Here is a 46,257-nt window from a genome sequence, read left to right as displayed (position 1 = left end):
CGGTTGTGCGGCAGGTGCTGCACCGGCATTGCCCTGCACAGCAGTGCGCAGGCTCTCGGCCATCGTCTGGCCCATTGCCAAACCGGCTGCCAAACCTGCACCCGTGCCGGCGATGCCACCTTCGTTCTGTGCAGCCAGCGGCAGCGATTCCGCCGCCTGATACTGCGTGAAGCGCCCCATGTCGCCGGTCATGTCCATGCTGATGCGGCGGTCCATCGCGGCCTGCAGTTCGTCCGGCAGCGTGACGCTGGAGACCTGGAAGCTGTCGAGCGCCAGGCCGTACTGCGTGAACTGCGGCGCGAGGGTCTCGCGCACCTTGTTCGACATCAGCGTCTGATTGGCAGCCAGGTCCAGGAACGGCACACCGGATTCGCCAAACGCCGTGGCCATGGCGCCCATGATGACGGGGCCAAGCTGGGCTTCAACTTCATCCACGGAGTAGATGTCGCGCGTGCCGCTCACCTGCTGGTAGAACAGCTTCGGATCGGCCACGTGATAGGCATACACGCCAAAGGCGCGCAGGCGGATCATGCCGAAATCCTTGTCGCGCACCGTCACCGGCTGCGGCGTGCCCCAGCGGCGGCCAAGCTGCTGGCGCGTGCTGAAGTAGTAGACATCGGACTTGAAGGGGGACTCAAACAACTTGTCCCAGTTCTTCAGGTAGGTCAGGACCGGCAGCGTCTGCGTGGTCAGCTTGAAGGTACCGGCGCCGAACACGTCGGCAATCTGGCCTTCGTTGACGAACATCGCCATCTGCGAGTCGCGCACGACCAGCATGCCGCCGTTCTGGATTTCCATGTCCTGCATGGGATAGCGCCAGGCGAGCACGCCGTCTTCGCTCTCCGTCCACTGCAGGATGTCAATAAACTGCTTTTTGATAAAGCTGGACAGGCTCACAGGAAACTCCTTCGCGATGATTCGCGGTGCAGGAACAATCAGGACAGGCAGGCAGCGTTGATCACACCCACCGCCAGCGCACTCACGCCGAACAGCATACCGGCGGCGGTGTTGTTGTGCTCGATCTGCAGGCGGTAGTCAGGCATCAGGCGCGTGAGCACCAGGAAGACGATCAACTGCACAACCGACGCCATCACCGACCAGAACAGGAACGGCAGCAGGCCGTCGGCGTGCGCGATGCTCGATGCGATGGTCAGCACGAAACCGAGCAGCGCACCGGCCAGCGACAGCGCCGCGGAAACGTTGCCTTCGCGAATCAGCTTGAACTCGTCGTACGGCGTCAGGCGCAGGTAGACGAAGAAGAAACCAGCAAACACCACAGCACCCGCCAGCAGGTGCGAGGCATAGGCGATCACGGAAGCGGTCATATCGGGCATGGGCAGAAGGCAATCAGCCAGGGCAGTGCGCAAGTGGCGCCACTATAGCGGCTGATCCGTCGCTTGCGTACCCCCCGATGCGGCTGCGCACCACCCGCTCGCCGCGCCGCAAAAAAGGCGGCACAATCGCGCTCGCCCTTTGCGCCAGCCGTTTGTTAACACCCATTCATTTTTCTCCTCTCGCAGCATGTCGACGCCGCAGCCTGACGCCACGTACGAACCCACGCAGCCGGCCGGCCGCGGTAACGCCTTGCTGGTCCTTGCCGTGTTTGTGGTCGCCTCATGCGGGCTGGCTTACGAACTGATTGCCGGGGCATTGGCTTCGTACCTGCTGGGCGATTCGATCCTGCAGTTCTCTTCCATCATCGGCGCCTACCTGTTTGCGATGGGTATCGGCTCGTGGCTCTCGCGCTACGTGGCGGACGATACGCTGCTCGCCCGTTTTGTCGATCTGGAACTGCTGGTGGGGTTGTTTGGCGGCGTCTCGGCGGCGGCGCTGTTTGCGTTGTTTGCGCTGGAGTCGGCGCCGTTCCGGTTGGTGCTATACGCGCTGGTGACAATCATCGGCGTGCTGGTCGGCATGGAGATTCCGCTGGTGATGCGCATGCTGCATCGCCGGCAAGCCAAGTTTTCCGATCTGGTCAGCCGCGTGCTGACGTTCGATTACCTGGGCGCACTGGCCGTGTCGCTGCTCTTTCCGCTGGTGCTGGCCCCGCGCCTGGGGCTAGTGCGCACAGGCTTCCTGTTCGGACTGCTCAATACGGCGATTGCGGTCTGGACGCTCTGGCACTTTCGCGCAGAACTGGCGCTCACCGCCCGCATGCGCAATGCGATGGCGTGGCGCGCGGGTGCCGTCGCTGCCGCGCTGCTGGCAGGCTTTGCGGCATCGGACAAGCTCACGCACTGGTCTGAACGCGCGCTCTTTGGTGACGAGATCATCCATGCGATTTCGTCGCCTTATCAGCGGCTGGTGGTAACACGCTGGAAGGACGACTTGCGCCTGTACATCAACGGCAACCTGCAGTTCTCCTCGCGTGACGAATACCGCTATCACGAGGCGCTGGTGCTGCCCGCACTGGAGTCCGTGCGCGGCGCACGGCGCGTGCTGGTGCTGGGCGGCGGTGATGGCCTCGCGCTGCGGCAGATCCTGAAGTACCCGCAAGTCGAACACGTCACCCTGGTCGATCTGGACCCGCGCATGACCAACCTGTTCTCGCATGCGGAGGCGCTGGTTGCGCTCAACCAGCATTCGTTCAGCGATCCGCGCGTGACGGTGGTCAATGCCGATGCGGGGCAATGGCTGCAGACCGCCACCGACATGTTCGACGTGGCCATCGTCGATTTTCCGGACCCGTCCAACTTCAGCATCGGCAAGCTGTATTCGGTGCCCTTCTACCGACTGCTGTCGCGGCACGTGGCAGACACGGGGCTGGTGGTCATTCAGGCCACCTCGCCCTATTTCGCGCCGCGCTCGTACTGGTGCGTGGATGCGACCCTGAAAGAAGCGGGCTACCGCACGTGGCCGTATCACGCGCTGGTGCCTTCCTTCGGTGAATGGGGTTTCATCCTCGCCGCGCCAGGCCGGGCAGATTTCCAGCCGCCCACGTCGTACCGCGTGCCGACACGCTTTCTGGATGCCGACACCACGCATCAGATGTTCAGCTTCGCGCCCGACATGCCGCGCCCGCAGGTGGAGCCCAACCGGCTGAACAACCAGTCGCTGGTGCGGTACTTTGAAGAAGACTGGCACGGCGTGCTGCGCTGATGGCAACACGACGCAGCTTTCTGATCGGTGCAGCAGCCGCCGGCGCGGCAGCGGCTGGCGCCGCCTCCTGGGCAGGCTTTCGCGCACTGACCGAGATCACGCCCAACGTGCGCATGCCCGGCCAGGCCGCCGGCCACCAACTGCGCGATCTGCGCGCGTTGCCCGCGCCATCGGAAACGCGACGCGTGGGCGTGGCCATCTGCGGCAGCGGCATCGGCGGATTGAGTTGCGCGTGGCGGCTGGCGAAAAGCGGACGGCGCGATGTGGTGGTCGTGGAAGGGCCAGAGCGCTACGGCAATGCCGCCGGCGGCGCATTTGGCACGCAACGCTTTCCGACCGGCGCGCATTACCTGCCGCTGCCGTCGATGGAATCGACACACGTGCGCGAGATGCTGGCCGACTTTGGCGTCATTGAGCGCAACCCCTTCGCACTGCGCCCGACCTATGACGAACGTGTGCTCGTTCACGCCCCAGATGAACGCCTGTGGCTGGGCAACCGCTGGCAAGACGGCTTCGTGCCGCATGAAGGCATTACCGAAGCAGAGCGCGCCGAGCACACCCGTTTCTTCGCTCAGATCGACCGTCTGCGCCAGACCACAGGCAACGACGGCCGCCGCCTCTTTGCCGTGCCGACTGCGCTCTCTTCAGCCGACCCGGCCTGGCGCGCACTCGATACGCTCACCTTCCGCGACTGGCTACACCGCGAGGGCTACCAGGCCGCCACGCTGCACTGGTACGCCGACTACTGCTGCCGCGACGACTACGGCGTCACCGCGGATCACGTATCCGCCTGGGCCGGCATCGCTTACTTTGCCAGCCGGGGCGGCATGGCCAGCAATGCGGAACAGGGCACCGTGCTCACCTGGCCGGAAGGGCTGGACTGGATGGCCGAACGTCTGTTCGAGACCGCCGGCCTGAACAATGCTGGCCGCCTGCTCCCGGGCAGCGCAGCGCGCATCGGCAAAACCAGCGAAGGCGGTGCACGCGTCTATGCCGACGTATTGCAAGCCGATGGCCGCGTGGTGCGCTTGCTGGCCGACCATGTGGTGAGCGCGATGCCGCTGCATGTTGCCAAACACGTCGTCGAGGGCTTTGATGTGCCGGCCACCGAGTTGCCCGAAGCCGCACCGTGGCTGCTGGCCAATCTGCTGATCGAAGGCTTTCCGCCCGAATACGACGACACGCCGCTCGCGTGGGACAACGTGGTCTATCGCGGCACGGGGCTGGGCTATGTGGTGGCCAATCACCAGGACATTCGCGTGGGGCCGCCCGCGCAAAGCGTGTTCACTGCCTACGTGGCGCTGTCAGACATGGCGCCCAAAGTGGCGCGTGAGTGGATGCTGAACGCATCGCCACAGGCATTGCTCGATCGCGCACTGGCCGATCTGGACAGGGTCTACGGCATCCGTCTGCGCACGCAGATCCGCCGGGCCGACCTGACCCTGCGCGGACATGCGATGGCGATTCCCACGCCGGGCTTTCTCTCGCGGCCGGGCATTGCGCGCCTGCGCGAAAACACCGGGCCGATCCACTATGCGCATGCGGATCTGTCCGGCTATTCCGTGTTTGAAGAAGCAGCGTGGTGGGGTGATCAGGCAGCGCGGGCCATTCTGGCCGCCTGATCCAAGAGGCAGCGCTTTAGCCCTTGTTCGGCCAGAGCGTACGGCCAAAGAACGTCAGTGCACGATCCCACGCGTGCTGCGCCCACACCGGATCGTACTGCGTGATGGCGATGCGGTTTTCGCCCACGGCCGTTTCATTGGCAAAGGCGTGATGCGCGAGATAGCGGTGGAAGTCGACATCGACACCGGCATCGGCCAGCTTCTTCTCCAGCGCGTCCACCGTTTCGATCTTGAAGGCTGTGTCCTGCGTGCCCCAGTGGCCCTGCACCGGCACCTTGATCTTCGAGGCATCGATGTATTCCAGCGGCGGGAAGCCGTACCACACCACACCCGCTGCCGCTTCCGGCACATTGCACAGCGCCAGCAGCGTGAGCGCGCCGCCCATGCAGTAGCCCGTCACACCCACGCGGTCGCAGCTCTGCTTGAGGTATTGCACGGCGCCGCGCACGTCCTGCGTGGCCGCATCGCCAAAGTTCAGGTTGCTCATCAGGTGGTGGGCTTCTTCCTCTTCCACCGTCATGGTGCCGCGATACAGGTCGGGCACCAGCGCCACGTAGCCGGCGCGTGCGAGGCGGTCAGCCACGCCACGAATCTGGTCGTTCAGACCCCACCACTCCTGGATGACGACCACCCCGGGGGCGCCCTCCGCTTTGGCCGGCTTGGCCAGATAGCCCTGGAGTTCCTGCCCATCCGGGCGCTTGAACGAGATCATGGATCCTTGCGGTGCAGTCATGCGTGGCTCCTTTGCCTGAAACGAAAGCGCACAGCATAGCTGCGGGCGGTGAAATTTGCAGCCGCCCCTCGCAACGGCCCAAGTGCGCGAAAGCACACGCATCACAAATTTAACCCGGGTATTATTGACCAATCATTATTACCCGGGTAATAATTCGCAGACGATGCCTGCCTATCAACGCAGGCCGCACCTACATGCATCGCACAAGGACCCACCATGACCGATCGACGGGAGCTGAAACGCCAGTACCTTGAGACCCGAAGCCGCGCGGGCGCAGGCTGGGGGGTTTATGCCATCCGCAACCTCATCACCGGCCGGGCGCTGGTCAAGGGCAGCACCGATGCGCAGAGCACGCTCAACCGCCATCACTTCGAGCTAAAGCACGGCACCCATGCCAACGCGTTGCTCCGCAGGGACTGGGCGGACCACGGTGAATCGAGCTTCGTGTTTGAAGTGCTCGACCTGGTCAAACACCGCGAGGCGCCGGATTTTGATGCGGTGCACGAACTGGAAACGCTGGTGACGCTCTGGCGCCAGGAGATCCCATGCCAAGGCGCATCCGCCTATGAGAACCCGGAGCACACGGCATGAGCACCGCCGGATTCACGTTCTGCATGGCGGTGCAGCGCGCGCAGGCCAGCCTGCGGTGCAAACTCGACGACAAGCTCGGCACGCACTACGGGGTCGACTTTGCTGATTTCGTGCTGCTGGATTGGCTGGCCTCACATGCAGACGGCCATGCCAGCCTTGCGGAATGCGTGCAGCCACTCGGGCTGCCACGCCCTGCCGTGCTCAAGCGTGTGCTGGCGCTGGAGAAGATCGGCCTGGTCGAGCGCCAAAGCACCGACGCGGGCCGCCGGATTGCCATTCGCCCCGCTGGCAAGACGCTCGTGCACAACGCACGCGAGACCATCAACTGGCTCGGCAGCCAAGCGTTGGCGGCAATCGCGCCGGCATCCATCGCCTCGACAGAAACCGCGCTGCACACCTTTGCCAAGGCCCGCGCGCTGACGGCGCTCTGATACCCCTCCTTCTGGGAGCAGGCAGACAGCGCAAAATCTCTATCATGGCGGCACGCTCATTCCTGACATGACAAACACCATGATCAAAACCCTTGCCTTGATCGTCTATCTGCTGGTGCTGCTGATCCACGTCTACATCGTCGTGCTGGAGATGGTGCTGTGGAAGACACGCGGCCCGAAGGTGTTCCGCATTACACCGGAGAAGGCGGCAGAAACCGCGGCGATGGCGTCCAACCAGGGCTTGTACAACGGCTTCTTGGTAGCGGCGCTGGTGATCGGGCTGGTGGCGCCGGACCCGGTGGTCAACGCATCGTTCGCGCTGTTCGGGTTGATCTGCGTGGCGGTGGCCGGCATCTGGGGCGCAATCACGGTCAGCAAGCGGATTCTCTACGTGCAGACGGTACCGGCGGTGGCAGCTCTGGTGCTGGGGTGGTTCGCATAGGGTGATGCCAACCCGGCGGAGCTTGTCGGCTCCGCCATTGCGCACTAGCTTGAAGGGATCAACGGGATTGCAATCATGTCGCACGCAACCTGCCAAAGAGGCTTCCTGGCGCTGCTGCTAGCGGGCGTATGCGGCCTTCCCGTCTCTGCTCAAGTGAACGCGAGAACCGCCATGACGCTGACCCTGACCTCACCCGCCTTTGCCACCGGTGGCGAGATCCCCAGCCACCTTACATGCGAAGGCTCGGACACCTCGCCACCACTGGCCTGGAGCGGCGCGCCGGCGGGCACACGCAGCCTGGTGCTGATCGTCGACGATCCGGACGCTCCAGACCCCGCCGCACCGAAGATGACCTGGGTGCACTGGCTGCTCTACAACATCCCGCCCAGCGCAACGGCCATCGTCGAAGATGCGGCACGCAAGGGGCTACCACCCGGCACGCGCGCCGGCACCAACGACTGGCAACGCACCGCGTACGGCGGCCCCTGCCCACCCGTCGGGCGCCATCGCTACTATCACAAGCTCTATGCGCTGAACGTGGAACTGCCGGAGATGGGCGCACCCGACAAGGCTGCACTGGAACGTGCCATGCGCGGTCACGTCATCGCCGAGGCGGAGCTCGTCGGCACCTATCAGAAGCACAAGCCCTGACGATCAGGGCTTGGCAACCGCGCCCTTGTGGAACAGCGCATACGGCACGCCGCGCTCCGGGTGTGCCGTCGTCTCGTTGATGAAGCGCTCGACATCCGGCACGTCGCGCAGCGCGGTCATGAACGGCTCGAACGCATAGCCCGGCGCCACGCACCCCTGCACGAGCATCCAGCGCTGCCACACCGTCACCCACAGCGTCGTGCTTTGCTTCCATCCGGGCACGTGAATCGCCATCCACTGCAGGCGCCGCTGCGCCGTCTCGGCAATCTCGTCGTCGTAGGCAAAGGCGTTGGGCAACCGGCATCGGCCCTCGACCCAGCAGTGGTTGCCGTGCTCGATGCGGTGGTGGGAATCGCGCTTCCATTCGGCCTCGCTGATGCGCGGGCCGGCAGGCTCGGGGCAGTTGGCAACGCCTGACGAAATCTGGAAGAACGGATCGTGGCCGCGATTCTGCAGGTCGTCTTCTGCATGGAGGGCCGGCGTGCCGAGCAAGAGCAGTACCAGTGCTATGCAGCGGATGTCGATCGTCATGGTGGCCTCCCTGGAAGACCCGGCGCAATCGGTTGCTGCCAAGCATAGGTGCTGCAGGGCGGCGCGGCCAAGGCTCAACTGAACGGGATCTCAAAGATCCACTTCAACGTCCAGCGGTCCGTTGCACGTGTCAGGCCGCGCCCGATGCCAAAGTTGAAGACGAAGGGCTTGAGGTCGACGTCGAATGCCAGAAACACCGTGTGCTGCTGCTCGTGCAACGGCGCGATGTGGTTGATAGGCCCAAGACCCGCGTAGTACTCCATGCCGGCACGCACACCCGTTGTTACGGTGCGTGCGATCTTGAAGCTTGGCGCGGCCTCTGGCACGCCACTGCGGCCCGGGCCGGACAGGTTCCAGTCCAGCACCGGGTTGACGGCCCACAGCCAGCGCGCATCCTGGTACCCATAGATGGGCCGCAGCTCCAGCGCGTTCTGCGATTGCTCGAAGCGCCCGGCAACGTGAGCCAGTTCCATGTTGATACCGGCAAACTGGCCCACATCATCCTCGGGGCGGATCGGCATCCACTTCAACCGCACCTTGGGGCCTGTCACATAGGTCGTGTTTTCGCGCGTCAGCGTGGTGGGCACGTACAGCCCAAGCTCCAGCGACGGCGTCAGCCCGTAAGAGAATTCCGCCGTGGCACGCCACCCGTGCGGTGTCGTCACCTCACCCGGATAGCTGGGCTCGCTGATGCCGCTGGGCGTGGTGTTCAGATGCAGTTCCAGGCCGAACTGTCCGGGGGCGTTGATGTCGCCGGTGTAGACCTGGATCTCGTCGGGCAGGACCGCACGCGCGGGCAGCGATGCACCGCCGAGCACGACCACCATCAAAACAGCGCGTGTGACACGTCCAAACAGCATGATGACCCCAGGGAATTTCCGAGATCATAGTGGCGCAACGCGCGCTGCGCGGAATAACCGGAAGGCGCAGACAGAAATCCGCATAAGAGGCATTCGCATTTGCGGGCTGCCGCGCCATCGGGTCATCTCGATTGCACGTGTGCGACCAGCATCGCAGTGAACGCTTCCGTCAGCTCGGTCTTGCCAAAGCGCTGCTCGGATACGCCCTTCTCGACATCGATCTGCCCCGCGTTGACGGCGTCGTACAACTCGGTGAGCAGTTGCACGTGGTTTTCGCTCAAGCCTGCCCGTTGCAGCATCGGCGCCCAGGCCTCGCGCGGCACGGCGTCAGCAGTGACCTCACGGCCGACAACGGTGCTGAAGGCGCGCGCAACGTCGATCAGGCTCACGCGGCGCGGGCCCTCCACGCTGACGATGCGTGGCGACTTGGCCGGCGATGCCGCCAGCAGCAGTTCGGCGGCCAGTGCGCCCACGTCCTGCGTTGAGACGGTCGCAAAGGCTCGGTTCAACGGACTGTGCAGACTCGGCAGCCGCCCTGTCGCCAACATCACGGGCAGCATCGCCGCCCAGTTCTGCGCGTGCTCCGCCGAGCGCAGCAGCGTCAGGTGCGTGGGCAGCGGCTTGAGCCGCTCTTCCAGCAGATGGAACAGGCGCGTCAGGCCAGTACCCTGGTCAAGCTCCGCACCGTAGTCCGATAACGCCAGCACTGCCGGTGGCGGGTTGGCTCGTAGGGCATCGGCGGCAACATCGATCATGCGTTGCATGGTCGATGCCGGGTCCGAATCGCCCACCGGCACCGGACACAGGATCTGCACCGCCGTGGCGCCCTTGATGGCAGACGCAACCGTGGCGGGGTCGGTCAGATCGGCGGAGACGATTTCGCAGCCGATCCTGGCCAGTGCCTCGCCCTGCTTGGCCTGGCGCACCACCGCACGCACGGGGCGGCCCGCGTTGCGCAACGCGGTGGCGGTGGCGCGCCCGACCTTGCCCGATGCCCCAAAGATGACGTACATGTTCGCGCTCCTTTCAGATGAGAAACGCGAGCTTAGGCCGGCCCCGCCAGACGAACTTGCAGAAACGGAGGAATCTGGCAGGTTTGGAGGATCGGGTTGTGCCGGCTATGCGGCGAGCGTGTCGGCAACGGCCGCCGCTGCCCGGCCAGCCCGGATGATTTCACGTGGTGTCACGCCAAGCAGCCGCTGCAGCCACTGCGTCATGTGGCTCTGATGTGCAAAGCCAACTTCCAGTGCGATCTGCGAAGCGCTGCGCCGGCCGTCCAGCAACAGCACCTTTGCGCGCTCCACCCGGCGCTGCACGACATAACGATGCACCGGCACACCCAGTGTTGCGCGAAACAGCACCTTGAAATGCGGCGTGCTCAAGCCCGTCAGTGCCGCCAGCTCTGCCAACGTCAGCCGCTGATGCAGATTGGCCTCGATGTAGTCGATCACGCGTGCGGCCACACGGGGCGCCAGTGCGCGCGCGCCGGCGGCCGCACCAGCGGCAACGTCTCTGCTGCTGTTCAGCAAGCGCACCACCAGCGCAGTGCACAGGCTTTCCGCATACAGCGCGTCGGAGGTGTCTTCCGCCTCCAGCTCTGCGCCGAGCGCCGCAGCCAGGTGGTGTACGCGCGCATCGCGCCACTGCAGATGCGGTGCGATCTGTACCGACGGCGCCCCAACCTGCTCGCCGATGCTGCGTACGAACGCGTCGCTGATGGCGATCCGGAGGATGCGGCAGTCGGCGTCGTCCGTCCACATGCCGGGCAACCCGGCGGGGATGACGTCCGCATCGCCATGCGCCTGGATGCGGGAATAGCGGCGACCGTCACACACGCAGTTCGCCCGAACAGGCGCACCGATATGCACATTGATGCGGTGAGCCTCCATGGCCGGCACGCGGTACGTTCCCGGGCGGATACCGAGCAGCGTGGCGGCAAAGCCCTGCCAGCCGAGGCCTTCACTGGATCGCAGGCTGACGGGTGCAGGTTCAGGCATGGAGGCAGGCAAGGCAGCGGGCATAGCGTGGGCAGACGGTGCGGTAGTCGCCCGACATTCTGCGCTCTATTGCCGCCATAAGAAGGATCAATTTGATGATGCCCGTCGATAGCCGGATACTTGCCGCCGTTGCATTCGGCCGTCCCAGCCGATTTGACCAACGGCGGCCAGCGGGCCGTCTTTGTCTTCCCGCGTACAAAGCCTAAGGTGAAGGCTCCAGCGGCCATCAAGGAGATCCGCCATGAACCGCGATGCGTTTGAAAACGCGCTCACCGCCGAGGGCTTTACCGAGTTCGTCCTCGTCACACGCGAGGCAGGCGAGCTGGAGGAGCACACGCACCCGTTCAAGGCAAAGGCGCTCATCCTGGCGGGGGAAATCACCATCCGCGTCGGTAACGACGAGCGCATCTTCCAGCCCGGCGACATCTTTCACCTGGGTGCCAACGCACCGCACGCCGAGCGCTACGGCCCGCAAGGCGTGCAGTACCTGGTCGGCAGGCGTTAGCGCATCTGCAGCCGCCGCATCAGGCGCACGCCGGATACTGCGCCACCACCCGTTCGCGAATCGACGGCTTGATGTTCGCCTGCGACATGTCCCCCTGGTAGTGCGCAATCACGCGCGGGTTCATCACGCGAAACCACAGCGGCGGCACATAGGCCAGCAGCACCATCGCGGCATAGCCGGCAGGCAATTGCGGTGAATGCTCGAAGTGACGCAGCGCCTGGAACGAACGCGTCGGGTTGGCGTGATGATCGGCATGGCGCTGCAGCTGATACAGGAACAGGTTCGTCACGACGTGATTGCTGTTCCACGAATGCTGCGGCGTGCAACGCTCGTAGCGGCCGCTGGGCAGTTGCTTGCGGCACAGGCCGTAGTGCTCCAGATAGTTCACCACCTCCAGCAGTGAAGCGCCGTACACCGCCTGGATCAACAGGAACGGTACGACCTTGATGCCGACAAAGGCGATGCACGCAGCCCACAGCACCACCGTCATCGCCCAGGCATTGAGCACGTCATTGCGCCACGACCACACCGAGTGCCCGTTGCGCTCCAGGCGCTGCTTCTCCAGCGCCCATGCCGATTTGACGCTGCCCACCACGGTGCGCGGCAGGAACTCCCAGAACGACTCACCAAAGCGGGCACTCGCCGGATCGGCCGGTGTGGCCACACGCACGTGGTGGCCGCGGTTGTGCTCGACAAAGAAATGTCCGTACGCCACCGGCGCGAGCGTGATCTTGGCTAGCCAGCGCTCAAAACCGTTGGTCTTGTGGCCGAGTTCGTGCGCGGTGTTGATTGAGATGCCCGTCACCACGCCCAGTGAGAACGCGAATGCAATGTAGTCGTACCAGGTGAGCTGATAGGTGTGCAGCACCCACATCGCCATGGCAAAGCTCACGTAGAGCACAGTGGTCGCCAGATAGACGATGCGGCGGTAGTAGCGCTGCTTCTCCAACTCGGGGACGACCTCTTCGGGCGGGTTGTCCCGGTCGTCGCCAATCAGGTAATCAAGTAGCGGAATGATCGTAAACACGATGACAGGCCCGGCCCACCATAACGGATGCCACCCGGTCGACAGCGCCAGAGCGGCGGCAATCATCGGCAGCGTGATCGTCAGCGCGCCGAGCATCCAGAGATACCGCTTGCTGTCGGTCCACTCAATGGACGCGACGATGCCGGGTGTAGCCATTGTCTTCCTCCTGTTTGCCCCGCTTGATTCGGTTGGCTTGTGTACGCACACGCGTGCGCCGTCGGGTCCTGCCCAACGCCTGTTTTATAGGACCAGCAGGAGGGGGGTGCCAACGCCTCGATTTAGGCGGGCACTTCCAAACAAGAACACCCGTGGCATGGCGCGCACGGGCGGGAAAAGCGCTGGTGATTGAAACCGGCGTTTTACTAACGATCGTTCGATTTTGGTGCGGTGCAAACACGCACGCTGCCTGACAAGCGCCGCAACTAGCACATCAGGCAGCACGTTCGCCTTACGCCGCGCCGGTCGGCGTATCGATGACGATGGCGCGGAAGTCGTTGACGTTGGTCAGCGTCGGGCCGGTGATGACGGAGTCGCCAAGTGCCTGAAAGAAGCCATGGCCATCGTTGTTGTCGAGGCTCTTGCGCGGTTGAATGCCGGCTGCCCACGCACGGGCAAGCGTGTCGGGCGAGATGATGGCACCGGCAATCTCTTCGGCGCCGTCCACGCCGTCGGTATCACCAGCAATGGCGTGCACGCCGGGCAGCCCGTCCAGCGCTACGGCCAGCGAGAGGAGGAACTCCACGTTGCGCCCGCCGCGGCCGCTGCCCGTGACGGTGACAGTCGTCTCGCCACCCGACAGCAGCACACACGGCGTCTTGAACGGCTGGCCGCGCTGTACCACCTGACGCGCGATACCGGCCATCGCCAGGCCCAGGTCGCGTGCCTCACCTTCCAGGCTGTCGCCGAGGATGTACGGTGTGTAGCCCGCCGCCTCCGCCACCTTTGCTGCGGCCTCCAGTGCAATCTGCGGTGCCGTGATGATGCGTGTGGTGATGTTCTGCAGGCGTGCGTCGCCCGGCTTGATGCTTTCTGCTGCCTCCTTGGCGAGGAATGCACGCACGTTGTCGGGCACAGCAATCCGATAGCGCTCGATGATCGCCAGAGCGTCTGCACGCGTGGTCGGATCGGCCACCGTGGGGCCGGAGGCAATGTCGACCGGGTTGTCACCCGGCACGTCGGAAATCAGCAGCGTCACCACACGCGCGGGATAGCAGGCCGCCGCCAGCCGCCCGCCCTTGACCTGCGACAGGTGGCGCCGCACGCAATTCATCTCGGCAATGTTGGCGCCGCTCTTGAGCAGCGCAGCGTTCACGGCCTGCTTGTCGGCCAGGCTGATGCCCTCGCCCGGCGCCACCAGCAGCGCCGAACCGCCGCCGGAAATCAATGCGATAACGAGGTCGTCTTCGGTCAGCCCCGACACCAGTTGACGCACGCGCGCCGTGGCTTCCAAGCCCGCCGCGTCAGGCACCGGGTGTGCGGCTTCGACAATCTCGATACGCTCGCACGGCACGGCATAGCCGTAGCGTGTGACGACCAACCCTTCGAGCGGCCCGGGCCAATGCGCTTCAAGCGCCTGGGCCATGGCTGCCGATGCCTTGCCCGCACCGATGACGATGGTCCGGCCCTTGGGCACCGGCGGCAGATGCTGCGCCAGACAGAGCGACGGCTGGGCGCTGGCCACAGCGGCATCGAACATGGCACGCAGCAGCGCGGGTTGGTTGGCGGGGGACGTGGGTTGCATGAGACGCCTCGAACGGGTTGAACAGGTTGGAAGCAGTCTATGGAGCGGCGCGCAAGTCGCCTATTGGAGAATCTTCAAGACCGCCTGAACGCGCAGGAAACCCCTGATGGAGCAACGCCTTGCGGCTGACGGCCGGGGTTCCTGTCCGGACAAACCCTAGGATGGAATGCCCGATTCAGGCGACGTCCGCTTCGGGTTGCCAGATCATCGGCAAGGTTGCCAGCAGGGCCTGCACCATGGGGTTGTCCGCACTGGCACGACGATGCAGCAGGCACAGCGGGCATGGCAGACGGGCGCCATCCCAAATGATGGCCTGGCCGCTCTGCACCATGCCGGCGGCCAGGCGCTCGCGCATGATCCCCAGGGCCACACCGGACTGCACCAGTTCAATCATCGACGCCTCCTGATCGGCCTCGACGACGGTGTTGTGCGACAGGCCGCGTTCAGCAAACATCTGCGCGACCATGCCGTGCTGCGAGCTGCCGGCGGGCGTCGCCAGCCACGGCATGGCGGCAAGCTCCTGCAGGCTGGCTCCGCGCAGCTTGGCCTCCCACGCGGCGGGCGCCACCACCACGTAGTGCTCCACGGCAAGCGGGTGCACGGTGATCTCCGGATCGTGCAAGGTGCCCAGGTAAAAACCGGCATCGATCTGGCCATCACGCAGCATCTGCAGCACGCTGCCGGAAATGCCATGCGCCAGCGTCACGTCGATGTGCGGATAGAACTGCAGCAGCGCCGCCAGCAGCGGCCCCAGGCGGATCGACTCCGGATCGATGATCGTGCCCAGGCGCAACACACCGGACACATTGCCGCGCAGCGACGATGCCAGTGCGGCCATCTCCTGTGTGGCGTCCACCACGCGCCCGGCAATCGGCAGCAAGCGCCGGCCCGCTGCGGTGACGGGCATGCCGGTGGGCGTGCGGTCGAACAGCAGCACGCCCAGCTCATCCTCCAGCCCCTTGATCTGCTTGGAGATGGCGGACTGCGTCAGATGCAGCTGCTCCGCAGCCCGTGCGAGCTGGCCCGTGCGTGCAACAGCGAGTACAGCCTTGAGTTGATAGAGTTCCATGGGGCAGCGTCAAATGGCCGATCGCGGATCAGTGTGACGCCGTCACAAACACCCTCACCGCATCCAGCACCGTGGCTTCCTGCTCCCGATGCGGCACGTGACCGCAGCGCTGCAGCAACGCCAGCCGAGCCGGCGCGCCGGCCAAGGTCACGATGCGCTCGGGCTGCGCGGTCGAGCCATACTCGTCTTCCGTGCCGTGCATGGCGAGCACCGGGCAGCGGACACCCAGCAGTTCTTCATCCAGGCACCAGTCGGCAAACGCGGGCGACAACCACGTGCTGACCCAGGCATCCAAGACCCAATGTGCCTTGTCACCGTGATACCGCTCCAGGCGTGACATCTGGCCGGGCTCGGCAAACTGGGCCTGGGCCGTGCGGATGCCCTCGCGCGTCTGCGCTTCGACAAATGCTTGCGCAGACTCGGTAATCAGCCCAACGCAACGGTCCGGATACGCGGCAGCAATCGACACCGCCATGCCGCCACCCACACTGTGGCCAAAGGCAATGAAACGCTCCACGCCAAGCTGGTCGATCAGGGCAGAAAAGCCGGTATGCGCTTCCTGGCGGATGAAATCCGCACCGATCGGGCCCCGGTGCGGATCCGACTGGCCGAAACCTAGGCGATCGTAGGCAATCACCGCACGCCCGGTCGCCTGCGCCAAGCGCTGCGGAAAATCGCGCCATAGCTCAACGCAGCCGAGCGAGTCATGCAGCAGCACGATGGGCGGCAACACGGCGCCATCCGCCGTGCCACCCCAACGCTTGGCATAGAGACGGCCGTTGACGGTGGTGATCCATGTCTCGGCAGCGTACAGGGAGAGCGACTCCGTCATATTCGCGTCAGCTTCAGAACACGCGATCGAGCCAGCCGTGCGGATCCGGTGCGCGGCCGTTCTGCAAGTCGACCAGCGCAGCCTTCAGCTTGGTGGTCAACTCGCCCGCGCCGCCGTTACCGATGGTGAAGTTGTGCTTGTGGCCCTTGACCTTGCCGATGGGCGTAACCACGGCGGCGGTACCGCACGCAAAGGCCTCACGCAGACGGCCGCTCTGGGCGTCAGCCTGCCATTGGTCGATGGAATACGGCTCTTCACGCACGGTCAGGCCCATGTCGCGTGCCAGGGTGATCAGCGAATCGCGGGTGATGCCCGGCAGAATCGTGCCCGTGAGCGGCGGCGTCTGCAGCGAGCCGTCTTCAAAGACGAAGAACACGTTCATGCCGCCGAGTTCTTCAATCCAACGGCGCTCCACCGCATCGAGGAAGACCACCTGGTCGCAGCCCTCGCGCGTGGCTTCAGCCTGGGCGACCAGGCTGGCGGCGTAGTTGCCGCCGCACTTGGCTTCGCCCGTACCGCCGGGCGCGGCGCGCGTGTAGCTGTCGGACACCCAGATCGTGACCGCCGCCGATGCGCCGCCCTTGAAGTACGCGCCCACCGGGCAGGCAATCACGCAATAGAGATACTCCGCTGCGGGCTTCACGCCCAGGGCGACCTCGGTCGCCATCATGAACGGCCGCAGATACAGCGCCGAGCCCTCGCCCGACGGAATCCACTCGCGATCCAGTCGCACCAGTTCACGCACAGACGCCAGAAACAGATCCTCAGGCAACGATGGCATCGCTAGACGCTTGGCGGAGTTCTGGAAGCGGCGCGCATTGGCGTCGGGGCGGAACAGCGCACCACCGCCGTCCGGCAGCCGATACGCCTTCATGCCCTCGAAAATTTCCTGCGCGTAGTGAAACACCTGCATGGCCGGATCGGACGGGATAACACCGCGCGGGCCGACCTTCGCGTCGTGCCAGCCTTTGCCCTCGGTGTAACGGATGGTGGCCATGTGGTCGGTGAACACGCGGCCGAAGGCCGGGTTTTCAAGGCGGCGCGCGCGCTCATCCGCCGGAACAGGGTTCGGGTTCTTTTCGATCGAAAGGGTCGATTCGACAACGTTGTTCATACCGTCTCCATGGGGTGCGAGGGGCGCAAAAACGCCCAAACCGCTATTTTGCGCCATCGGCGGTGCAATTGGGTTGCGTATTTCGGCAACCCTTGTTTCCATGGCCGGCGGCGTACCCGCCCCGTTGTGGTCACTAACCAGAGCGGGGACCCGGGGCAGAGCGAGGCCGGAATCCAAAAAAAAGGCCGCCCCGACGTCAATCGGAGCGGCCTTTTCGGGCCTTAGCTGACCAGCAGTTGGTCAGCGCCGTTGTTGCGGCGCATTAGAACAGGTGGCGCAGCGCGACGCGCACGACCGTCTGGCTTGTGGTGGACGAGGGCCCCGCCGTGCCCACGATGTACGCCTGGTCAAGCACCGACCCCGTCTTGCCGCCTGCCACGTGCTGGTACACGGTCTGCAGGTAGATGTCTGTTCGCTTGGAGAAGTTGTAATCGGCCATCAAGCCGACCGAATGGATCTTCTGTTGCGGGCTGGCGGTCGAGGCGTCGTACTTGCCCAGCGTCAACACGTACTGACCACCCACGAAGAACGCTGGCGTGAACTGGTACTTGGCGTTCACCTCGAAGTTCTGATACTTGATCGCGCCCAGCGTTGCACCCGGGGCGATGATGTCACCGGGCGTGCCGAGATAGCCGTTGCCGGTGGGGTTTTGGTAGTTCGAGTTCGTGTAGACGAACCCCACGGTGGTGGGCCCCAGTGTGTAGTTCACGCCCGCGCCAAACACGCGCATGCGCTGTGCCATGAAGCTCGCATCATTGGTGGCGAGTGCACCGACGTCGGTCATGCCGGGCTGGTCAACCTGCATGTATGCGGCGCCCAGGGCAAGGCCACCGTTGTTGTACTTCGCGCCCACGCTATAGGCACGGTTGGCCACAAAGTTGGTGCTGTTGCTGAAGGCATACGCGCCGCCAAACTGGAAGCCGTTGAAATCCGGGCTGGCGTACTTGATCGACTGGCTCAGGCGAAACGAGTTGTCGGTGTTGTCGTTGTCATACGGGTGCGCCAGCAGCCAGCCGCTCCAGTTACCGTTTGTTGTGAGCGGCGCCACGTAGTTGACCACCGAGTCGTACTGACGGCCCAGCGTGACCGTCCCCCACTCGTTGCCGCTCACGCCCACGTAGGCCTGGCGGCCAAACATCCGCCCGCCTTGTGCCGCGGCACCGTTGCTGATATTGAAGCCGTTTTCCAGTTGGAAGATGGCCTTGTTGCCACCGCCCAGATCCTCGCTGCCTTTGATGCCCCAACGGCTGCCGTAGGCGTAACCGCTGGCCAACTCGAAGAGGTGGTTGCCCCCCGTGTTGTTCGTGTAGTTGATGCCTTCGTCCAGGATGCCGTACAGCGTGACACTGCTTTGCGCGAAAACGGGGCTCGCGCAGCAAGCGGAAGCGGCCAGGGTGATGAGATGCTTCTTCATTGTGGTCTCCAACGACATTGGCAAATGCTGTTCCGGTGCCAAGCGGCACAGGGATCGCCGATCTGCCTTTCTTTTAGGGATAGGCGGCGGCAACAGCGCCGCCTCGGGGTTGACTGCCGTGGGGCACACCTGCGTGCCGCACGGCCATACGGCGACACAGCGTGTAGCTACACCACCGCTGCTTCGCGCGCCTCAGCCGGCGCGGTTGCCGTGCGTTGTGCATCGCGCAGAATCAGGCCTGCGCCCTTCTCGGCCACCATCATCGTCGGCGCGTTGATGTTGCCGGCAGTGATGTTCGGGAAGATCGAGGCATCGACGATCCGCAAGCCTTGCAGCCCGTGCACGCGCAGCGAGGCGTCGACGACCGACGTGGCGGCATCCGGGCCCATGGCACACGATCCGCACAGGTGATAGATCGAACCCGACTGCTCGCGGAAGTACTGCAGCAGCGCCTCGTCCGACGTGACCTGCGGCCCCGGCGAGATCTCCTCGACAGTCATCGCTTTCAACGCGGGTGCATGCATCAGCGAGCGGATCACCTTGCTGCCCTGCACAGCTTCTTCCAGATCCTTTTGCGTCGTCAGCGCGTTGATGTGGATCTTCGCCGCGTCTTCCGCGCGATTCGACACAATCTCGATCGTGCCGCGGCTCGTCGGCCGACACGGGTTGAACGCGATCAGGAAGCCCGAATATGGCTCCGGCTCGATGTTCGCGTGCTCGCTCTTCGGAATCCGGTACGACAGCGGGTTGAAGTAGAGCTGGATGTTCGGCTCCAGCACATCCGGTGAACCGCGGAAGAAACCGCCCGCCTGGTTCACGCTCATGGCGAGCGGACCACGCTTGCTCAGCAGATAGCGCAGGCCGATCTTCATCTTGCCGAAGAGCGTGCCCATCTCGTCATTGAGCGTTGGGCGATTGGCCTTGAAGTAGAAGCTCACGCATAGGTGGTCCTGCAGGTTGCGGCCCACAGCAGGCAGCGCGTGCACGAGCGGCACGCCATGGCGGCCCAGCAGCGTAGGATCGCCCACGCCCGAGAGTTGCAACAGCTTGGGCGTATCCACCGCGCCGGCTGCCATGATCACTTCGCACGTCGCGGCGATCGTCTCATCGCCATGTTGGCCAGCCACCACTACGCCAACAGCGCGCTTGCCCTCAAACTGCACGCGACGCACCAGGGTGCTGGAGCGGACCGTCAGGTTCGGCCGGCTTTCCGCCGGGCGCAGATAGGCAAAGCTGCTGCTGCAACGCTCGCCGTTCTTCGTGTTCAGATCGTAGATGCCCGCGCCTTCAAAATTCGCGCCGTTGAAATCATTGGTGCGCGGCAGCTTCAACTGCTCGCAACCCTTCAGGAACTCGTGCACGATCGGGTGCACGTCGTTCTTCATCGACGTGATATGGATCGGCCCCGTGGCTCCGTGATGCTGCGGGTCGGTTGCCGCGGCCGCGTGCGTCTCCAGCTTGCGGAAGTACGGCAGCACGTCGTCGTACCCCCAGCCTGGATTGCCGGCGGCGGCCCAATCGTCATAGTCGCTGCGCTGGCCGCGCACGTAGACCATGGCGTTGATCGAACCCGAGCCGCCCACGACCTTGCCGCGCGGGCAATACAGTTGGCGGTTGGCGAGCTGCGCTTCGGGCTCGCTGTAGTACATCCAGTTATAGCGGCGGTTGTAGTACGTCTTGGTAAAACCAACGGGCACCTTGAACCAGAAGGAGCTGTCGCGCTCGCCTGCTTCAAGCAGCAGCACCGAGTGCTTGCCCGATTCACTCAGACGGTTTGCCAGAATGCAGCCCGCTGAACCCGCGCCGACGATGATGTAGTCGTAAGTCATGTTGCGCCCCATCCAGTCAGCCCTTGGCAGGCGCCAAGTCCTTCACGTCGACGGGCTTCTCGCCCATCTGCAGGTGCAGCCGCTGGCCCGTGTACGGTGTGTTCGCACGCACAACGTCCATGTTCAGTTCGATGCCCAGGCCCGGCTCGCTCGACGGGATGATGTAGCCGTCTTCCCAGCGGATCGGCGTCTTGACGACTTCGGCGTGGAAGCCGCCCCACGTCATGATGCTTTCCTGGATCAGGAAGTTGGGCGTGCAGGCCGCAAGTTGGATACTCGCGGCGGCGCCCACCGGGCCGTTATATAGGTGCGGTGCGATCTGCGCGTAGTGCACCTCGGCCAGCGTGGCGATCTTCTTGGCTTCCAGCAGGCCGCCAACACGCGCCACGTTCAATTGAATGATGGAGGCAGCGCCCGCTTGCAGCAGCTTGTGGAACTCGTACTTGGTGGTCAGGCGCTCGCCGGTGGCAATAGGAATCGATGTGTGCTGGGCGATGGTGGCCATGGCCTCTTCCTGGCCCGGCGGCACCGGCTCTTCAAACCACAGCGGGTCGTACTTCTCCAGGCGCTTGGCCAGGCGGATAGCCGACGACGGCACCATCTGGCCGTGCGTGCCGAACAGCAGATCAGCCTTGCTGCCAACCGCCTCACGTACGCGGCGGCAGAACAGCTCGCAGCGGTCGAGCACTTCCATCGACAGTTGGTGACCTGAGTACGCCGTGTACGGGCCAGCCGGATCGAACTTGACTGCCGTGAAGCCAAGCTTCACGTTCTCGGCCGCGCACTCTGCAGCGAGGTCCGGATCGTCGTAGTCGTATTCGCCTTGCGCGTTCTTCGGGTACAGGTACGTGTACGAACGCAGGCGATCGTGAATCTTGCCGCCGAGCAGTTCATACACCGGCTTGTTGGCCGCCTTGCCGACAATGTCCCAGCAGGCCATTTCCAGACCACTGACGACACCCATCATCGTCAGATCCGGGCGCTGCGTGAAGCCGCTCGAATAGCACTGGCGGAACAGGCGCTCGACGTGGTGCGGGTCGTGGTTGAGCAGATGACGCTCGAACACGTCTTCAATGATCGGCACCATCGCCTTCGGGCCGAACGTCGCCGAATAGATTTCACCAGCGCCTTCGATACCGTCATCGGTCTTCAGTTTGACGAAGATCCAATACATCCCGCCGACATGCGGCTGCGGCACAGCAACGATGTGGGTTTCAAGCGAAACGATCTTCATACGGACTCCTTGCGGTTGAGGCGGTATTTGAGGAACGCGGCGGCGCCTGCGCCACAGAGCGCGATGGCCGTGATGTAGCCAAAGTAGAGTTGGTAGCCGGATGCACCAGGGTGGTGCTGCGTCACGTAGCCGTTGATGAGCGGCAGGAAGATGTCCGGCGAATAGCCGAGCACCGAGATCAGGCCGATCGCAAGCCCCGCGCAGTGCGTGGGCACCTTGCAGTCGTCCAGCAGCGACCAATACAGGCCACGGATCGCATAAGTCAGGATGCCGATGAACAGCACCAGCACGACGAGCATCGCCTGTGGGCTGTGCGGCGGCGCGAGGATCAACCCGACGAGCGAAAGCGCCGCGAACACCAGTGCCCAGAACAGCACGGAGACCTTCGAGAGACGGTCACCCAGGAAGCCACCACCGATGCCACCGATCGGGCGCATCCACAGCTTGAGCGTGGTGATGAAGCCGGCCGCTGTCGCACTCAACCCGAAGTTGCCTTCGTGCAGATACGCCGAGAAACTGTAGGTGGCCCAGAACACCTGATAGCCGCAGAACACGATGGCGGCAACGAGCCACAGCTCGGGAATCGCCGCAAGTGTTTTCAGGTCAGTCAGCACGCTGCCTTCGCGGTGCTTGGCCGCCTTCACCTGGCCTGCGCGCACAGGCTCCTTCACCAGCGCGAGCAACACGCCCAGCGCGATACAGAAGAACGCGTACAGGTGCACGACCAGCCGGAAGCCTTCGGCTTCGGTGCCGTTACGTGTTTGCGTAACGTAGGCGAACAGCGAGATGGCGATGGTCGCCAGCAACGCTTCGATCAGGCCGCGGCCGCCATCCAGCAGGCCGAAGAAGCGACCCTGCTCGTCCTGGCTGGCGATGAGGTTCACGCGCTTCATCACGGCAGCCCAGAAGGTGAGCCCGGTCGTCAGGCCCCAGCCGCAGAAGATGATCATCAGCGTGTCGAACGACGGGCCCGTTGCGTAGAGCAACCCGAGCGCGCCGGTGGCAAGCAACGAAAAGCAGATCAGCCAGCGCGGCGACATGCGGTCGGCCAGCCAGCCGCTGGGCAGGTAGCTGATGAAGAAGATGGTACCGAGCGCGGAATACAGATAACCGAGTTGCGCGTCGTCGATGTGGAAGAACGCGAGCATCGTCGGCTGGTACACCTGCCGGAGATACAACATCGGATAGATCGCGCCTGCGGCAATCACCAGCAGCAGCAGTTGCAGATAGCGCTGCGTGCGTGAACTGTTTGATGTGCGTGTATCAGTTGAGGCCCCCAACGATGGGGCGGTTGTCGACGATTGAGTCGGCATGGTGTCGTCCTCCATCAGACTTCCGATGTGGAGGTCTGCAGATCTTGTTTTGTCGTGATTTGGGGAACGGCGCGCGTGCTGCGGCGCGCGCCGGAAACAGGACGCCCGCCCCGTCAGTACTTCATGACGACGAGGCGCGTTTGCGTGAACTCGAGCATCCCGTGCTTGCCGTCGTCGCCGCCCAGGCCCGAGCGTTTCCAACCCGCGTGGTAGCCCTGGTACGGGTCTGCCGGCGTGCGGTTGACGTACAGCTCACCCGATTCGATCGCGTTCGCAACCTTCATCGCGTTGCGATAGTTCTCGGTGTAGAGCACCGATGCCAGGCCGAACTGGTGGTCGTTCGCCAAGGTGATGGCTTCGTCAATGGTCGAGTAGCGCAACACCGGCAGGATCGGGCCGAATGTTTCCTCCTGCACGATCTCCATGTCCTGGCGGACGCCGGTCAGCAGTGTGGCCGGATAGAAGAAGCCGGCGCCTTCCGGAATGACACCGCCCGTTTCGAGCGTTGCACCGGCGGCAATCGCGCGTTCAACCATGCCGTGAATCTGCATGCGCGCCGAGGCGCTGACGAGCGGCCCCATGCGTGACGGATCGACTGCGCGGTCGCCAATCTGCACAGCCGCCATCTTTTCCTTGAGCAGCGCGACAAAGCGATCGTGCACGCTGTCATGCACGTAAATGCGCTCAATGGCAGTGCAGCGCTGACCGCAGTGCGCCGTCTTTGCCGCGACCAGATCGGCGGCGGCGCGGTCAAGATCGGCATCAGGCTCGATGATCGCGGGCGTCTTGCCGCCCAGCTCGAGCGACGGCCGTGCAATGTTCGCCTTGCAGTAGTCGAGCACCTTGCGGCCGGCGTTCACGCTGCCCGTGAGCGTGATCATGCCGACGGCCGGATGCGTGCACAGCGCCTCGGCAGTGGCGTGGTCCATCGTCAGGATGTTGATCACGCCCGGGGGGAAACCTGCGTCTTCCACAGCCTTCGCAATCTCGAAGGCCGACACCGGCGTGTTGTTGCTCGGGCGCACGACGACCGTGTTGCCGGTGATCAGCGCCGGCGCGACCTTGCGCAGCAGCGTGTAGACGGGGTAGTTGAATGGGATCAGACAGGCGACAACGCCAATAGACTCGCGCTGCAAGAACAGGTTTTCATCAGGCGTGTCGCTGGGGATGACTTCGCCTTCGATGCGGCGTGCCCATTCTGCGTGATAGCGCGTGATCTGGGCCGCGTAGACGGCTTCGTTTGAGGCGTCTTCGACGCTCTTGCCGGATTCCTGCGCGAGCGCTGCTCCGATTTCCGGAGCGCGTGCGGTCAATGCATCGGCGAGCTTGTGCAGGTAGGCCGCGCGCTCGGTGCTGGGCAGCTTGCGCCATGCCTTCTGCGCGGCCGCGGCCACGTCGACTGCAGCGATGGCTTCGTTGGCCGTAACAGCGTGCACACGGGCAAACGGCGCCTCGGTGGCGGGGTTCTTAACAACGATGAACGTGTCGCTTTCGGAAGCGACGAACTGACCGTTGACGTAGTTGCGTTCGGTACGCATGCAGAGGCTCCTCCGAGTGGACGGGCGGAGCGCTTCGACTGGCGTCCCCCGTTGCTGGACTGGAGCGCATTCTGTGCATGCGACAAACGCACGACAAACGACTTATTCGCGCACGTAACATGCAAAAAACTCATGTTTATCCGCGAATCTTCTGGAAACCCAGACAGTGCAAGGGAGCGCATTCGTGTGCCGCATCACAGCATGGACGTGCGCCCAGCAGCATTTTCCGACTGGTCCTAAAGCCGGGCCCAACTACGGCGGATAAGGGCTTGCCCTTTCAGCGTCGCGACGGCGGTGACGAGGGCTCGAGATGGCGCTTGGCCAACCACACTTCCTGCTGCAGCCATTCGCGAAACTGCACGATGTGCGGCAGGTTGGTCTGCTCCGGGCGCGTCACAAACCAATACGATTGATGACCATCCACATGCACGTTGAGCACCTGCATCAACTGGCCTGCCGCAAGCTCGCGGGCGACCATGTGGCGATCGGCAATGGCAATGCCAAGCCCATCGATGGCGGCGCGGATCACGTGGTCAAGCAGGTCGAATTCGTAGCCGCCGCTGGTGTCGACGCCGGTGATGCCGGCCTCCTTCAACCAGTGCTGCCAGGTCAGGTAGCGCTGATCGTCGGTCGCGAGCACATGCAGCAGCGTGAAGCGGTTCAGGTCGATGGGCTCACTGCCCTGCCGCAGCCTCGCATACAGCGCCGGTGAGCAGACGGCAATGTGTTGCTCCTGCATCAGCAACACGTTGTCAAAGCCATCCCACTCGCCATCACCAAAGCGGATGGCGCAATCGAGCACGCGTGACTCTCCCAGGCTGTCGTGGATGCGCGTGGTAAGACTGAGCTCGGATTCGGGATAGGCCTCGCATAGCCGCCCCAGGCGCGGCATGAACCAGCGCACAGCAAAGGTCGGCGGCACATTCACGCGCAGCCGGTTCAGGTGCGTTTTCTCCTGCAGGCTGCGCACCGTCAACTCGATCTTGTCGAACGACTGCTGCAGCGCGTGCAGCAGCACGCGGCCGGCCGCCGTCAGCTCCAGCTGATGATGGCGGCGCTCGAGCAGGGATTCACCGAGCTGGCTTTCGAGCTGCCGGACCTGGCGGCTCACCGCGCTTTGCGTCACGTTGAGCAGTTCCGCCGCACGCGTAAAGCTGCCGGTGCGACCGGCCATTTCAAAGGCTTTGAGCGCATTCAGCGCCGGCATCTTGCGTCTCACGGGGCGGGAGCATTCAGTGTCGGGAGGCGTATTGTAGGGTCAGCCCGCGTGCTCGGCATGGGCGATCCCCCCATCGAAGTAGACGACTGCCGCGCGATGAAGATGGCTGACGGCTGCCAGTCAGAATTTTCAGACACGTCTCAATGCTGAACGGGGGGCAAAGCGAATATGGTCTGGCCGCGCCAGTACAGTGGCGATACCAACGACACCGGACGGGACCGCTCAAGTGGCGTGCCACACTGCGGATCGGCAGCCATCAATGCGTGCATCGCGGATGCACCGACCTGCCATCAGGACCTGAGCCCCGCACGAATCCAAACCAAGGGAACACCATGCGACGTTTGCCATCGCTCATCGCCCTGCGATTTTTTGAGGAAACCGCGCAGCACCTGAGCTTCAGCCGCGCGGCAACGTCGCTGTGCGTTACCCAGAGCGCAGTCAGCCGGCAGATCCGGCTGCTGGAGGATGCACTTGGCGCACAGCTCTTCGAGCGTGACCACAAAGGCGTGTCGTTGACCGATGCGGGACAGCGCCTGCTGCCATTCGTGGAGCAGGCATTCGACGCCATCGAACATGGCATCGGCGAAATTGCCGTCGAGCGCCCAGAAACAAAACAGCGCCTCACGGTGTCGCTGCCGCCCACACTTGCGACCCAGTGGTTCTCGCCGCGCCTCGGTACGCTGTCAGAGGCCCAACCGGATGTTGAACTGTCGATCCGCACGACCGCCACGGACGACTGCGATTGCCACATCCGCTTCGGACGCGCAGCACAGACCGGCATGCATTCGGAACTGCTGATGATGGAACGGCACGCCCTGGTCGGCGCACCACGCTTGGCAGATGAGCCGCTGGACAGGCTACTCGCCAGGCTGCCGCCGCTGCACGTGCTGCATGAAGGCAAGCGCCTGACGATGTGGGCGGACTGGTGCGCGCAGGCAGGCATCCCGTTCAAGCGCATGGGCGACGGCATCGAATTTTCAACACTCGAACAAGCGATTCATGCAGCGCGCAAGGGCGCAGGGCTTGCCATCGTCGATGTGAACATGATTGAAGAGGAAATCGGCGAAGGCAGCCTGGTACAGCTCTCGCCGGAGCAAGTGGTCGGGCCATTCGGCTATTGGCTCGACGTTGCGCCGGAGAACGTCGCGGCCGAACATGTGCGCGCGTTCACCGCATGGTTGCGGGAGCAAGTGGCAGAGCGGGCCAGACCGGAAAACGCTCCACCACGTATGTGCTGATGCCTCAGTGGCCCGCCGCCTGGTTGAGCGTCAGGTGCTTCGTCTCGGGTGCCCACGCAATCGACACAATCATTCCAACGAGCAACACACCGGCAAGCGCAAACATCGTCGCCTGAAAGCCGAGCGTCGTGATGCCCACCGGCAGCAGGAACGTGCCGACAGCCGAACCCAGCCGGCTGCACGCAACCGAAAGGCCAACGCCGCTTGCCCGCACTTCCGTCGGAAAGCACTCAGGCGGAAACACGCCAACGAGGTTGCTAAATGCCGACATGGTGAGCGTGAAGATGGCGAACGCGATCATCATGGCAACCGACGCGGTGGACGGCAGCAGCGCCAGCGCCAGCAGTGACACACAGGTCACGGCAAACGAACCGATCAGGAAACCGCGCCGCGACAGCACGATCGTGAGCCAGATGCCGATCAAAGCACCCAACACAAGAAAACCGTTGAGCAGCAGATCCGTGCCAAAGCCTTGTGACAGACCGATCGTCCAGAGGATCGTCGGCAAGAACGTGTAGATCGCGAAGTACGGGATCACCAGGCACATGAAGAACACGCAATTGAAGATCGTGCGGCGAATCAGATCCGGCTGGAACAGGCGCCCGAAACCCGCGTTCTCATGACGTTCACCCACGCCGTCCAGCACCACATTCGGGCCAAAGAGCTTCGTGACGATGTCACGGGCTTCTTTTACGCGGCCCTTGCCGGCAAGCCAGCGCGGCGATTCCGGCGTGCCCATGCGCAGGAGCAGGATGATTGCAGCAGGCAACGCGGCCGAGGCCAGCAACCAGCGCCAGGAATCTGGCGTGGCGTGCGCGTAGACCATGCCGAGCACGTTGGCGATGACGTAGCCCACGGTCCAGATCACACTGAACGAACCCAGCAAAACCCCACGATGCTTGCGCGGCGAGAATTCGGCCAGGATCGCATGGCCAACCGAGAAGTCACCGCCCATCCCGATGCCAATCAGGATACGCAGCAGCAACAGCTCCATCGGTGACGTCACGAAGAACTGCGCTGCCGAAGCGAGGGTGATGATCAGGAAGCTCGTCAGGAAAATCTTCTGACGGCCCATGATGTCGGACAGGCGGCCAAACAGGAGGCTACCCAGGAAGATGCCGATCAGCGCGGAGCTGCCAAGCAGCCCCATCCAGAACGGATCAAGCGGCATCTGCGTGCCCATGGCGCTGAGCGCGTAACCAACAGTACCCAGCACGTAGCCTTCGGTCAGGTGCGCGCCGAACGTCAGTCCAGCAATCTTGATATGGAAGCGGTTCAGCGGCACATCGTCGAGGTTGACCCGACCTTGCGGGCGTTCAACCGCAGATGACTGCGGCATCGCGCCGTCCGCCACATACTGAGCATTCGACTGGCTCATGGCTCCTCCTGAATTCTTATGGGTGATGCGTGGGCGTGGGGCGCCCCGCCAAGGGGAAACGGGCGCCGCGCAGCCAGACAAGGTGCGCGGCGCAATCGCTGGGGAAGCGACTTAACGGCCGAGACGGGCCATCAGCGTGTACTTGAGCTCGACGTACTCGTCGATGCCGTACTTCGAGCCTTCACGGCCGAGGCCGGATTGCTTCACGCCGCCAAAGGGGGCGACCTCGGTGGAGATAATGCCGTCGTTGACGCCAACCATGCCGCTTTCCAGCGCGCCCGAGACACGCCATGCGCGACCGAGGTCACGCGTATAGAAGTACGCGGACAGGCCAAACGGGGTGTCGTTGGCAACGGCAATCGCTTCTTCCTCGGTCTGGAAGCGGAAGCACGCGGCGACCGGGCCGAAGGTCTCCTCTTCCGCGATCAGCATATCGGGCGTCATGCCGGTCAGCACGGTCGGCTCGTAGAACGTGCCGCCGAGCGCGTGACGCTTACCACCCGTAACTGCCGTGGCACCCTTGGCTGTTGCATCGGCAACGTGCACCTCCACCTTGGCGAGTGCTGCCGAGTTGATCAATGGCCCCTGATCGACATCGCCCGTGAGCGCATTGCCCACACGCAGCTTCCTGACCGCCGCCGCCAGCTTCTGCGTGAACGCGTCATACACGCCGTCTTGCACCAGGAAGCGGTTCACACACACGCAAGTCTGTCCGGTGTTGCGGAACTTGGAAGCCATGGCGCCTTCAACCGCAGCATCGAGATCGGCATCGTCAAACACGATGAACGGTGCGTTGCCGCCCAGCTCCAGCGACAGCTTCTTCAGCGTGTCGGCTGACTGCTTGGCAAGCAGCTTGCCCACCCGCGTCGAGCCTGTGAACGACAGCTTGCGCACGACCTCGGACCCGGTAAGCACCGCACCAATGGCCACCGCATCGCCCGACACGACATTGAAAACCCCGGCCGGCACATCTGCACGCTCGGCCAACACGGCCAGCGCGAATGCCGACAGCGGCGTCTCTTCCGACGGCTTGAGCACCATCGTGCAGCCGGCTGCCAGCGCGGGGCCCGCCTTGCGCGTGATCATCGCCAGCGGGAAGTTCCACGGCGTGATGGCCGCCACCACGCCAATCGGCTCACGGGTGACGACAATCTGCGCGTTCGGCTTCGGGCTCGGAATCACGTCGCCGTACATGCGCTTGGCTTCTTCGGCAAACCATTCCAGGAAGCTCGCGGCATACGCCACTTCGCCCTTGGCTTCAGCCAGCGGCTTGCCTTGCTCGCGCGACATCAGCTCAGCCAGCGCATCGCGGTTCTCGAGCATCAGTTCGCCCCAACGCTTGATGCGTGCACCGCGCTCCTTGGCGGTGAGCGCGCGCCAGGCGGGCAGCGCGCGCTCGGCGGCATCAATGGCCTGCTGGGTTTCGGCAGCGCCACCCTTTGCAACCTGTGCAATGGCCTCGCCCGTTGCAGGGTTCAGCACCGCGTAGGTGGCTGCGCCGCCCTGCGGCTCGTACCACTCGCCACCAATATAGTGGCCGGTCTTGAGAAATTCGCTCATGGTGTCGTGCTCCTTTACTCTGTCGCAAACACGCCTTGCGACGGACGCGCCTCACGCGCGCAGCGCTTGCCGGCCGTGTAGTCGTTGATCAGGTCGCATGGTGTGTAGTTGCGGTCCAACTCGTACAACTCGTCTTCGGTCAGCTTGGTTTCGAGCGCGCCGAGTGCGCTGTCGAACTGCGCAACCGAATCCGCGCCGACCAGCATGCTGGCAATCCCCGGGCGACTGAGCACCCATGCCTGCGCAATCTGCGCGGGCGGCACACCGCGACGCTTGGCCACTCTTGCCACCGATTCCGCAATCGCCAGCGATGCCGGATCGCCATACATCTGCGCGGTAAAGAAATCGGTCTGGTTGCGGGTGGATTTCGGCTCGCAAGTCAGCAGACCGCGTGCCAACGGGCTGAACACCGACACACCAACGCCCTGGTCGATGCAGTACGGCACCATCTCGCGCTCTTCTTCGCGGTAGGCGAGGTTGAGCTGGAGCTGCATGTTGATCGGCTTGTGCCAGCCGTTGCGCTCGCACACTTGCATGATCTTGGCGAACTGCCACGTGTACATGGTCGACACACCGAGGTAACGCGCCTTGCCGGCCTCGACAACGTCGTGCATCGCGCGCATGGTTTCCTCAACAGGCGTGTTCACGTCGAAGAAATGCAGCATGTAGACATCGACGTAGTCCATGTCGAGCCGCTTGAGCGACGCATCAATGCCATCGAGGATGTGCTTGCGCGAATGGCCACCCGCATTGGGGTAGTTGCCCATGTCGTAGCCAACCTTGGTGGTCACGACCAGCTCTTCACGGCGCGCAAGGCGCTTCAGGATGCGGCCGACAACCTCTTCGCCAACACCGGTCGAGTAGAAATCGGCCAGGTCGATGAAGTTGACACCGGCTTCCAGCGCGTGACGCACGATCGGCTCGCTTTGCGCCTCATCAAAAATCCACGGCTTCCACTGCGGCGTGCCCATGTTCATCGTGCCCAGGCACAGGCGCGATACCTTCAGGCCGGATTGGCCCAGGCGGACGTATTCCATCTTGGGTCTCCTCAGCCCTTCTTCGGGGTGTAGAACGGATTGGAGACTTCACGCGCGGCGGCAAACACAGCTTCCTTGCGCGGCAGGCCTTCCATGGCGGCGATGATCGCGTTGCGGCAGGCCTTGTAGTTGTTCTCGAACACGGCGTCGAGGTCGTCAGTCTTGGGGTTCACCCAGTTGGCCGACACGACCACCCAGTCGTTCTCCGCTTCCGGCGGCAGCGTGCCGTTTTCCAGCGCTTCGGCAACAGCCTTGGCGATGCCTGCCTGCGAGGCACCCCATGTCGCGTTGCCATGGAAGTCGCTCTCGATCGGCGCCTTGTTCACGTACAGCGTGAGCGGCTTGGTCGGCACGCCCGGCTGCGCAATGATGACGAACGGTGCATGGCCAGCCGACGGGGTTGCCAGTGCGGTGGAAAACGCTTGGCCGGCAGGGCCGTTGCGCGGGCCAACCAGCACGTTGATGTGCGCGAGATTGACGCCGGGGCCTTCAAAGCCTTCGCCGATGTAGAGCTGCTTTTGGGTGGAGGAAGTCATTGCAATGTCACGTCCAAGAGGGTTATGCGTGGCCATTGTGTCGGCGCGCGAATCCACCCGGGAAGCGACAAATTTCGATGACGGGGTATGCGGGGGCCGCATATCGGGACTAGCCCCAAGCTGCGGCGCGGCAGAGATTCCGCGGAAGGTATGCGTACCCTCGTGGCGGGTCGTCCGGTCGGGAAAGCGCGGAATAGCCTTGCCAGAGGGGCTCTCATGAGAGAAGGAATGCCAGGCGGCTTCGCGCTGACGTTGCCGCCATGGGCCAGGGCGTAAGTGGTCTTTACTTCAGTTGCGGTTGTTGTCGTTGAACAGCCGCAAGAACGCCTGTGACAGCGGCACTCCGGTATCAACGAAGATGGAACATGAAGTCATGCGTCGTCGACATAACACAAGCCTCATCCGGTGCCGCACCGGCATCGCGCATCACAAGTACGAATGCATAGCCCGACACCGAGGCTCAAGCGTGCTGCGCTCGGCCCTGCTCCAGGCTGGACACAATCAACTTCTCATACACGCTGTACTGACCTGAAGGCAGCACTGGCCGCAGCGTCTCCAGGCATTTCTCTGTGCCGTACAGGCGCTGCGCAACCCAGCCAACGAGGTAGAGCGCAGCAAGACACCCGCCAGCCGTGGCGACATTGCCATCGTTCACGAATGGCCGCTCGTCGGGTTCCACACCTTCTGCACGCAGCGCCTCACGCGCGTCAGGATGCGTCGTCGCCAGGGGATGCGCAAGCAGGCCAAGCCGCGCAAGAATGAGCGCCCCCCCGCAGATGGAGCCGATCAACTGGCGACTCGGGTCCAGCTGAAATGCGCCCATGAAGGCGGCATCCGACATGGCGGCAGGTACGCCCTCCTTGCCGCTGGAGAAGAGCACGACATCGGCCCGGCTGGCCTCTTCAAGCCGGCCATGCGTCGGAATCAGCAGACCATGGGCCGAACGGAGTTCCGGTTGCTTACCCAGAATCCGAACTTGCCAATCCTTCCTGTTGCGACCCAGAATGTCCCACATCAGGAACAGGTCGATGTCGGTGAATTGCTCAAAGGCGATCAGTGCGATTTGCTTCATTGGCGGCTCCAGAATTGAAGCCGCAGTCTAGAGACGCCGGCACGGCCATACACAGTCTGTACGTTATCGTTACCCCCACCCATGCTGACGCGAGATCAATGGATTGCCGCCGCACTCGATGCGCTTGACCACGAGGGCTACTCCGGCGTGTCTGCCGAGCGCCTGGCCCGGCGCCTGAATGTGACGCGCGGCTCGTTCTATCACCACTTCCGCAGTCGCGAAGCCTTTGTCCGCGCCGTGCTCGCGCAATGGGAGCAGGACTACACCGAGCGGATGCTCGCCCATGCGGCGGAAGGTCTCACCCTGGAAGATGTGCTCACGCGCTATCTGGCGGTGGCCGCCGACAAGCACCCGCAGCGGGAGATCGCGATTCGGGCATGGGCACGCCGGGACCGCGTGGTCGCTGAGTACCAAGAGCGGGTCGACCGTACCCGATTGTGGTTCGCCATCTCGACCTGCCGCGCGAGGATGGACAACCCTGTCGACGCAGAGATCGTGGCACGCTTCGCACACCTGTGGCTCATCGGCGGACAGCAATCGGGGGAGCGTAACCAGCCGGCGTCGTTTGCGCAGCTTGCTCAGATGGCGATTGCGCGGCTGCGGAGCGGCGGACTTCCGCATCGACTCCCTGTGTAGGAGATGCCGCATGGATTCCCACTCCACAACAACGGATGAGCTGGTGCTGCAGGAAGCGCACGCAGGCGTCGTCACCCTCACCCTGAACCGCCCGCTGCAATTCAACGCACTGTCTGAAGCCATGCTGGATGCTTTGCAGCGCGCCCTTGACGACGTGGCGACAGACAACGGCGTACGTTGCGTGGTGCTCGCCGCCGCAGGCAAGGCGTTTTGCGCCGGACACGATTTGCGCGAAATGCGCGGCACACCGCAGCTCGCCCACTACCAGGCGCTGTTTGCGCGCTGCAGCGTGGTAATGCAGGCCATCCAGGCACTGCCGGTGCCGGTCATCGCGCGGGTGCATGGCATTGCCACTGCGGCGGGCTGCCAGCTCGTTGCCAGTTGTGACCTGGCGATTGCGTCCGACGCGGCACAGTTTGCAGTATCAGGCATCAATGTTGGCCTGTTCTGCTCAACGCCTGCCGTAGCGTTGTCGCGCAACGTCTCGGCCAAGCGCGCATTCGACATGCTGGTAACGGGCCGCTTCATCGACGCGGCCACGGCTGCCGACTGGGGCCTCATCAACGAGGCCGTGCCTGACGCTGCGCTTGACGAGGCCATCGCGCGCAAGGTGGCCGACATCCTGTCAAAGAGCCCTGCCGCCATCCGCTATGGCAAGGCGATGTTCTATCGGCAGCGGCAGATGGCACTGAGCGACGCCTATGCCTACGCCGGCGATGTCATGGCGCGCAACATGATGGAAGAGGATGCCGGCGAAGGGATTGACGCGTTTCTGGAGAAGCGGCCGGCCACGTGGCAGCGGTGAGCGGATTCAGTTTTGCACCTGAATCCCCGCACCGCCTGTGCCTCAATGCCGGGGATCGCAGATCGAACAGGGGCGTTTCTTCAGTAGGAACGGTTCGGTCTCGGCTTAAGTGTGGGCGATGGTCTTACCTGCCCAGCGGATCAAAAACCCCTTGGTGGATGGCCTCGCGAGCAAGCCGGCTGCAGTCATCACCCGTGATTTCCACATTCGATCTGTGCGAGTTTTGCTATCCTTTCTTGCGGCGTATCGCGCTGTGCGATACGCTAAAACCTTGCTGGCCCATTCACCTACTTCTGAATACTCCTATGGCAACCAAAGCTAAAACAGCAGCAAAGAAAGCAGCACCGAAGAAGGCCGCGCCGGCAAAGAAGCCTGCCGCCACCACGGCATCGGTCAAACCGTTGAAGAACACGTTCACCAAATCGAGCCTGGTGACCCATCTGGCCGAACAGGCACAGGTTGACGCCAAGGCGGTGAAGGCGGTTCTGCTGCATCTGGAAAACACCATCACAGGCGCACTGCACAAGAAGGGCGCCGGCGAGTTCACGCTGCCGGGCCTGTTCAAGGTGACGTCCGTGAAGGTTCCGGCAACCAAGCGCCGCTTTGGCAAGAACCCCTTTACTGGTTTGGAGCAGTGGTTCGAAGCGAAGCCGGCATCGGTGCGCGTGAAAGTCCGCGCCCTGAAGAAGGTCAAGGATGCGGCCCTGAACGGGTAACACGCCGCAACAGGAATACAGGGGGCTTCGGCCCCCTTTTTTCATGCTGCGCCGGAGCGCACAAGCCCTGCCATACACTCAACACGCTAAATCGTCCGGTATCTCCACCTGATCAAGGAACATTTAAGTGACGCCATTCACATCTGCCTGGTTGCGCCGAGTGGCCCAGCTATCCGTGGTTTTGAATATGGCGCTCGGAAGCGCAACACTAGCCGTAGCGGCGCGATCAGCAGAGCCGACAACCGCGGAAGCATCTGAAAAGCAATGTGAGGCCGTCATTGATGGCGATATTCAACGCTTGCGCGCATTGAACGAACCGCTGCAGCCTTTCCTCAAGTGCCCGCATACCGTATTCACGCAGGCGAGCATCGCCACCGAAAACCTCCGGCAGGAGGATTGGCTAGCGTTCCGTGATCTTGCCCGCCCGGAAGACCGGGCAGAACTGAATAACATGCGCCTGGATTTCTTTATCGGTCTGGCGCCAAACCAGCTGCATCTGAAGCCGGTCTTGCGCGGGATCGAGTTGCTGCTTGACGACGGCGCCGCGCCAACGCGAGACGGCAAGTACGCCTGGGGAGAAGTTGGGCGCCTTCTGCAAGTGCTTGGTAACGGCCGCGTCACGCCTGAAGAATCAGCGCAAGTGGCTCACCTCTTTCTCGATCGCCTGCTCGACAAGGCGCCTGCGGAGCAGACGGCAGATCTATCGACACTCTGGTCGGGCATTGTCGATTTACCGGAACCGCAGCGAGGGGAAGCCCTGCAACGGCTGAAAGCACAGTTCAGCCAGTTCACCCCAAGCCGCGATGCATGGCAGCGCGATCCTGGGGTTACCTATCCGCTCAGAAGCGCGGATATTACGGTTGCCATCCGCAAGCGCGCGCCCATCGACGTCGTGCGCGCCCTGCTTGACCTGCGAGAGCCTGCCCCGCCCGAGATGGCCGCCTGGGATGCCGCCATCCATGCTAGCCGCCTGGACATCGTCGAAACCTTGATCCAACGCGGCTATGCGCTTCCCGTGCAACGCCACGCAACCGGCGTCTGGACATCGCCGCTGATGAGCAGCGCCCAGGTTGCCATCAAGGGAGATACCCGTGCGCTGGAGATGCTGATCGGCATGTCGCCGCAGCCGCTGATTCCGGATGAGGTCAACCAGCGCATGAAAACCGTGCTGTTTGAGGCGTTGAATAAGATTCCCGAAGTCCAGCTCCGGCATATCAATGACCAGCTGAACGCGATGTCGCCGTCGAGCCGTCTTGTTGACATCAACGCGCGGGATCCTCGTGGCTATGGCTTACTGGTCGGCGCCGCGGCCTATGGCGACCTGCCGTTGACGAAATCACTTCTGGAGGCGGGCGCGGACCCCAATGCCAAATCCCCCGCAGGCTTCACCGCACTTGCCTACGCACGCTGCTATGGGCACCCGGATGTTGCACAACTTCTGCAGCAGAAAAGTCACTCAGCCCAAACGGACGACTGCCCGCGCTGAGTACCGGCACAGCCAACGTCAACCGCACTAGCGTGCCTGCACAGCTTCGGACTCCACGCGATCAGGTTGGAACGGTCTGGCATCCAACCGGCGGAAGATCAACGCAGACAGCACCGTCACCAAGCCCATGGTAAGGAAGGCGAGCTGGTAAGCCGGAGCGGCCACGCCGAGCTTCACCGAGAAAAGACTGACGAGCCCGCCGCCGATCGTCACCCCCAAGCCGATCGCCAGCATCTGCACCATCGAAAACAAGCTGTTGCCGCTGCCAGCATCCTGGTGGGACAGCCCCTTGAGCGTGATGCTGTTCATGGCGGCAAACTGCATTGAATTCGCCCACCCGAAAATCGACAGTTGCAGGATCGACAGCGCCAGCGGCCAGCCCGGCGACATGGCCGCAAACGATGCAATGGATACACCGACGATCAACGTGTTGATCAGCAGGAATCCGTCATACCCGAACCGGTTCACAAGGGGCACGACCCAGCGCTTGGCAAGCATGCCCGCAATGGCAATCGGCAACAGCAGCAACCCCGAATGGAACGGCGAATAGCCAAGCTGCAACTGAAACAGCAGCGGAAGCAGAAACGGCACAGCGCCCGAGCCAATCCGGCAGAACAGGTTGCCGATCAGGCCAACACTGAAGTTGGGCTCCCGGAACAGCGATAGCCGGAACAGCGGAGAGACACGCCGCCTTGCATGCGGGATATAGAGCAGTGCACTGACGAGACTGACGGCAACGAGTAGCGCACTCCACGGGCTATCCGCGCCGCTCTCCAACGCCAGTGAAAACGTCACCATGCACATCGACAGCAGACCGCAGCCGATCCAGTCGAATGGCGCCACCGCGTTGGATGCGTCCTGCGGCAGATAGCGTCGTACCGCGAGCAGGCCCACCAGACCGACCGGCACATTGATCAGAAAAATCCAGTGCCAAGAGGCATCCTGCACGAGCCATCCGCCCAGCGCCGGCCCCAGGAGCGGCCCCACCTGCCCGGCCACCGACACGAAAGCCAGTGCCGCGATGTACTGCTCGCCCGGAATATTGCGCAACACCGCCAGCCGGCCAACCGGCAGCAGCATGGAGCCCCCAATGCCCTGCAAAACGCGGGCGATGACGAGTTGCGGCAGCGTGTGGGCCGTGGCACAGAACACTGAGCCGATCACGAAAATCAGGATGGCGCTGAAATAGACGCGACGCGTGCCGAACTTGTCAGCCAGCCAACCCGACGCCGGCGTCAGCAGCGCCATGGTCAGCGTATAAGCCACCACGACCGATTTGAGGTCGAGCGGTTTCTCGCCCAGGCTGTGCGCCATCGAGGGCAGCGCGGTATTGACGATCGTCGTGTCCAGCGCCTGCATGAAGAAGCCTGCAAAGACGATCCACAGCATGGCCTTCTGAGACACATCCTGTTTGGCGACGGCGGAAGAAGCGGTGTGCATGAGCAATCCTGGGAGTACCTGCCCAGAACGTTCCGGACAACACCCGCAATGCTACGCATGGTTGACCAATCGGGAACCCCTCTGGAGACGTTGACTGTCATCGGAAAATCCGATGACAATGCGCCATGCTCAATCCCGTATGGATTCAGACCTTCGCCACCGTGGCCGCGGCACGCAGCTTTACCGATGCCGGGCGCCAGCTTGGCTTGTCGCAATCGTCGGTCAGCGATCACATCCGCCGCCTGGAACAGAGCGTGAACCGACGGCTGTTTGTGCGCGACACGCACTCCCTATCACTGACGCCCGATGGCGAGGCGCTGCTCGTCCACGCAAGGCTGATCCTCGAATCGCTGGCGCGCGCCGAGCTGCAGTTCAGCGCGCCTCGGCTACAGGGGCGCGTTCGGCTGGGAACATCGGAGGACCTGGCCTCCGGGCCACTGCCCAATCTGCTGGCGGCATTCCGTGCCACGCACCCGGACGTCGAGCTTGAGATCACGATGGGGATGACCAGCAAGCTTTACGAGGGCATTGAAGACGGCTCGCTCGACCTGATCATCGGCAAGCGCCGCGAAGGCGGGCGGCGCGGTGTACCGCTGTTCCGTGGTCAGCTCGAATGGCTGGCGCGGCCCGGCACCGCAGTCGATGTGGGTCAGCCGCTGCCGCTCATCCTCGTCAATGAGCCGAGCGTGACCCGCTCGGTGGTGCTGGACACACTGGCGGCGGCAGGCTGGCTCTGGCGCGTGGTGTGCACCAGCAGCAGCCATTCCGGCTGCATTGCCGCAGCACGCGGCGGCCTAGGCATTACGGTGCGTGCGCAAGACCTGACCGGGGGCGGACTGGTGCCGCCCGTCAACGTCGATGCGCTGCCGCCCCTGCCGGCAATCGAATTCATCACGCTGTCGGCGCGGCGGCTGACCAAGCCTGCGGAAACGCTCCTGCAGCTCATCCGCAAGAGTGACCTGCGCGCAGGGCGGGCGGACTGAAAGCGAAAGGCGGAATACCGCCAGGACGACAGCAAGCGGTAAAGGGTAAGGCGATCGACGTACACCGCGGAGTTCAAGGCGGTACCTCTCCCCAGCAAATGGCCGATGGAACGCCACTTGGCCACACGATGGGCTCACGACCATGCCGCGCCATCTGCAAGGCCAGCCAGCTACCCGGGGTGGTTGATCTCCATCAGAATGCAGGTTTCAAATCGCGAGGGTTGTCCCTCGCGCCCCCGGAGACTTCATGAATGCTCCCGCAGGAACCGCCGGCTATGGCAGCCGTGCGACTGAGTTGGTTGCGCAGTATGAAAGCATTGCGTTTGAGGCGGTTCACCGAGATGTCATCCACCTCTTTCCGCAACATGAAGCCGATGTGCTCGACATCGGTGCCGGCTCCGGCCGCGATGCTGCCGCACTGGCTGCACGCGGGCATCGCGTCGTCGCGGTCGAGCCAACACCGGAGTTACGTCAAGAAGGAAAGCGACTGCATCCGTTGCCCAATCTTGAATGGGTGGACGATCACCTGCCGATGCTGCCTGTGATGCGCAACAGCGCGCGGCGCTTTGATCTCATCCTGCTCACCGCGGTCTGGATGCACCTTGACGAAACGGAGCGGAAGGTTGCAATGTCTGCCGTGGCCGGATTGGTGCGCGCTGGTGGCGTAATCGTCATGTCGCTTCGGCACGGTCCGGTTCCGGAGGGGCGGCGAATGTTCGATGTGTCCGCAGATGAGACGATCGCTCTTGGTCGACAAGCCGGCTTGCAAGAACATCACCGCAGCACGCGCGAAGACATGCTTGGCCGGGGTGATGTGACGTGGAGCTTCCTCGCCCTGAAGCGGGAATCCTGAATTACCGCAGCCGGCATGACGCCATGCCCCTCCTCAGGCATGGCACGGCTGCGGATACCCTGTTGGACGTCTACACGGAGGCAAACCGATGGCACGCGTTCGAGTTGCAGGCTTCACCATCTCGCTCGACGGATATGGAGCGGGTCCGCATCAAGACATCAACCATCCGCTCGGCGTTGGCGGGATCGAACTGCACCAGTGGCTGATCCCGACACGCACATTCCAGCAGGCCCTGTTCGGCAAGGACGGCGGTACGACCGGGGTGGACGATGATTTCGCTGCCCGTAGCTTTCAGAATGTCGGCGCCTGGATTCTCGGGCGGAACATGTTCGGCCCCATTCGCGGGGACTGGCCAGACATGAATTGGAAAGGCTGGTGGGGAGACAGCCCGCCGTATCACGTTCCGGTGTTCGTCCTGACCCACCATGCTCGCCCCTCTATTGAGATGGAGGGCGGCACGACGTTCCACTTCGTCACAGGAGGCATTCGCGAGGCGCTTGACCGTGCACGTGAGGCTGCTGCCGGAAAGGATGTGCGGATCGGTGGTGGACCGAACACCATCCGGCAGTATCTTCGTGAGGGCCTGATTGACGAACTGCACATTGCGATCTCGCCTGTCCTGCTCGGCCAGGGGGAGCCGCTGTTCGAAGGGCTGGACTTGCGGGCGCTGGGGTACGCATGCGTTCAATCTGTCGCGTCGGAGAAGGCCACGCATGTCGTCCTGCAGCGCCAGGCGCGTGCGGACGCTAGCGCTTGAGGCTTCTCCGATCTGACGGCGTCGTCCGAACCTCGGGGGCCGGAAACGATCTTCATGACCACGCTCGGCCTACGCATGGATGGCCGAGCGCGCCGTTGGCAACAGCCGGTGCGTCTCGGTCGACCGAATCGGCCACTGCGCCAACTGCGGGGCAATCTCACGCGCCCATAGATTCGAGCGGCCGAATGCCTCAAACCGTGCGAGGTCGGGAAACACGGCAACGCCCACCAGCACGTGCTCGCTTGCACGCACGGGCAATCGGGGGAAGTTGTTCTCACGGGGCTCTGTGGTGTACCAGCCCTGAGCGCCCGCGCCACCGACGTTGAGAACGTAGGTCATGCGTTCGCGGCAGAACGCCAGAAGCTCTGTTGACGCCGGCGCCTCCAGATAGAAGACCGTGATGTCGACAAACCCTGGCGGAATCGCCACCGCATCACGACTCGCGCGGTGCATCACATCCGTGGGCAGGTGTGCGCCCTCCCAGGCGGGGCGCAGCAACAGTACGTTGTCCGAATCCAGCATCGTGGCGTTGGCCGCCTCGGCATGCGCCTGCCAGGTGGCGCCGCCATAGAAGGCCTGCAGGCCGCTCAGACGGGTCTGCATGCTCTCAAACCCACGCAGCCAGACAAACAGATCCGGATGATCCAGGTCGCGGAACTGTCCCATGATCGTCATCCCGACCGCTTCCTGCGGCTCGACCAGCTCACGATCAAAGAGGTCAATCAACGCATCGCGCTTGTTGGGGCGAAGCGTGTATTGGCGCAGCTCGATCACCTCCAGTTGCCTGTCTTGAATGCTCGCGTTCATGTTTGACCTTTGCGTGGGGAATGCACCCACGATATGTCCATTAACATGACACCTCATGTCATGTATTTGAGGTCGTAGGACATTCATGAAAGCGAGCCGGCTGCTGTCGATCATGATGCTGCTGCAAGCGCGCGGGCGGATGACTGCACCGGCACTGGCTGAAGCACTGGAGGTTTCCGAACGCACGATCCTGCGGGATATCGATCAGCTCTCCACTGCCGGCGTGCCCATCTGGGGAGACCGCGGTCGCAACGGCGGCTTTCAGCTGCGTGAGGGTTGGCGCACCGACCTCACCGGCCTTACCCAGCAGGAAGCGCACGCGCTGTTTCTGGCAGGTTTACCCGGCCCAGCAACGGAGCTTGGCCTGGACGACATGGCGACCTCCGCGCGGCGGAAGATGATTGCAAGCCTGGCCCCAGACTCGCGCGAGCACGCGGATCGCGTCGCCAGCCGGCTGCATATCGATACGGTGGATTGGTACCGCGCACAGGAAACGCCGGTGTTCCTGCGTGAAGTGGCCGACGCGGTGTGGAGCGCGCACCGTATCGAAGTGAAGTACGAAAGTTGGCGCGGCGTATCCAATCGCGAACTTGAACCGCTCGGCCTGGTGCTCAAAGGCGGGGCCTGGTACCTGGTTGCCAAAGTGGTGGGCAAGCCCAGCCCATTGACCTTCCGGCTCGCGAAGATCGTCGAACTCAAGCCCTCGCGCCGCCGCTTCAGGCGGCCCGCACGGTTTGATCTGGCCAGGCACTGGCATGACGCCATGCACCGGTACGAAACCGATCTCTATCGGTTGACGGCGCACATTGCTGTCTCGCCGCGTGGCGAGAACTGGCTCATCAACGCGCGCGTCAAGACGCTGCCTGTCGCGCAGGATGCCGGGCATGCCGAGGTGCCATCCGGCTGGAAGGCGTGTCTGATGCCCATCGAATCCATCGAGCACGGTGCGCGAAAGTTGCTGGGATACGGCGCCCACGTAAAGATACTGGGGCCGCAGGAACTCAAGCATCAGTTGATGGAAGAGCTGCTGCAGTTGAAGGCGCTCTATAAGAAGTAAGCCCGCGCAGCTACGCCAGCGCACCTCCACACATTCCCCAACGGTCGTCGCTCGCGCTATCCAAGCCCCCATCTCCGGCGACTGAAAGCCCGTTTCACATTGCGAAATTCGTCTGGAATTTCCGCGCCACCTCGTTTTCGCTCCGCGAAAACACTTTCCGCATTGCAAAAAACAGTACGTAACCCGTTGAAAAATAACAATAAACAAAGTCTTATGTCTTATATAAGACCTTGTTGCGACGCATCAAGGCAGCACTACAATTTGGTCATGCGGTTCGCTTCGAGTTTCGACAAACGTGGCGACACACCCACCCAGTTACTCAAACACGTTTTGCCCTTAGGAGAGACACATGGCCCAGTACCAAGACGACATCAAGGCAGTTGCCGGTTTGAAAGAAACCCACGGCAGCGCATGGAATGCGATCAACCCCGAGTACGCAGCCCGCATGCGTGCGCAGAACAAGTTCAAGACGGGTCTGGACATCGCCAAGTACACCGCCAAGATCATGCGCGCCGACATGGCTGCCTACGACGCTGATCCGGCCAAGTACACCCAGTCGCTGGGCTGCTGGCACGGCTTCATCGGTCAGCAGAAGATGATCTCCATCAAGAAGCACTTCAACAGCACCGAGCGCCGCTATCTGTACCTGTCGGGCTGGATGGTCGCTGCGCTGCGCTCGGAGTTCGGCCCGCTGCCGGACCAGTCGATGCACGAGAAGACCTCGGTCAGCGCACTGATCCGCGAGCTGTACACCTTCCTGCGCCAAGCGGATGCCCGTGAACTGGGCGGCCTGTTCCGCGAGCTGGACGCCGCCAAGGATGCCGCTACCAAGGCCGCCATCCAGCAGAAGATCGACAACCACGTGACGCACGTGGTGCCCATCATTGCCGACATCGACGCTGGTTTCGGCAATGCTGAAGCCACCTACCTGCTGGCCAAGCAGTTCATCGAAGCCGGTGCATGCTGCATCCAGATCGAAAACCAAGTGTCGGACGAGAAGCAGTGCGGCCACCAAGACGGCAAGGTCACCGTGCCGCACGAGGACTTCCTGGCCAAGATCCGCGCGATCCGCTACGCGTTCCTGGAGCTGGGCGTGGACGACGGCATCATCGTGGCCCGTACTGACTCGCTGGGCGCCGGCCTGACCAAGCAGATCGCCGTGACCAAGGAGCCGGGCGACCTGGGCGACCAATACAACGCGTTCCTCGACTGCGAAGAGCTGTCGGCAGATCAACTGGGCAACGGTGACGTGGTCATCAAGCGCGACGGCAAGCTGCTGCGCCCCAAGCGCCTGCCGAGCAACCTGTTCCAGTTCCGCGCTGGCACGGGCGAAGCACGCTGCGTGCTGGATTGCATCACCTCGCTGCAAAACGGCGCCGACCTGCTGTGGATCGAAACCGAGAAGCCGCACATCGCGCAGATCGGCGGCATGGTGAAAGAGATCCGCAAGGTCATCCCGAACGCCAAGCTGGTGTACAACAACAGCCCGTCGTTCAACTGGACGCTGAACTTCCGTCAGCAGGTGTATGACGCAATGAAGGAAGCCGGCAAGGATGTGTCGGCCTACGAGCGCGGCGCGCTGATGAGCCCGGAATACGACGACACCGAACTGGCCAAGATCGCTGACGAGAAGATCCGCACCTTCCAGGCCGACGCATCGCGCGAAGCCGGTATCTTCCACCACCTGATCACGCTGCCGACGTACCACACCGCCGCGCTGTCGACCGACAACCTGGCCAAGGAATACTTCGGCGACCAAGGCATGCTGGGTTATGTGGCTGGCGTGCAGCGCAAGGAAATCCGTCAAGGCATCGCCTGCGTCAAGCACCAGAACATGTCGGGCTCGGACATCGGCGATGACCACAAGGAATACTTCAGCGGCGAAGCAGCGCTGAAGGCTGCCGGTAAGGACAACACGATGAATCAGTTCCACTGATACGGGTCTTGCCTCAAGCAAAACGCCAACCCTAGGGTTGGCGTTTTTTTTTGGAGGCGCCGAGAAGACTCACCAGCCGGAGCACCCTACGACAGCAAGCGCGCGTGTAGGCCTGCCTGAGCGAAAGCATTCAATAGCAAATGCCGGTAGCCGTAGAGTTGGCATTGATGGTGGGTGTATTGAAATTGACGATATGCGGAGCCCCACTCGCGCAGGCCATCACCCAGGCTTTCTGATTTTGCACGGCGGTGCCCAGAAGGATGTCCGTCTGCCCAGGGCTCAACGAGTCAGCACCTTGCTCATACACATAACCGGTTGGGCTGTAGGAGGCTGAATGGCCCTGGCAGACAAATAGCGAACCCGTTGAGCTGGGCGCCGTTGCGTAGAGGTTGCAGAAGGAATAGCCAATTCTGGCGTTGCAGGTATTCGTCACGGTAATCGAGCCCTGTGCGTTGGTGCCCATGCGCAAGCAATTGACGGCGCTCGTGCCGGAATTGGTGCTGATGCTGCCGCTACTGCCACCGCTGCTGCCGCCGTTGTTTCCGCCCCCATTGCCCGGCGTGCCGCCGTTGGAACCCGCCCCCACGTAGACGTAAAGGCCTGCGTGGTCGCCGCCCGCGCAGTTACTGTAGGCAAAACCGTAGCCCGTTGTCGTGCTCGGGTTGACGGTCACGTTCAGGCCCTTGGCAAACGTCTGCGCATTGGTGAACCAATCCGCTTGCGTCACGCCCGTGCTGCAACTTGCGCTGAGTACGACGTTGGTCCCGGCCGGCAATGGACTGTTTGCCGTGGATGCCGGAGACGCAGACACCGTGCATTGCGGCTTGACGGCACTGCAGCTTGCGCCATCGCCGGTGAGGGAACCTCCAGACCCGGATGCATTGCTGCCACGACTTCCATCATCGCCACCGCCGCATGCGGCGATCATCAGAGCGGCGCTTGCGCATAAGAGCAAGGTCGCCAGCCGGTTGGTGCGTTTCATTGTTATCTCTCCCTGTTTTGAACATGACCTGAGCCGTAGAAAGGGGGATCGCTCAGGTAGGCGCAGAAATAACAAACCGGGTGGGCGCAAACATCCCCAAATTTAGGGGCACAGCGGGACAGGGAAAGACGTTGATAAGGAAGACGCTTCCTGAAAGGCCGGCACTTGATCGGTAGTGCAAACCTTGCCGTGTACCCGCCCACCCTCAACGGTGGTCGGCTCCCCCAATCAACCAGTTAGAGGGCAAGACGATGGCGTTACTGATTCAAGCTGTTCCCTTCTCTTGCGGACGCTGCTCCGCGCATTTCCCCTCCCCGCCTTGTACTGATCGCACGCAATTTGCGGAGGTGCACGATGGCGCTTGAACGTAACCGCGACTATCTGCGAGGCGCGCTGGCAGCTCGTGAATTCTTGCGGCGGACGCAGGCGGGATTGAAGCTGCATCGGCAGTTTGAGCCGAGGGTGTTCCGGTGGGAGTTTCAGAGTTACGCCTGCGAAAAATCGGCTGAGTACCACGCGGGTTTTTTGGATGGGATTGGGGTGTATCTGCTCACCACGTTGGAGGGGTGCTGGTGGATTTGTATCGGTGGGAGTTGTTGGGGGCGTTGGAGCGGGGGCGGGGTAAATAAGAAGGTGTAGTTGCTTTCCCCGGGGACGGGCGGGGAAACTATCATCCAAGGAATCCTGACCATGAATTAAGTCCTATGAGTGAAATACCGACAGTTAAGCTTGCAGCTCTGCATCGCCATTGGATCATCGCCGACGCCGTGCGCGTTGTAGTACAGCAAAAGGTACTCACACCCGATCAAGAAGAACGCGCACTTAAGAACCTCGGTATCGAATACGTAGCATTCGGTGAGCATGCCTCGATGGTTTTCCGTATGCAGGTCTGGTACTCATTGCTATACGTGGTTGTTGAAGGCTACAAGGAACTCGACCTCAGATACGAACCTCTCGAAGAAGTCTTGGCGAAGGGTGACTATGTGGATCTATTGCGCCGGTTTCGCAACGCAACGTTCCACTATCAAGCAGATCCACTCAACGATAAGTTGATTGACTTGGGCTGCTGCCGGTTCAGTGGACACCGACCTAAGCTTCTCGAGCTTGCTCAAACTGTATCGGACTGACGTAGCCGAGCGTCGAATGCCTGCGCGTCGGATTGTAGAAGCGCTCGATGTAGTCGAAC

45 protein-coding genes are annotated in these 46,257 nt (G+C 63.0%); 18 read left to right on the top strand and 27 right to left on the bottom strand.

Annotated elements, in window-relative coordinates; all coding sequences use genetic code 11:
• The coding region (locus tag JHD73_RS08180) for an SPFH domain-containing protein (protein ID WP_199029588.1) at positions 1–897 on the bottom strand (897 nt) is incomplete at its 3' end.
• Between the two features lie 38 nt (positions 898–935).
• Positions 936–1,334, bottom strand: a complete 399-nt coding sequence (locus JHD73_RS08175) for a DUF350 domain-containing protein (protein ID WP_199029586.1) — start codon at positions 1,332–1,334, stop codon at positions 936–938.
• A 187-nt stretch (positions 1,335–1,521) separates the two neighbouring features.
• Here JHD73_RS08175 and JHD73_RS08170 point away from each other — a divergent pair, with 187 nt between their 5' ends.
• Complete coding sequence (locus JHD73_RS08170; RefSeq protein WP_199029584.1) at positions 1,522–3,099, top strand: polyamine aminopropyltransferase; 1,578 nt, start codon at positions 1,522–1,524, stop codon at positions 3,097–3,099.
• Positions 3,099–4,721, top strand: a complete 1,623-nt coding sequence (locus JHD73_RS08165; protein ID WP_199029582.1) for an NAD(P)/FAD-dependent oxidoreductase — start codon at positions 3,099–3,101, stop codon at positions 4,719–4,721. The genes JHD73_RS08170 and JHD73_RS08165 overlap by 1 nt, the downstream gene beginning before the upstream one ends.
• A 16-nt stretch (positions 4,722–4,737) precedes the next feature.
• On the opposite strand, the gene JHD73_RS08160 is transcribed toward JHD73_RS08165, so the two are convergent.
• The gene (locus JHD73_RS08160) at positions 4,738–5,454 is read right to left on the bottom strand and encodes a dienelactone hydrolase family protein (protein ID WP_199029580.1); all 717 of its coding nucleotides are present in this window, start codon (positions 5,452–5,454) and stop codon (positions 4,738–4,740) included.
• Between the two features lie 216 nt (positions 5,455–5,670).
• Here JHD73_RS08160 and JHD73_RS08155 point away from each other — a divergent pair, with 216 nt between their 5' ends.
• The 4 genes from JHD73_RS08155 (at position 5,671) to JHD73_RS08140 (ending at position 7,569) form a co-directional block, all read left to right on the top strand.
• Positions 5,671–6,045: a GIY-YIG nuclease family protein gene (locus tag JHD73_RS08155; RefSeq protein ID WP_199029578.1), complete on the top strand. Its 375-nt coding sequence runs from the start codon at positions 5,671–5,673 to the stop codon at positions 6,043–6,045.
• Positions 6,042–6,476, top strand: a complete 435-nt coding sequence (locus tag JHD73_RS08150) for a helix-turn-helix domain-containing protein (protein WP_199029576.1) — start codon at positions 6,042–6,044, stop codon at positions 6,474–6,476. Before JHD73_RS08155 ends, JHD73_RS08150 begins: the two co-directional genes overlap by 4 nt.
• 79 nt (positions 6,477–6,555) lie before the next feature.
• On the top strand, positions 6,556–6,918 hold the full coding sequence (locus JHD73_RS08145; RefSeq protein WP_064809001.1) for a DUF1304 domain-containing protein: 363 nt from the start codon (positions 6,556–6,558) through the stop codon (positions 6,916–6,918).
• A gap of 171 nt (positions 6,919–7,089) precedes the next feature.
• On the top strand, positions 7,090–7,569 hold the full coding sequence (locus tag JHD73_RS08140) for a YbhB/YbcL family Raf kinase inhibitor-like protein (protein ID WP_199029574.1): 480 nt from the start codon (positions 7,090–7,092) through the stop codon (positions 7,567–7,569).
• A gap of 3 nt (positions 7,570–7,572) precedes the next feature.
• On the opposite strand, the gene JHD73_RS08135 is transcribed toward JHD73_RS08140, so the two are convergent.
• From JHD73_RS08135 to JHD73_RS08120, 4 genes are all read right to left on the bottom strand, one after another.
• Entirely contained in the window at positions 7,573–8,100 is a 528-nt protein-coding gene (locus JHD73_RS08135) for a BON domain-containing protein (protein WP_199029572.1), read from the bottom strand.
• A gap of 74 nt (positions 8,101–8,174) precedes the next feature.
• A complete protein-coding gene (locus JHD73_RS08130; RefSeq protein ID WP_199029570.1) occupies positions 8,175–8,960 on the bottom strand; it encodes a hypothetical protein in 786 nt (261 codons plus the stop codon).
• A gap of 122 nt (positions 8,961–9,082) precedes the next feature.
• Positions 9,083–9,973 (bottom strand): NAD(P)H-binding protein, encoded by an 891-nt coding sequence (locus JHD73_RS08125; protein WP_199029568.1) that lies wholly within the window; start codon positions 9,971–9,973, stop codon positions 9,083–9,085.
• A 105-nt stretch (positions 9,974–10,078) separates the two neighbouring features.
• Positions 10,079–10,981, bottom strand: a complete 903-nt coding sequence (locus JHD73_RS08120) for an AraC family transcriptional regulator (RefSeq protein WP_199029566.1) — start codon at positions 10,979–10,981, stop codon at positions 10,079–10,081.
• 217 nt (positions 10,982–11,198) lie between these two features.
• Here JHD73_RS08120 and JHD73_RS08115 point away from each other — a divergent pair, with 217 nt between their 5' ends.
• Entirely contained in the window at positions 11,199–11,462 is a 264-nt protein-coding gene (locus JHD73_RS08115; RefSeq protein ID WP_199029564.1) for a cupin domain-containing protein, read from the top strand.
• Between the two features lie 19 nt (positions 11,463–11,481).
• On the opposite strand, the gene JHD73_RS08110 is transcribed toward JHD73_RS08115, so the two are convergent.
• The 11 genes from JHD73_RS08110 to JHD73_RS08060 form a co-directional block, all read right to left on the bottom strand.
• On the bottom strand, positions 11,482–12,645 hold the full coding sequence (locus JHD73_RS08110) for an alkane 1-monooxygenase (protein WP_199029562.1): 1,164 nt from the start codon (positions 12,643–12,645) through the stop codon (positions 11,482–11,484).
• Between the two features lie 292 nt (positions 12,646–12,937).
• Positions 12,938–14,230 carry a glycerate kinase gene (locus JHD73_RS08105; RefSeq protein WP_199029560.1) on the bottom strand — a complete coding sequence of 431 codons (1,293 nt, stop codon included), beginning with the start codon at positions 14,228–14,230 and terminating at the stop codon, positions 12,938–12,940.
• A 175-nt stretch (positions 14,231–14,405) separates the two neighbouring features.
• Positions 14,406–15,299 carry a LysR family transcriptional regulator gene (locus tag JHD73_RS08100; protein ID WP_199029558.1) on the bottom strand — a complete coding sequence of 298 codons (894 nt, stop codon included), beginning with the start codon at positions 15,297–15,299 and terminating at the stop codon, positions 14,406–14,408.
• 28 nt (positions 15,300–15,327) lie between these two features.
• Positions 15,328–16,131, bottom strand: a complete 804-nt coding sequence (locus JHD73_RS08095; protein WP_199029556.1) for an alpha/beta fold hydrolase — start codon at positions 16,129–16,131, stop codon at positions 15,328–15,330.
• A gap of 13 nt (positions 16,132–16,144) precedes the next feature.
• Positions 16,145–17,245, bottom strand: coding sequence for a branched-chain amino acid aminotransferase (locus tag JHD73_RS08090; protein WP_199029554.1), 1,101 nt, complete (start codon positions 17,243–17,245; stop codon positions 16,145–16,147).
• A 262-nt stretch (positions 17,246–17,507) separates the two neighbouring features.
• The gene (locus JHD73_RS08085) at positions 17,508–18,659 is read right to left on the bottom strand and encodes a porin (RefSeq protein WP_199029552.1); all 1,152 of its coding nucleotides are present in this window, start codon (positions 18,657–18,659) and stop codon (positions 17,508–17,510) included.
• Between the two features lie 167 nt (positions 18,660–18,826).
• Positions 18,827–20,488: a GMC family oxidoreductase gene (locus JHD73_RS08080; RefSeq protein WP_199029551.1), complete on the bottom strand. Its 1,662-nt coding sequence runs from the start codon at positions 20,486–20,488 to the stop codon at positions 18,827–18,829.
• Between the two features lie 16 nt (positions 20,489–20,504).
• The gene (locus JHD73_RS08075; RefSeq protein ID WP_199029549.1) at positions 20,505–21,722 is read right to left on the bottom strand and encodes a mandelate racemase/muconate lactonizing enzyme family protein; all 1,218 of its coding nucleotides are present in this window, start codon (positions 21,720–21,722) and stop codon (positions 20,505–20,507) included.
• Positions 21,719–23,035, bottom strand: a complete 1,317-nt coding sequence (locus tag JHD73_RS08070) for a nitrate/nitrite transporter (RefSeq protein ID WP_233176841.1) — start codon at positions 23,033–23,035, stop codon at positions 21,719–21,721. Before JHD73_RS08070 ends, JHD73_RS08075 begins: the two co-directional genes overlap by 4 nt.
• A 113-nt stretch (positions 23,036–23,148) precedes the next feature.
• Entirely contained in the window at positions 23,149–24,573 is a 1,425-nt protein-coding gene (aldA, locus tag JHD73_RS08065; RefSeq protein ID WP_199029545.1) for an aldehyde dehydrogenase, read from the bottom strand.
• A 277-nt stretch (positions 24,574–24,850) separates the two neighbouring features.
• Entirely contained in the window at positions 24,851–25,780 is a 930-nt protein-coding gene (locus JHD73_RS08060; protein WP_199029543.1) for a LysR substrate-binding domain-containing protein, read from the bottom strand.
• A gap of 344 nt (positions 25,781–26,124) precedes the next feature.
• Between JHD73_RS08060 and JHD73_RS08055 the strand changes: the two genes are divergently transcribed.
• Positions 26,125–27,030, top strand: a complete 906-nt coding sequence (locus tag JHD73_RS08055) for a LysR substrate-binding domain-containing protein (protein WP_199029541.1) — start codon at positions 26,125–26,127, stop codon at positions 27,028–27,030.
• A 4-nt stretch (positions 27,031–27,034) separates the two neighbouring features.
• On the opposite strand, the gene JHD73_RS08050 is transcribed toward JHD73_RS08055, so the two are convergent.
• The 5 genes from JHD73_RS08050 to JHD73_RS08030 form a co-directional block, all read right to left on the bottom strand.
• Positions 27,035–28,369, bottom strand: coding sequence for an MFS transporter (locus JHD73_RS08050; RefSeq protein ID WP_233176842.1), 1,335 nt, complete (start codon positions 28,367–28,369; stop codon positions 27,035–27,037).
• A 150-nt stretch (positions 28,370–28,519) separates the two neighbouring features.
• Positions 28,520–29,968 (bottom strand): NAD-dependent succinate-semialdehyde dehydrogenase, encoded by a 1,449-nt coding sequence (locus tag JHD73_RS08045; RefSeq protein WP_199029537.1) that lies wholly within the window; start codon positions 29,966–29,968, stop codon positions 28,520–28,522.
• Positions 29,969–29,982: 14 nt separating this feature from the next.
• On the bottom strand, positions 29,983–31,005 hold the full coding sequence (locus tag JHD73_RS08040) for an aldo/keto reductase (RefSeq protein WP_199029535.1): 1,023 nt from the start codon (positions 31,003–31,005) through the stop codon (positions 29,983–29,985).
• An 11-nt stretch (positions 31,006–31,016) separates the two neighbouring features.
• Positions 31,017–31,541: a formaldehyde-activating enzyme gene (fae, locus tag JHD73_RS08035; protein WP_199029533.1), complete on the bottom strand. Its 525-nt coding sequence runs from the start codon at positions 31,539–31,541 to the stop codon at positions 31,017–31,019.
• Between the two features lie 460 nt (positions 31,542–32,001).
• Positions 32,002–32,613: a DJ-1/PfpI family protein gene (locus JHD73_RS08030; RefSeq protein ID WP_199029531.1), complete on the bottom strand. Its 612-nt coding sequence runs from the start codon at positions 32,611–32,613 to the stop codon at positions 32,002–32,004.
• An 81-nt stretch (positions 32,614–32,694) separates the two neighbouring features.
• Between JHD73_RS08030 and JHD73_RS08025 the strand changes: the two genes are divergently transcribed.
• From JHD73_RS08025 to JHD73_RS08010, 4 genes are all read left to right on the top strand, one after another.
• Positions 32,695–33,249: a TetR/AcrR family transcriptional regulator gene (locus tag JHD73_RS08025; protein WP_199029529.1), complete on the top strand. Its 555-nt coding sequence runs from the start codon at positions 32,695–32,697 to the stop codon at positions 33,247–33,249.
• A 10-nt stretch (positions 33,250–33,259) separates the two neighbouring features.
• The gene (locus tag JHD73_RS08020) at positions 33,260–34,054 is read left to right on the top strand and encodes an enoyl-CoA hydratase (RefSeq protein ID WP_199029527.1); all 795 of its coding nucleotides are present in this window, start codon (positions 33,260–33,262) and stop codon (positions 34,052–34,054) included.
• Positions 34,055–34,359: 305 nt separating this feature from the next.
• Positions 34,360–34,770 (top strand): HU family DNA-binding protein, encoded by a 411-nt coding sequence (locus JHD73_RS08015; RefSeq protein WP_199029525.1) that lies wholly within the window; start codon positions 34,360–34,362, stop codon positions 34,768–34,770.
• A 127-nt stretch (positions 34,771–34,897) separates the two neighbouring features.
• Entirely contained in the window at positions 34,898–36,256 is a 1,359-nt protein-coding gene (locus JHD73_RS08010; protein ID WP_199029523.1) for an ankyrin repeat domain-containing protein, read from the top strand.
• 27 nt (positions 36,257–36,283) lie between these two features.
• Here JHD73_RS08010 and mdtD read toward each other — a convergent pair whose 3' ends face one another.
• Positions 36,284–37,696: a multidrug transporter subunit MdtD gene (gene mdtD, locus JHD73_RS08005; RefSeq protein WP_199029521.1), complete on the bottom strand. Its 1,413-nt coding sequence runs from the start codon at positions 37,694–37,696 to the stop codon at positions 36,284–36,286.
• Positions 37,697–37,821: 125 nt separating this feature from the next.
• Between mdtD and JHD73_RS08000 the strand changes: the two genes are divergently transcribed.
• The 3 genes from JHD73_RS08000 (at position 37,822) to JHD73_RS07990 (ending at position 40,289) form a co-directional block, all read left to right on the top strand.
• Positions 37,822–38,679, top strand: coding sequence for a LysR family transcriptional regulator (locus JHD73_RS08000; RefSeq protein ID WP_199029519.1), 858 nt, complete (start codon positions 37,822–37,824; stop codon positions 38,677–38,679).
• A gap of 247 nt (positions 38,680–38,926) precedes the next feature.
• Positions 38,927–39,532, top strand: a complete 606-nt coding sequence (locus JHD73_RS07995) for a bifunctional 2-polyprenyl-6-hydroxyphenol methylase/3-demethylubiquinol 3-O-methyltransferase UbiG (RefSeq protein ID WP_199029517.1) — start codon at positions 38,927–38,929, stop codon at positions 39,530–39,532.
• A gap of 88 nt (positions 39,533–39,620) precedes the next feature.
• Complete coding sequence (locus JHD73_RS07990) at positions 39,621–40,289, top strand: dihydrofolate reductase family protein (protein ID WP_199029515.1); 669 nt, start codon at positions 39,621–39,623, stop codon at positions 40,287–40,289.
• A 69-nt stretch (positions 40,290–40,358) separates the two neighbouring features.
• Here the strand turns inward: JHD73_RS07990 and JHD73_RS07985 are convergent, their stop codons facing one another.
• On the bottom strand, positions 40,359–41,096 hold the full coding sequence (locus JHD73_RS07985; protein WP_199029513.1) for an NIPSNAP family protein: 738 nt from the start codon (positions 41,094–41,096) through the stop codon (positions 40,359–40,361).
• Between the two features lie 85 nt (positions 41,097–41,181).
• On the opposite strand from JHD73_RS07985, the gene JHD73_RS07980 reads away from it, so the two are divergent.
• Together JHD73_RS07980 and JHD73_RS07975 are read left to right on the top strand one after the other, a co-directional pair.
• Positions 41,182–42,153 carry a YafY family protein gene (locus JHD73_RS07980; protein ID WP_199029511.1) on the top strand — a complete coding sequence of 324 codons (972 nt, stop codon included), beginning with the start codon at positions 41,182–41,184 and terminating at the stop codon, positions 42,151–42,153.
• 349 nt (positions 42,154–42,502) lie between these two features.
• Positions 42,503–44,089, top strand: coding sequence for an isocitrate lyase (locus tag JHD73_RS07975; RefSeq protein WP_199029509.1), 1,587 nt, complete (start codon positions 42,503–42,505; stop codon positions 44,087–44,089).
• A gap of 130 nt (positions 44,090–44,219) precedes the next feature.
• Here JHD73_RS07975 and JHD73_RS07970 read toward each other — a convergent pair whose 3' ends face one another.
• Positions 44,220–45,071: a hypothetical protein gene (locus JHD73_RS07970; RefSeq protein WP_199029507.1), complete on the bottom strand. Its 852-nt coding sequence runs from the start codon at positions 45,069–45,071 to the stop codon at positions 44,220–44,222.
• 704 nt (positions 45,072–45,775) lie between these two features.
• Here JHD73_RS07970 and JHD73_RS07965 point away from each other — a divergent pair.
• A complete protein-coding gene (locus tag JHD73_RS07965) occupies positions 45,776–46,198 on the top strand; it encodes a hypothetical protein (RefSeq protein WP_199029505.1) in 423 nt (140 codons plus the stop codon).
• Here the strand turns inward: JHD73_RS07965 and JHD73_RS07960 are convergent.
• Positions 46,161–46,257: IS3 family transposase (locus JHD73_RS07960; RefSeq protein WP_199029503.1), on the bottom strand; the 97-nt coding region annotated here is incomplete at its 5' end. The two genes, JHD73_RS07965 and JHD73_RS07960, sit on opposite strands and share 38 nt — an antisense overlap.

Source organism: Ralstonia sp. ASV6, assembly GCF_016429285.1.
Lineage (GTDB): Bacteria > Pseudomonadota > Gammaproteobacteria > Burkholderiales > Burkholderiaceae > Ralstonia > Ralstonia flaminis.
This window is presented reverse-complemented; position numbering and strand designations above follow the sequence as displayed.

Bases quoted from the DNA above. Each gene is read 5' to 3' on its own strand.
- JHD73_RS08175 (WP_199029586.1), bottom strand. From the start codon at position 1,334: ATGCCCGATATGACCGCTTCCGTGATCGCCTATGCCTCGCACCTGCTG.
- JHD73_RS08170 (WP_199029584.1), top strand. From the start codon at position 1,522: ATGTCGACGCCGCAGCCTGACGCCACGTACGAACCCACGCAGCCGGCC.
- JHD73_RS08165 (WP_199029582.1), top strand. From the start codon at position 3,099: ATGGCAACACGACGCAGCTTTCTGATCGGTGCAGCAGCCGCCGGCGCG.
- JHD73_RS08160 (WP_199029580.1), bottom strand. From the start codon at position 5,454: ATGACTGCACCGCAAGGATCCATGATCTCGTTCAAGCGCCCGGATGGG.
- JHD73_RS08155 (WP_199029578.1), top strand. From the start codon at position 5,671: ATGACCGATCGACGGGAGCTGAAACGCCAGTACCTTGAGACCCGAAGC.
- JHD73_RS08150 (WP_199029576.1), top strand. From the start codon at position 6,042: ATGAGCACCGCCGGATTCACGTTCTGCATGGCGGTGCAGCGCGCGCAG.
- JHD73_RS08145 (WP_064809001.1), top strand. From the start codon at position 6,556: ATGATCAAAACCCTTGCCTTGATCGTCTATCTGCTGGTGCTGCTGATC.
- JHD73_RS08140 (WP_199029574.1), top strand. From the start codon at position 7,090: ATGACGCTGACCCTGACCTCACCCGCCTTTGCCACCGGTGGCGAGATC.
- JHD73_RS08135 (WP_199029572.1), bottom strand. From the start codon at position 8,100: ATGACGATCGACATCCGCTGCATAGCACTGGTACTGCTCTTGCTCGGC.
- JHD73_RS08130 (WP_199029570.1), bottom strand. From the start codon at position 8,960: ATGCTGTTTGGACGTGTCACACGCGCTGTTTTGATGGTGGTCGTGCTC.
- JHD73_RS08125 (WP_199029568.1), bottom strand. From the start codon at position 9,973: ATGTACGTCATCTTTGGGGCATCGGGCAAGGTCGGGCGCGCCACCGCC.
- JHD73_RS08120 (WP_199029566.1), bottom strand. From the start codon at position 10,981: ATGCCCGCTGCCTTGCCTGCCTCCATGCCTGAACCTGCACCCGTCAGC.
- JHD73_RS08115 (WP_199029564.1), top strand. From the start codon at position 11,199: ATGAACCGCGATGCGTTTGAAAACGCGCTCACCGCCGAGGGCTTTACC.
- JHD73_RS08110 (WP_199029562.1), bottom strand. From the start codon at position 12,645: ATGGCTACACCCGGCATCGTCGCGTCCATTGAGTGGACCGACAGCAAG.
- JHD73_RS08105 (WP_199029560.1), bottom strand. From the start codon at position 14,230: ATGCAACCCACGTCCCCCGCCAACCAACCCGCGCTGCTGCGTGCCATG.
- JHD73_RS08100 (WP_199029558.1), bottom strand. From the start codon at position 15,299: ATGGAACTCTATCAACTCAAGGCTGTACTCGCTGTTGCACGCACGGGC.
- JHD73_RS08095 (WP_199029556.1), bottom strand. From the start codon at position 16,131: ATGACGGAGTCGCTCTCCCTGTACGCTGCCGAGACATGGATCACCACC.
- JHD73_RS08090 (WP_199029554.1), bottom strand. From the start codon at position 17,245: ATGAACAACGTTGTCGAATCGACCCTTTCGATCGAAAAGAACCCGAAC.
- JHD73_RS08085 (WP_199029552.1), bottom strand. From the start codon at position 18,659: ATGAAGAAGCATCTCATCACCCTGGCCGCTTCCGCTTGCTGCGCGAGC.
- JHD73_RS08080 (WP_199029551.1), bottom strand. From the start codon at position 20,488: ATGACTTACGACTACATCATCGTCGGCGCGGGTTCAGCGGGCTGCATT.
- JHD73_RS08075 (WP_199029549.1), bottom strand. From the start codon at position 21,722: ATGAAGATCGTTTCGCTTGAAACCCACATCGTTGCTGTGCCGCAGCCG.
- JHD73_RS08070 (WP_233176841.1), bottom strand. From the start codon at position 23,035: ATGCCGACTCAATCGTCGACAACCGCCCCATCGTTGGGGGCCTCAACT.
- aldA (WP_199029545.1), bottom strand. From the start codon at position 24,573: ATGCGTACCGAACGCAACTACGTCAACGGTCAGTTCGTCGCTTCCGAA.
- JHD73_RS08060 (WP_199029543.1), bottom strand. From the start codon at position 25,780: ATGCCGGCGCTGAATGCGCTCAAAGCCTTTGAAATGGCCGGTCGCACC.
- JHD73_RS08055 (WP_199029541.1), top strand. From the start codon at position 26,125: ATGCGACGTTTGCCATCGCTCATCGCCCTGCGATTTTTTGAGGAAACC.
- JHD73_RS08050 (WP_233176842.1), bottom strand. From the start codon at position 28,369: ATGCCGCAGTCATCTGCGGTTGAACGCCCGCAAGGTCGGGTCAACCTC.
- JHD73_RS08045 (WP_199029537.1), bottom strand. From the start codon at position 29,968: ATGAGCGAATTTCTCAAGACCGGCCACTATATTGGTGGCGAGTGGTAC.
- JHD73_RS08040 (WP_199029535.1), bottom strand. From the start codon at position 31,005: ATGGAATACGTCCGCCTGGGCCAATCCGGCCTGAAGGTATCGCGCCTG.
- fae (WP_199029533.1), bottom strand. From the start codon at position 31,541: ATGACTTCCTCCACCCAAAAGCAGCTCTACATCGGCGAAGGCTTTGAA.
- JHD73_RS08030 (WP_199029531.1), bottom strand. From the start codon at position 32,613: ATGAAGCAAATCGCACTGATCGCCTTTGAGCAATTCACCGACATCGAC.
- JHD73_RS08025 (WP_199029529.1), top strand. From the start codon at position 32,695: ATGCTGACGCGAGATCAATGGATTGCCGCCGCACTCGATGCGCTTGAC.
- JHD73_RS08020 (WP_199029527.1), top strand. From the start codon at position 33,260: ATGGATTCCCACTCCACAACAACGGATGAGCTGGTGCTGCAGGAAGCG.
- JHD73_RS08015 (WP_199029525.1), top strand. From the start codon at position 34,360: ATGGCAACCAAAGCTAAAACAGCAGCAAAGAAAGCAGCACCGAAGAAG.
- mdtD (WP_199029521.1), bottom strand. From the start codon at position 37,696: ATGCACACCGCTTCTTCCGCCGTCGCCAAACAGGATGTGTCTCAGAAG.
- JHD73_RS08000 (WP_199029519.1), top strand. From the start codon at position 37,822: ATGCTCAATCCCGTATGGATTCAGACCTTCGCCACCGTGGCCGCGGCA.
- JHD73_RS07995 (WP_199029517.1), top strand. From the start codon at position 38,927: ATGAATGCTCCCGCAGGAACCGCCGGCTATGGCAGCCGTGCGACTGAG.
- JHD73_RS07990 (WP_199029515.1), top strand. From the start codon at position 39,621: ATGGCACGCGTTCGAGTTGCAGGCTTCACCATCTCGCTCGACGGATAT.
- JHD73_RS07985 (WP_199029513.1), bottom strand. From the start codon at position 41,096: ATGAACGCGAGCATTCAAGACAGGCAACTGGAGGTGATCGAGCTGCGC.
- JHD73_RS07980 (WP_199029511.1), top strand. From the start codon at position 41,182: ATGAAAGCGAGCCGGCTGCTGTCGATCATGATGCTGCTGCAAGCGCGC.
- JHD73_RS07975 (WP_199029509.1), top strand. From the start codon at position 42,503: ATGGCCCAGTACCAAGACGACATCAAGGCAGTTGCCGGTTTGAAAGAA.
- JHD73_RS07970 (WP_199029507.1), bottom strand. From the start codon at position 45,071: ATGAAACGCACCAACCGGCTGGCGACCTTGCTCTTATGCGCAAGCGCC.
- JHD73_RS07965 (WP_199029505.1), top strand. From the start codon at position 45,776: ATGAGTGAAATACCGACAGTTAAGCTTGCAGCTCTGCATCGCCATTGG.